The 56,667-nt window shown below is 71.7% G+C and carries 49 protein-coding genes and 2 pseudogenes (2 of these 51 cut by a window edge); 15 read left to right on the top strand and 36 right to left on the bottom strand.

From position 1 onward, the window contains the following. Both ACPA54_RS16730 and ACPA54_RS16725 read right to left on the bottom strand, forming a co-directional pair. Positions 1-102 carry the 5' portion of a PAS domain-containing protein gene (locus ACPA54_RS16730; protein WP_423530445.1) on the bottom strand. Its footprint begins 1,308 nt before the window's first position, so 102 of the gene's 1,410 nt are visible here — the first part of the coding sequence; the start codon lies at positions 100-102; its stop codon lies off the left edge, out of view. Positions 103-434: 332 nt separating this feature from the next. Next, positions 435-869 (bottom strand): GNAT family N-acetyltransferase, encoded by a 435-nt coding sequence (locus ACPA54_RS16725; RefSeq protein WP_423530443.1) that lies wholly within the window; start codon positions 867-869, stop codon positions 435-437. A gap of 80 nt (positions 870-949) precedes the next feature. Here ACPA54_RS16725 and ACPA54_RS16720 point away from each other — a divergent pair, with 80 nt between their 5' ends. After that, complete coding sequence (locus ACPA54_RS16720; protein ID WP_423530441.1) at positions 950-2,221, top strand: TerD family protein; 1,272 nt, start codon at positions 950-952, stop codon at positions 2,219-2,221. Between the two features lie 4 nt (positions 2,222-2,225). Here ACPA54_RS16720 and ACPA54_RS16715 read toward each other — a convergent pair whose 3' ends face one another. Then, on the bottom strand, positions 2,226-3,269 hold the full coding sequence (locus ACPA54_RS16715) for a uroporphyrinogen decarboxylase/cobalamine-independent methonine synthase family protein (protein WP_423530439.1): 1,044 nt from the start codon (positions 3,267-3,269) through the stop codon (positions 2,226-2,228). Positions 3,270-3,501: 232 nt separating this feature from the next. On the opposite strand from ACPA54_RS16715, the gene ACPA54_RS16710 reads away from it, so the two are divergent. Continuing rightward, on the top strand, positions 3,502-4,830 hold the full coding sequence (locus tag ACPA54_RS16710) for a sensor histidine kinase (RefSeq protein WP_423530437.1): 1,329 nt from the start codon (positions 3,502-3,504) through the stop codon (positions 4,828-4,830). After that, the gene (locus ACPA54_RS16705; protein ID WP_423530435.1) at positions 4,794-5,438 is read left to right on the top strand and encodes a LuxR C-terminal-related transcriptional regulator; all 645 of its coding nucleotides are present in this window, start codon (positions 4,794-4,796) and stop codon (positions 5,436-5,438) included. Before ACPA54_RS16710 ends, ACPA54_RS16705 begins: the two co-directional genes overlap by 37 nt. 79 nt (positions 5,439-5,517) lie before the next feature. Here ACPA54_RS16705 and ACPA54_RS16700 read toward each other — a convergent pair whose 3' ends face one another. The 6 genes from ACPA54_RS16700 to ACPA54_RS16675 all read right to left on the bottom strand — a co-directional run bounded on the left by ACPA54_RS16700 (position 5,518) and on the right by ACPA54_RS16675 (position 11,088). After that, the gene (locus tag ACPA54_RS16700) at positions 5,518-6,168 is read right to left on the bottom strand and encodes a hypothetical protein (protein ID WP_423530433.1); all 651 of its coding nucleotides are present in this window, start codon (positions 6,166-6,168) and stop codon (positions 5,518-5,520) included. 91 nt (positions 6,169-6,259) lie between these two features. Next, on the bottom strand, positions 6,260-6,760 hold the full coding sequence (locus ACPA54_RS16695) for a MarR family winged helix-turn-helix transcriptional regulator (protein ID WP_423530431.1): 501 nt from the start codon (positions 6,758-6,760) through the stop codon (positions 6,260-6,262). Positions 6,761-6,951: 191 nt separating this feature from the next. Then, positions 6,952-7,587, bottom strand: coding sequence for a response regulator (locus tag ACPA54_RS16690; protein ID WP_423530429.1), 636 nt, complete (start codon positions 7,585-7,587; stop codon positions 6,952-6,954). Further along, entirely contained in the window at positions 7,584-8,873 is a 1,290-nt protein-coding gene (locus tag ACPA54_RS16685) for a sensor histidine kinase (RefSeq protein ID WP_423530427.1), read from the bottom strand. Before ACPA54_RS16685 ends, ACPA54_RS16690 begins: the two co-directional genes overlap by 4 nt. Positions 8,874-9,313: 440 nt before the next feature. Continuing rightward, positions 9,314-10,393, bottom strand: a complete 1,080-nt coding sequence (locus ACPA54_RS16680) for a CU044_5270 family protein (protein WP_423530425.1) — start codon at positions 10,391-10,393, stop codon at positions 9,314-9,316. After that, a complete protein-coding gene (locus ACPA54_RS16675; RefSeq protein WP_423530424.1) occupies positions 10,390-11,088 on the bottom strand; it encodes an RNA polymerase sigma factor in 699 nt (232 codons plus the stop codon). The genes ACPA54_RS16680 and ACPA54_RS16675 overlap by 4 nt, the downstream gene beginning before the upstream one ends. A 187-nt stretch (positions 11,089-11,275) precedes the next feature. Between ACPA54_RS16675 and ACPA54_RS16670 the strand changes: the two genes are divergently transcribed. After that, positions 11,276-11,494, top strand: a complete 219-nt coding sequence (locus tag ACPA54_RS16670; RefSeq protein WP_345679731.1) for a hypothetical protein — start codon at positions 11,276-11,278, stop codon at positions 11,492-11,494. 176 nt (positions 11,495-11,670) lie between these two features. Here ACPA54_RS16670 and ACPA54_RS16665 read toward each other — a convergent pair whose 3' ends face one another. The 5 genes from ACPA54_RS16665 to ACPA54_RS16645 form a co-directional block, all read right to left on the bottom strand. Then, the gene (locus tag ACPA54_RS16665; protein ID WP_423530422.1) at positions 11,671-12,507 is read right to left on the bottom strand and encodes an SAM-dependent methyltransferase; all 837 of its coding nucleotides are present in this window, start codon (positions 12,505-12,507) and stop codon (positions 11,671-11,673) included. Positions 12,508-12,677: 170 nt separating this feature from the next. Further along, complete coding sequence (locus ACPA54_RS16660; RefSeq protein ID WP_423530420.1) at positions 12,678-14,342, bottom strand: GMC oxidoreductase; 1,665 nt, start codon at positions 14,340-14,342, stop codon at positions 12,678-12,680. 436 nt (positions 14,343-14,778) lie between these two features. Continuing rightward, the gene (locus ACPA54_RS16655) at positions 14,779-15,261 is read right to left on the bottom strand and encodes a carboxymuconolactone decarboxylase family protein (RefSeq protein WP_345679734.1); all 483 of its coding nucleotides are present in this window, start codon (positions 15,259-15,261) and stop codon (positions 14,779-14,781) included. Then, the gene (locus ACPA54_RS16650) at positions 15,258-16,346 is read right to left on the bottom strand and encodes an NAD(P)H-dependent amine dehydrogenase family protein (protein WP_423530417.1); all 1,089 of its coding nucleotides are present in this window, start codon (positions 16,344-16,346) and stop codon (positions 15,258-15,260) included. Before ACPA54_RS16650 ends, ACPA54_RS16655 begins: the two co-directional genes overlap by 4 nt. Before the next feature lie 429 nt (positions 16,347-16,775). Beyond that, positions 16,776-16,982 carry a hypothetical protein gene (locus ACPA54_RS16645; RefSeq protein WP_423530415.1) on the bottom strand — a complete coding sequence of 69 codons (207 nt, stop codon included), beginning with the start codon at positions 16,980-16,982 and terminating at the stop codon, positions 16,776-16,778. Between the two features lie 171 nt (positions 16,983-17,153). Between ACPA54_RS16645 and ACPA54_RS16640 the strand changes: the two genes are divergently transcribed. Further along, positions 17,154-19,619, top strand: a complete 2,466-nt coding sequence (locus ACPA54_RS16640) for a hypothetical protein (protein ID WP_423530413.1) — start codon at positions 17,154-17,156, stop codon at positions 19,617-19,619. 105 nt (positions 19,620-19,724) lie between these two features. Here the strand turns inward: ACPA54_RS16640 and ACPA54_RS16635 are convergent, their stop codons facing one another. Further along, on the bottom strand, positions 19,725-20,786 hold the full coding sequence (locus tag ACPA54_RS16635) for a hemolysin family protein (protein WP_423530619.1): 1,062 nt from the start codon (positions 20,784-20,786) through the stop codon (positions 19,725-19,727). 74 nt (positions 20,787-20,860) lie between these two features. Beyond that, positions 20,861-22,270 carry a hemolysin family protein gene (locus ACPA54_RS16630; RefSeq protein ID WP_423530411.1) on the bottom strand — a complete coding sequence of 470 codons (1,410 nt, stop codon included), beginning with the start codon at positions 22,268-22,270 and terminating at the stop codon, positions 20,861-20,863. Between the two features lie 847 nt (positions 22,271-23,117). Here ACPA54_RS16630 and ACPA54_RS16625 point away from each other — a divergent pair. Beyond that, entirely contained in the window at positions 23,118-23,318 is a 201-nt protein-coding gene (locus ACPA54_RS16625) for a hypothetical protein (protein ID WP_345679739.1), read from the top strand. 143 nt (positions 23,319-23,461) lie between these two features. Here ACPA54_RS16625 and ACPA54_RS16620 read toward each other — a convergent pair whose 3' ends face one another. Continuing rightward, complete coding sequence (locus ACPA54_RS16620) at positions 23,462-24,223, bottom strand: alpha/beta fold hydrolase (protein ID WP_423530409.1); 762 nt, start codon at positions 24,221-24,223, stop codon at positions 23,462-23,464. A 112-nt stretch (positions 24,224-24,335) separates the two neighbouring features. Then, positions 24,336-25,556: a cytochrome P450 gene (locus tag ACPA54_RS16615; RefSeq protein ID WP_423530407.1), complete on the bottom strand. Its 1,221-nt coding sequence runs from the start codon at positions 25,554-25,556 to the stop codon at positions 24,336-24,338. Positions 25,557-26,400: 844 nt separating this feature from the next. Here ACPA54_RS16615 and ACPA54_RS16610 point away from each other — a divergent pair. Both ACPA54_RS16610 and ACPA54_RS16605 read left to right on the top strand, forming a co-directional pair. Beyond that, positions 26,401-27,183, top strand: a complete 783-nt coding sequence (locus ACPA54_RS16610) for a GNAT family N-acetyltransferase (protein ID WP_423530617.1) — start codon at positions 26,401-26,403, stop codon at positions 27,181-27,183. A 75-nt stretch (positions 27,184-27,258) separates the two neighbouring features. Further along, on the top strand, positions 27,259-27,825 hold the full coding sequence (locus tag ACPA54_RS16605; protein WP_423530405.1) for a TIGR03086 family metal-binding protein: 567 nt from the start codon (positions 27,259-27,261) through the stop codon (positions 27,823-27,825). A gap of 4 nt (positions 27,826-27,829) precedes the next feature. Here ACPA54_RS16605 and ACPA54_RS16600 read toward each other — a convergent pair whose 3' ends face one another. The 9 genes and pseudogenes from ACPA54_RS16600 to ACPA54_RS16560 all read right to left on the bottom strand — a co-directional run bounded on the left by ACPA54_RS16600 (position 27,830) and on the right by ACPA54_RS16560 (position 35,764). Then, positions 27,830-29,455, bottom strand: coding sequence for a DEAD/DEAH box helicase (locus ACPA54_RS16600; protein WP_423530615.1), 1,626 nt, complete (start codon positions 29,453-29,455; stop codon positions 27,830-27,832). 339 nt (positions 29,456-29,794) lie between these two features. After that, positions 29,795-30,139: pseudogene (locus ACPA54_RS16595) on the bottom strand (AAA domain-containing protein); the annotation flags it as partial. Between the two features lie 816 nt (positions 30,140-30,955). Further along, a pseudogene (locus tag ACPA54_RS16590) lies at positions 30,956-31,663 on the bottom strand (caspase family protein); the annotation flags it as partial. 6 nt (positions 31,664-31,669) lie between these two features. Further along, on the bottom strand, positions 31,670-32,089 hold the full coding sequence (locus ACPA54_RS16585; RefSeq protein WP_423530403.1) for an effector-associated constant component EACC1: 420 nt from the start codon (positions 32,087-32,089) through the stop codon (positions 31,670-31,672). Between the two features lie 78 nt (positions 32,090-32,167). Beyond that, positions 32,168-33,310, bottom strand: coding sequence for a magnesium and cobalt transport protein CorA (locus ACPA54_RS16580; RefSeq protein WP_423530401.1), 1,143 nt, complete (start codon positions 33,308-33,310; stop codon positions 32,168-32,170). Positions 33,311-33,443: 133 nt separating this feature from the next. Next, positions 33,444-33,686 carry a type B 50S ribosomal protein L31 gene (locus ACPA54_RS16575; RefSeq protein WP_345679745.1) on the bottom strand — a complete coding sequence of 81 codons (243 nt, stop codon included), beginning with the start codon at positions 33,684-33,686 and terminating at the stop codon, positions 33,444-33,446. A 66-nt stretch (positions 33,687-33,752) separates the two neighbouring features. After that, positions 33,753-33,917, bottom strand: a complete 165-nt coding sequence (gene rpmG / locus ACPA54_RS16570) for a 50S ribosomal protein L33 (protein WP_345679746.1) — start codon at positions 33,915-33,917, stop codon at positions 33,753-33,755. Positions 33,918-34,032: 115 nt separating this feature from the next. After that, a complete protein-coding gene (locus tag ACPA54_RS16565; RefSeq protein WP_423530398.1) occupies positions 34,033-34,977 on the bottom strand; it encodes an SDR family oxidoreductase in 945 nt (314 codons plus the stop codon). Between the two features lie 7 nt (positions 34,978-34,984). Continuing rightward, positions 34,985-35,764 carry an enoyl-CoA hydratase/isomerase family protein gene (locus ACPA54_RS16560; protein WP_423530397.1) on the bottom strand — a complete coding sequence of 260 codons (780 nt, stop codon included), beginning with the start codon at positions 35,762-35,764 and terminating at the stop codon, positions 34,985-34,987. 200 nt (positions 35,765-35,964) lie between these two features. On the opposite strand from ACPA54_RS16560, the gene ACPA54_RS16555 reads away from it, so the two are divergent. Further along, the gene (locus ACPA54_RS16555) at positions 35,965-36,654 is read left to right on the top strand and encodes a TIGR00266 family protein (protein ID WP_423530395.1); all 690 of its coding nucleotides are present in this window, start codon (positions 35,965-35,967) and stop codon (positions 36,652-36,654) included. A gap of 28 nt (positions 36,655-36,682) precedes the next feature. Here ACPA54_RS16555 and add read toward each other — a convergent pair whose 3' ends face one another. The 3 genes from add to ACPA54_RS16540 are packed head-to-tail and all read right to left on the bottom strand — an operon-like array spanning position 36,683 to position 39,976. Then, positions 36,683-37,687: an adenosine deaminase gene (add, locus tag ACPA54_RS16550; protein ID WP_423530393.1), complete on the bottom strand. Its 1,005-nt coding sequence runs from the start codon at positions 37,685-37,687 to the stop codon at positions 36,683-36,685. Between the two features lie 37 nt (positions 37,688-37,724). Continuing rightward, complete coding sequence (locus ACPA54_RS16545; RefSeq protein WP_423530391.1) at positions 37,725-38,330, bottom strand: DUF421 domain-containing protein; 606 nt, start codon at positions 38,328-38,330, stop codon at positions 37,725-37,727. Between the two features lie 17 nt (positions 38,331-38,347). Beyond that, complete coding sequence (locus ACPA54_RS16540; RefSeq protein ID WP_423530389.1) at positions 38,348-39,976, bottom strand: amidohydrolase; 1,629 nt, start codon at positions 39,974-39,976, stop codon at positions 38,348-38,350. A 95-nt stretch (positions 39,977-40,071) separates the two neighbouring features. Here ACPA54_RS16540 and ACPA54_RS16535 point away from each other — a divergent pair, with 95 nt between their 5' ends. Continuing rightward, on the top strand, positions 40,072-41,112 hold the full coding sequence (locus ACPA54_RS16535; protein ID WP_423530387.1) for an NAD(P)-dependent alcohol dehydrogenase: 1,041 nt from the start codon (positions 40,072-40,074) through the stop codon (positions 41,110-41,112). Between the two features lie 43 nt (positions 41,113-41,155). On the opposite strand, the gene ACPA54_RS16530 is transcribed toward ACPA54_RS16535, so the two are convergent. Genes ACPA54_RS16530 through ACPA54_RS16510 form a run of 5 tightly spaced genes read right to left on the bottom strand, consistent with a single transcriptional unit; the run spans position 41,156 to position 46,888 of the window. Then, the gene (locus tag ACPA54_RS16530; RefSeq protein WP_423530386.1) at positions 41,156-42,166 is read right to left on the bottom strand and encodes a LacI family DNA-binding transcriptional regulator; all 1,011 of its coding nucleotides are present in this window, start codon (positions 42,164-42,166) and stop codon (positions 41,156-41,158) included. Beyond that, on the bottom strand, positions 42,159-43,628 hold the full coding sequence (locus ACPA54_RS16525; protein ID WP_423530384.1) for a GH1 family beta-glucosidase: 1,470 nt from the start codon (positions 43,626-43,628) through the stop codon (positions 42,159-42,161). Before ACPA54_RS16525 ends, ACPA54_RS16530 begins: the two co-directional genes overlap by 8 nt. Before the next feature lie 58 nt (positions 43,629-43,686). Then, a complete protein-coding gene (locus ACPA54_RS16520; RefSeq protein WP_423530613.1) occupies positions 43,687-44,535 on the bottom strand; it encodes a carbohydrate ABC transporter permease in 849 nt (282 codons plus the stop codon). 44 nt (positions 44,536-44,579) lie between these two features. Continuing rightward, positions 44,580-45,557 carry a carbohydrate ABC transporter permease gene (locus ACPA54_RS16515; protein ID WP_423530382.1) on the bottom strand — a complete coding sequence of 326 codons (978 nt, stop codon included), beginning with the start codon at positions 45,555-45,557 and terminating at the stop codon, positions 44,580-44,582. 5 nt (positions 45,558-45,562) lie between these two features. Beyond that, the gene (locus ACPA54_RS16510; protein ID WP_423530380.1) at positions 45,563-46,888 is read right to left on the bottom strand and encodes an ABC transporter substrate-binding protein; all 1,326 of its coding nucleotides are present in this window, start codon (positions 46,886-46,888) and stop codon (positions 45,563-45,565) included. Positions 46,889-47,774: 886 nt separating this feature from the next. Between ACPA54_RS16510 and solA the strand changes: the two genes are divergently transcribed. After that, on the top strand, positions 47,775-48,944 hold the full coding sequence (solA, locus tag ACPA54_RS16505) for an N-methyl-L-tryptophan oxidase (RefSeq protein WP_423530378.1): 1,170 nt from the start codon (positions 47,775-47,777) through the stop codon (positions 48,942-48,944). Between the two features lie 168 nt (positions 48,945-49,112). Next, complete coding sequence (locus tag ACPA54_RS16500) at positions 49,113-51,647, top strand: ATP-dependent Clp protease ATP-binding subunit (protein WP_423530376.1); 2,535 nt, start codon at positions 49,113-49,115, stop codon at positions 51,645-51,647. Positions 51,648-51,766: 119 nt separating this feature from the next. On the opposite strand, the gene ACPA54_RS16495 is transcribed toward ACPA54_RS16500, so the two are convergent. Beyond that, positions 51,767-52,441 (bottom strand): TetR/AcrR family transcriptional regulator, encoded by a 675-nt coding sequence (locus tag ACPA54_RS16495; protein WP_423530374.1) that lies wholly within the window; start codon positions 52,439-52,441, stop codon positions 51,767-51,769. 213 nt (positions 52,442-52,654) lie between these two features. On the opposite strand from ACPA54_RS16495, the gene ACPA54_RS16490 reads away from it, so the two are divergent. The 3 genes in view from ACPA54_RS16490 to ACPA54_RS16480 are tightly spaced (at most 50 nt apart) and all read left to right on the top strand, a layout consistent with a single transcriptional unit that may run on beyond the window. Next, positions 52,655-54,502, top strand: a complete 1,848-nt coding sequence (locus tag ACPA54_RS16490) for a glycosyltransferase (RefSeq protein ID WP_423530372.1) — start codon at positions 52,655-52,657, stop codon at positions 54,500-54,502. Positions 54,503-54,528: 26 nt separating this feature from the next. Then, positions 54,529-55,563, top strand: coding sequence for a UDP-glucose 4-epimerase GalE (galE, locus tag ACPA54_RS16485; protein ID WP_423530370.1), 1,035 nt, complete (start codon positions 54,529-54,531; stop codon positions 55,561-55,563). A 50-nt stretch (positions 55,564-55,613) separates the two neighbouring features. Continuing rightward, on the top strand, positions 55,614-56,667 hold the 5' portion of the coding sequence (locus ACPA54_RS16480; protein WP_423530368.1) for a UDP-glucose dehydrogenase family protein. 506 nt of this gene lie beyond the right edge of the window; the window shows 1,054 of its 1,560 coding nt (coding positions 1-1,054); its start codon is at positions 55,614-55,616; its stop codon lies beyond the right edge, outside the window.

Here is a 56,667-nt window from a genome sequence, read left to right as displayed (position 1 = left end):
ACCCGATCCCGCGAACACGTGGGACGCCGCGGTATTCGCGTCCACGATGGTGCCGATGCCGTTGACCAGCAAAACCGGAAACGGCAACGCATCGGCCCGCACGCCGTCCGGTGTGCCGGGACGGGGCCCACCGGCGGTGTTCCGCACACGCGGCGCCGGCCACGGGACGGCCCGCAAGGCCACCACGGACCGCACTTCTTCCACTCCGAGATTCCGCTGATTCAACCCGGCCGCCAAATGTTCGAGTCGCTGGTGGAACTGCCCGGGGAGAAAAGGACTTTGCCGGAGCGGGCGGTCCCCGGCGCTCCCGATGCTAAGGCGGCCCGAGCGGCCCGGGCCCGGCGATAAGCCACTGTTAAGGCAGCCGATCGCCACCCTTAATCAGCCGAGGAACCGGCCTAAATGCGGGAAGAGTTCCGCAGCGGCCGCCCCGGTCACAACGCCAGCCGGTACACCACGAAACCGTGGTGCTCCGCCACCGCGTCGTACAACCGCCGCGCCGCCGTGTTGTCTTCATGGGTCTGCCAATACACCCGGTCGCACCCCCGTGCGCGCGCCCAGTCGGCCACCGCCGCGATGAGCGCGCGCCCGACCCCCGCGCCCCGGGCCTCCGGTGCGGTGAACAGGTCTTGCAGGTAGCACAAGTCGGCCGTGGTCGTGCTCGGGTGCGTAAGGAAGTGGACGATGCCCACCAACACCCCGTCGACGCGCGCCCCCAGCGCGTGGATATCCGTGTCCGCCGCGAATCGGTCCCACGCGGTGTCGAAGAACCCGGCGCTCATCGTGCGCCCGTAGAAGGTGTTGTAGCCGTCGAAGAGCCGCTGCCATACGGCGCGGTCCTCGGGGGTGAGCATGCCGACGGTGACCATGCGGTGATTCTCCGCCGCGCCCGGAAACCGGCGCCATCCCGCGTATCGCAGGATTGCCAAGCAAAGGTAAAGTCCGCGCCATGGATCTTCTCCCGGGCGCGAATGCGGCGCTTCCCGCCGCACCCCTCGCCATCGACGTGACGTGGCGCGACGGAACCGGCGTGGACGTTTCCGCGCTGCTGCTCGGAGCGGACGGCAACGTCCGCGGCGACGCCGACATGGTGTTCTTCAACAACCCGGAATCCGACTGCGGCGCGGTGCGGTTCGCCGGCCGGGCCGGCGCCGCCCGCATCGACATCGACCCCAAGGCGCTGCCCGCGGACGTGGAACGCGTCGCGCTGGTCGCCGCGGTCGATGTCGACGCCGCTCCTGGCACGACGTTCGCCCAGGTCGCCGGCCTCCACGCGACCGCGGCCGCCGGAGTGGAGACGTTCGCGTTCGCCGTCCCGGACCTCGACCGCGGCGAAACCGCCGCCGTGCTCGCCGAGGTGTACCGGCGCGGCGCGGACTGGAAGATCCGCGCGGTCGGCCAGGGATACGCCTCCGGACTCGCGGGCGTCGCCGCCGACTTCGGCGTCGACGTCGGCGAGGAGCCCGCCGCGGAGACACCCGCGCCCGCGGCACCCGTTGCCGAACCGGCTCCGGCCCCACCCGTCTCCCTCGGCAAAATCGACCTGGCCAAGGGCGCGAAGGCCACCATCTCCTTCGACAAGCGCGACGAGTCCGGCACCGTCGTCGCGACCCTGGAATGGGACGGCGGCAGCGAAAGCCGCCGCGAACAGGGTGCCGACCTCGACCTGTACGCCCTGTTCGTCCCCGCGGCCGCCGTCGTCGACGCGTCGGACGCCACGATCGGTGTCCGGCTCGGCGGCAAGCACGGCGGCAAACTGCCGCGCCCGCTCAAGAAGCTGGCCGGCGAAGCCCGCGACAAGCCCAAGCAGGGCGCGGTCTATTGGAACAACCTCGGGTCCCTGACCCGCGGCCCCCACATCGCGCTCGACAAGGACGCCAAGAAGCCGGGCATCGAGACGGTCCGCATCACCCGGCCACAGGACCAGGGCTTCGTGCTCATCTGCGCCTACAGCGCGGTCGGCAACGGCATCGGCAGCTTCAAGAGCTACGGCGCGAAAGCGGTCGTCACCGACGGCCGCGGCAGCACCGTCACCGCCCCGCTGTACGACGACAACGACACGTCGTATTGGGTGGCCATCGCCTTGGTCGACTTCACAGCCGACCAAGGCGTGGCCATCCACCACGTCGAGGCCTACAGCGACCGAAGCTCCGAGCAGCGCCCCGTCCTCTTCCCGGACGGCAGCTTCGCGATGGACCAGGGCCCCGCCGAGTTCAAGTAGCGGATCAGGCGCCGAGCGCCGCCGCGGCCAGCGCGGTGCCCTCGATCCGGGCGCGGATCTTGGCGAACGCGGTGTCCCGGGACTTCGAGCGGTCGTCCGCGTACGGCGCGAAGCCCGCGTCGTCGCAGGTGCCGAGCCGGTCGAGGGGGATGTGCCGGGCGGCGTTCAGCACCCGGTCGCGGACCTCCTCGGGGCTCTCGACCCGCGGGTCGATCGGATCGACGACACCGACGAAGATGCGGCCTTCCGAGCGCATCTGCTCGGCGACGATCCGCAGCACCCGGTCCGGGTCGGACTCGCTCGCCATCTGGAGGTAGAAGTTGCCGGCTTCGAGACGGAAGAGCGAGGGGAGCACCTCGGCGTAGTCCACGTCGAGGCTGTGCGTCGCGTCCTGGTCGGCCCCCGGGTTGCAGTGGATGCCGATCCGGGCCCGGTCGGCGTCGTCGAACCGGGACAGGAGCCGGTTGTTCAGATCGACGAAGTCCCGGAGCAGGCCGCCGCTCGGGTCGAGCTTGACGGAGAGCCGCGCTTCCGGGAAGTCGATCTGCACGACGTGCGCACCCGCCGCGAGGCAGGCGCGGATGTCGGCTTCCGTCTCGTTGAGGACGTCGTCGACGAAGTCCTCGCGCGGGTAACCCGACAGCCCGTCCGGCGGGTAGAGCAGGCTCAGCGTCGAAGGCGCCACCACGGCCTGCTTCACCGGGACCGTCGCGTGCTTCTGCGCGGCCCGCAGGTAGTCCGCCGCGTGGTTCCGGATCCGGAACGGCCCCGCGGTGAGCCGGGGCAGCTGCCGCTGGTGGCCGTCCGCGTACGGGATCACGACCCCGTCCCCGACGGCGACGTTGCCGGCGCCCGTGACCGGGTACGTCCACGCGTCCGCTTTGGTCTGTTCCCCATCGCTGACGACCTGCGAGCCGAGCTTCTCCAGCATCTGGACGGTGTCGCGCACGGCCTGCACGGCCACTGCGGCACCCTTCGAACCGTCCCACATGGAGACGAGTTCGGTGGTACGCGGAAGGCTGCCGACGAGTTCGGAAGGAATAGTCACGGCGGCAGGCTAGAAGTCCCCGCACCCCGCCTCGGCCCCTCACACGCCCACCCGGCCCATGATCGCTCGTTCGGGGGACGACCCGTTCGTTCGGGACGCGTACGAGACGCACCCGAGCCGGCCGAGGAGGGGAGTTTTCTCCACCGCCCCGGACCCGCGGCACCCGACAGAATGACAGCGCGGCCGCCCCCCGGCCGCCCCCACCGGGCACACACGCAGGGAGAACGCACCCATGGACGCCGCCACCGGCGCGATACCGCTCGACGACGAGCCTTCGGGAAGCCGGGTCACCGGCTTCTCCGCCGCCGCCGGATGGACGGCGCTGCGCCGCTCCCTGACGTTGTGCCACATGTCCTGGGCCGTGCTCTGGCGTTCGTTCGTGCTCAGTTGCGCGCTCGCCATGGTGTGGCCGAACCTCGGCCTGATGCAGCGCGCCATGGAAGGCATCCGCCGCCTCGCCGACCGGTACCGTGACGTGGCGTTGCGCTGGTCCGGCGTCCGCATCCCGCCCCCGCCCGCCGAACTGCCGCCCGTTCCCGAGGGCGCGTCCGGGACGATCGCCCGCTACCGCTGGGTCGCGGGCAATCCGCAGACCCGCCGCGAATGCATCTGGGTGGTCGCCGAACCCGTCGTCGGAGCGTTCCTCGCATTCCTGCCGATCGCGCTGGTGATCGCCGGGGTGTGGGGCATGTTCCTCGGCTTCTTCGGCCCCCGGCTGGCGCGTGAATGGGACGGCCTCTGGTTCGAGTTCGTCCCGATCGACGGCACGTTCACCGCCGTGCTCGCGGGGCTGCTCGGCGCTGCGCACCTGCCGCTCGCGCTCTGGGCGGCACCCCGCACGGTGCGCAGGCACGCCGAGTTCACCCGGTCGATGCTCGCCCCGAACGAAAGCGAGATCATGGCGAGCCGCATCCGCCACCTCGCCACCACCCGCTCGGAAGCCGTCGACACACAGATGGCGGAGATCCAGCGCATCGAACGCGACCTGCACGACGGCGCCCAGGCCCGCCTCGTCGCCATGGGCATGACCCTCGACGCCGCCGAACACCTCCTCGACACCAACCCGGAAGCCGTGCGCACCCTGCTCGTCGAAGCCCGCGAGTCGTCGTCCAAGGCCCTCGAAGAACTGCGCAACCTGGTCCGCGGCATCCACCCGCCGGTGCTCGCCGACCGCGGACTCGCCGACGCGGTACGCGCGCTCGCCCTGGTCAGCCCCATCCCGACCGACGTCGAGATCGACCTGCCCGGCCGTCCGCACATGCCCGTCGAGTCCGCCGCGTACTTCGCGGTCAACGAACTCCTCGCCAACATCGCCAAGCACGCCGCCGCCGACCACGTCCGAATCACCCTCGGCTACGATCACGGCGTCCTGCGGATCGTCGTCGCCGACGACGGGCGCGGCGGTGCGGACGCCGCCCGCGGCACCGGCCTCCGCGGCATCCAGCGGCGCCTCGCCACCTTCGACGGCGTCCTCGCGGTGGACAGCCCGGCCGGCGGCCCGACGACGGCGACGATGGAGATCCCGTGCGCATTGTCCTCGCCGAAGACCACTTCCTCCTGAGGGACGGGCTCATCCGGCTCCTGGAGGCCTACGGCCACGAGATCGCCGCCGCCGTCGACAACGGCCCCGACCTGCTCGCCGCGCTCACCGCGGAATGCCCGGACGTGGCCGTCGTCGACGTGCGCCTGCCCCCGGACTTCACCGACGAAGGCCTCCGCGCCGTCGTCGAAGCCCGCCGCACCGTCCCCGATCTGCCGGTATTGCTGCTGTCCCAATACGTCGAACCGCTGTACGCCCGCGAACTCCTCGCCGCGGGCGGCCGCGGCGTCGGCTACATGCTCAAGGACCGCGTCACCAACGGCCGCCAGTTCCTCGACGCCATCGGCCGCGTCGCCGCCGGCGGCACCGTGCTCGACCCCGACGTCGTCGCCCAACTTTTGGTCCGCAAAGAACGCGACACGGCGGTCGCCGGGCTGTCCGCCCGCGAACGCGAAGTCCTCTCCTGGATCGCGCAAGGCCGCTCGAACGCGGGCATCGCCCAAGGCCTGTTCATCACCGAGAAGGCCGTCGCCAAACACATCGGCAACATCTTCACGAAACTGGGCCTGCACGCCACCGACACCGACAACCGCCGCGTCCTCGCGGTCCTCGCCTATCTGGATCAGTGATCTCCGGCAGCGCCGAGCACGAGGGCCATCAGGCGAGCTGCATGATCCGCGCGACGATTCCCCGCGCCCGCGGGGCGCCTCAGCGGACGCGGTCGACGGCGATGCGGCCCAGCGCGGTGGCGATGCGCAGTGCGTCAACGTCCTTCAGTTGCAGGAACACCGAGAACGCCAACGACACGGTCCGGCCACCGTTTTCGCACACCAGTTGCTGGCCGCCCGGGGACCAGCGCGCCTGCTCGCCGACCCCGGAGACCGGCACGGCGTCCGCGGGAGTCCCGCCCGCCGCGGCCTGTGCCGAGGGCGCGACGCGCACGACGACGGCACCGAACTGCGGCGGAACGTCCGCGATTTGGTAGCGGCATTCCTTGGCGCTGTCGGTACCCAGATGACTGTCGGCGACCTCGGCGCGTTCGACGGCTTTGCCCAGCGCGGCGGACACCTCGGCGGGAGTCAGATAGCCGCAGAGGTCGTCGGCCGCCGCCGGGCCGCTCGGCGGTGCCGCACTGCTCGAACCCGGCGCGCTCGGCGGTGCCGCCGGGGCGGACGGTGCGCCGTTCCGGGTCGACCGCGCCGACTCGGCGTCCTTCTTCGAGCACCCGGCCAAACCGGCCGCCGTCACCACCACCAGCACCGCGGCGGTTGCGCCCACCGCTGTTCGCCCACCGGACACGCTGATCAGCCCCCGTACCGATTCCGCGTTGTTGCGTCGTCCCGCAACCACCACGGCCATGATGGCACCGGAGGGGAGGAATGCGACCTGTGTTGCCGAAGTGGCCGTGCGGACAGGGGAATTCCGCACGGCCACCGATTCGGAGGGTCGGTCAGAGGCCGTCGCGCTCCACGGCGACATTGGCGATCATGCGCTGCATGACGCGCACGGCGGTGGCGTAATCGGCGTCGTCGATGCCCTCGTGGATGTGCGCGCGTACCGACGGGGCGATCTCCTTGACGCGCAGGCGCGCGGCCTCGCCTTCCGCGGCGAGCTGCAGACGGCCGTCGGGCTCCCGGGTGAGCCACCCGCGTTCCACCAGCACATCGGATTCCGCGACGAGGTCGTCGGTCGGCAGCAGGTAGTCGCGCATGGCCTCCTGGAGCTCGGCGACCGAGCGCGGCGCGCCGTCGGGTGACAGGTCGTCCGTCGAGAGATTGCGCAGCAGCCAGAACTGCGGCTGCGTGAGGCCGAGTTCGCCCTGGCGTCGGCGGATGTACGCGATCACGTCGCGGTGCGCGAGGCCCGTCCAGTAGCCGACCGGCTGTCCGGCAAGCTCGGCGTCCGTGGCGGTGTCGATCGCGGCGGCGGTGGAGGCGGTTTCGTTGCTCATGGCGCTGTCTCCTGTCGGCTTGCCGCCTGCCCCGTGTCCCGGTGCCGGCGGTGCCCCGGGGGAACGGGGGCGATGACAGTAACCGGCAGTGTGCGGGGATCGATCCCGGTCGGGGCGGTGATCACCGCCACATGATCGTGTGCCGTGTCCCGGTTGACCCGCGTGCGGGTTTCGCTGCCGCGCCCGCCCGTTCACCCCCGCCGGATCAGCCCCCGCGAGCGGGCCGCGGCCACCGCCGACGTGCGCGAGTCGACGCCGAGCTTGGCGTAGATGTGCACCAGGTGGGACTTCACCGTCGCCTGGCTGAGGAACAGCTTCTTGCTGATCTGCTGGTTGCTCAGACCGTCCGCGACCAGCCCGAGCACCTCCGCCTCGCGCGTGGTGAGCGACGGCAGCGGGTCGCGCATGCGGCTCATCAACCGGCCCGCGACGGACGGCGCGAGCACCGACTTTCCGGCGGCCGCGTTCCGTACCGCGGCGGTCAGTTCCTCCGGCGGCGTGTCCTTCAGCAGGTACCCGGCGGCGCCGGCGGCGACCGCCTCCAGGATGTCGGCCTCGGTGTCGTACGTCGTCAGGATCAGCACCCGCGGCGCACCCGGCCGCGCGCAGATCTCCGCGGTCGCGTCGAGGCCGCTCATGCCGGCCCCGAACTGAAGGTCCATCAGCACGACGTCCGGCGCGAGTTCCCCGGCCAGCCGGACCGCGTCCTCGGCGGTCGTCGCCTCGCCGACGACGTCGACACCGGGATCGGTGGCCAGCAAGGCGCGCAGCCCGGCGCGGACCACCGGGTGATCGTCGGCCAGCAGCAGGCGAAGGGGTGCGGTCACGGGGTCTGCTCCGGGATCGGGGCGGGGGCCGAGGCAGCGGCCTCGTGGTCGTGGTGGTCGCGGGGGCCGCCTTCCGCGGGGGCGTCGGGCTCGGCGGCGTCCGCCCGGGCGGACGCGAGCGGGAACGCCGCGGCGATCGCGGTCCCTTGGCCGGGTGCGGACTCCACCTCGACGCGGCCGCCCAGCTCCTCGGCACGGGCACGCATCGTGATCAGCCCGTATCCCGAGCCGTCCGCGGGCCGCGCGCCGAGCGCCGCGGGGGCGAAGCCGACCCCGTCGTCGACGATGTCCAAGGTCACCGAGGCATCCATGTAGCTGAGCGTCACCTCCGCCCGCTCGGCCTTCGCGTGCGCGGCGGTGTTCGCCAGCGCCGACTGGGCGATCCGCAGCAGTGCCGCCTGGTGGGCCGTCTCCAACGGGAACGCGTCACCCGTTCGGTGGAAGCGCACCGCCCCCCCGGATTCCTCCGCACTCCGCGCGCACAACCGCGCCAACGCGGACTCCAGCGAGGCCCCGTCCAGCGACGGCGGCGCGAGCGCGCGGACGAAGCGGCGAGCCTCCGCGAGGTTGTCGGTCGCGGTGACGCGGGCCTGCCGGACGTGCGGCACGGCGGCCTCGGGGTCGCCGGGGAGCACGCGCTCCGCGGCGCGCAGCAGGAGCTGGATGCTGGAGAGGCCCTGCGCGAGGGTGTCGTGGATCTCGCGTGCGAGCCGCTCGCGCTCCGCGAGGCCACCGGCCCGGCGCTCGCTCGCCACCAGCTCGGCCCGCGTGTCGACCAGCTCGGCGATGAGCTTGCGGCGCGCCTCGCTCTCTCGGTGCAGTGCCTGATAGCCGAGGACCATGCCGACGGTCACCGCGGCACCGAGGGTCGGCCCGAGCACGGTGCCGAGGCTCAGGGCACCGCGGTGCGCGGAGTATCCGGCTACGGCCGCGGCGGTGGTCGCGGCGACCGTGGCGATCCCGGCCACGCGCGGCAGCGTGTGCAGCTCCACGACGAACAGCGGGAACGCCAACCACGTCGCCTCCGGCGACAGCCCGAGCAAGGCCAGCCATGAGGCCGCCAGGACCAGCAGCCACCATCGGTCGGCGTGTCGGGGCCGCGCCAGCCGAGCCACCCGCGGCCCCACCGCGTACGCCCCGGCGAACACCCCCGCCGCCACCGCCACCGGCACGACGTCCCCGCGCGGCACGGCGGCAATGACGACCACGACAAGGAGAACCGCAACCAGCAGGTGAAGACACGTACGCAGCGCACGCAGAACGGGGGTGAAGGCGGAGACGTCCATTTCCTCCAGGCTACGGGGAGGCGGAGGGCGGGCCATGAATCAAAGGGTTGATTCGAGGGGGCGTGTGAGCCCGCGCGCCGGGCGGATGGCCGCGACGAGCCGTAGCTCCCGACGCCGCCGCTCCAGCCCCGCACATGACGACAGGCCAGATGACGTGGGACCCGCATGCCCGGCCACACCGAGCGCCGACGCGCACGCGACCGACGACCCGGTCGGGTGCGCGCTCCGGGATCGCGGGCGCACGGGAAGGCGCCGGGGCTGCCTCGACCGCCGGGTCCAACCCCGACCTCTGGCCCAGGACCCCGGTGCGCTCGACCTCGCCCTGACGGCGGCTCCCGCGTCGCGCCCGCCCCGCGCCCCAAGCCTCCCGGCGCCCGCGGCCCGCCCCCGGCCGCGTGCGTCCGGGGGCGGGCCGGTGTTCCGGCGGCGTCACGTCCGGCTCACGTCGTCCTGGCCTTCGGGGCGTCGCCCGCCCGGTCGGCGGCGGCCTTGGCGAGCACGGCCGAGGAACCGAGGACCGTGCCCGCGGGGCCCGCGTCCGAGGTCTCCACCAGGACCGTGCGTTCGCCGAGGAACGTGTGGGTGGCGCGGTCGAAGATCCACTGGGTCTCCCGGCCCTGCGCGGAGCGGGCCACCGCGACGCCCTCGCGGCCCGCCGCGTCGGTTGCCGACGGGACCACGGTGACGCCGGGAATCCGGGCCGCCGCCTGGTAGAGCGCGGCGCTGACCTGCGGCGGGGCCCACGTCTCGGCCAGGAGTTCGCCGATGGCGGTGAACGCGCGCTGGTCGGCGTCCGTGCCCTGGCCGCGAGTCTCGTCGCGGATCAGCTTGAGGAGGGCGTCGGGGGCGGTCGGCAGGGCCGCGACGAACACGTGGGTCGGGTTCGTCACCGACGGCGGGTTCGGGCCCGCCGACGACGGCTTGGGGGCCGCGCCCCGGCTCTCGATCGCGTACACCGGCGGCGTCGCCCCGCCGACCGTGCTGTCCGGCTGCCCGTCCTCCCGGATCAGCCCGGCCTTCGACCCGTCCGCCGACAGCCACACCTGGCGGGTATGCGCCGGGGCCGTGGCCGCCAGACCGCCCGCGGCGCTCTGCCCGGCGTACGCGACCTTGCTCTCCACGTACAGGAACTGGTCGGCGCGGACCGACGGCTGCGGAGTCTTCCCGGCCGCCACCGCGATCCGGTCGAGCAAGCGCACGGCGTCCGACGCGAGCGGGCCGGTGACGACCGCCTGCGGCTCGTCCGTACCCGACGAGCCGCCGCCGTTCACCGCCACGATCCCGCCGATCGCCAGCGCGCAGACGGCCGTCGGAACGGCCACCCACAGCAGACGGCGGCGGCGCGCCGCGGGACGGGGTGCGGAGTCGTGCGAGGCCTGGTTCATGAGGGCTTCCTTGAGGAGCAGTTCGCGGTCGCGGTCCAGGCCGGGGACGGGCGGCGGCGGCAGCAGGCCGCCGAGCCCGAGGCCGTCGCCGTCCTCGGGCCGCGGGCGCGCCGCACGCCGGGGGAAAGTGCTCATCCGTTCGTCTCCTGGTTCGACCGGGCCGCGGATCCGCGGCCTGAAACGTGCTTGCCTGTGGTGGCGGCGGGTTCCCGACTTTCTTGTGGACGGGGGACCGGGCCCGCGCAGGCGCTGTCTGACCGCGCCGCGGCCTCGGGACGAGCGCCCGCCCCCCGCCGCGCCTCGACCTCCGCCTCGGTGAGCTTCCGCAGCCGGTCTCGGGCGCGCGACAGACGGGACCGTACGGTGCCCACCGGAATGCCGAGCGCCTCCGCCGCGGCCGTGTACTCCAGGCCCGCCCAGACGACGAGCATGAACACCTCGCGGTCGCGCCGCCGGAGCCGGGACAGAGCGGCGTGCGCCGCGCGCAGCTGCTCGGTGTCCGCGACGTGGCCGACCACGTCGTCCGCGAAGTCCGGAACGGTGCCGCGCTCCGGCAGGCGTGCCAGGGCGATGTCCCGGCGCCGTCGGGACCGCGCGTCGTGCCGCATGATGTTCGTCGCGATGCCGAGCAGCCACGGGCGCAGGCTGTCCCCGTCCGGCCGCAGTTTGGCGCGGCCGCGCCACGCCGCCAGGAACGTCGCGGACACGACGTCCTCGGCCTCGGCCCAGTTGCCCGTCACCCGCAGGGCGTAGCGGTAGAGCACCTGGGCGTTCTCGTCGTAGAGCTGCGCCAAGGCCTCGGGTTCTCCGCTGCGGAAACGGTTCCTCATGAGTGATTCCACAGCTGGCACTGCCGCCCCGGTTGTCCGGGTTCCGGTGATCCGCGCCACAGGGGGAGAGGGGGCCGGTCCGCGCGCTCCGCCGAACGGGCGCTCCGCAGGCGGTCTTGCCGCGCTCGTGTCAGGTTGGTGTCCGGCGGGGCGCCACCCGCCGACCTTCTCGGAGGAGGTGGAGGCCGTGCACGAGATGCGACTCGACGCCGGCGACGACGCCCGGCCGCGCGCCTGGCACATCACGGAGCCCGGCGAGCACACCGCACTGTGCGGCACTGCGATCGTCCCCGTCGGCGGTCCGCCGCCCGCGGATGGCTGCCTCGGAGACGACCTGCACTGCGGCGACTGTTTCGCCGCCTACCGCGAACTGATCACCGCGGAACCCGCGGGCAGCAACAACTGACGGCTACCCCGCACCGCACCCCGGCGCCCGCCGGAAGCACCTGATCCCGGCGGGCGCCACACGCGTGCCGCGCCCCGGGCCCCGGGTGGCCCGCCTCCCCACGCACAACAAACGCCGGACCTCCGCGGGCCGCCACCCGCGGAGGTCCGGCGCGTCGGCGCGGGCCGGTGCCGCCCCTACAGAGGCTTGCGCGCCACGCCGCCGAACTCGATCCACTCGGTGGTCTCCTGGACCGGGCCTTCGGTGCCGTCCGGGCGCCACGTGGAGATCTCCACCAGGCCCGGGTCGAGGAGTTCCAGGTCGCCGAAGTAGCCGGTGACGTCGGCGGCGGTGCGGACGCGGCCCCAGTTGCCCTGGGTCGCGGTCAGCATGAAGTCGGAGAGCCGCAGCCGGACCGCGTCGTCCTCGGCGACCAGGTGCGAGATGACCACGAAGCTGCCGGGCGCGAGCCGGTCCATGACGCGGCGGACCAGGCCGGCCGGGTCGTCGGTGTCCGGGATGCAGTGCAGGACGGACACGAACAAAGCGGCGACCGGCTGGTCGAAGTCGATCAGCTTCACCACGTCGGGGTCGGCCATGACCGCGTCCGTGTCGCGCATGTCCGCGGTGATGACCGTGGTGGCGGCGTTGTCGGCGAGCAGCGCGCGGCCGTGCGCGAGCACGATCGGGTCATTGTCGATGTAGACGACGCGCGCGTCCGGGTTCACCGACTGCGCGATCTGGTGCACGTTGTCCTGCGTCGGCAGGCCGGATCCGTGGTCCATGAACTGCGTGATGCCGTACTGCTCGGCGAGCACCCGCACCGCGCGCTGCATGTAGCGGCGGTTGTTGATGGCCAGCGCCTTGGTACCGGGCGCGGCGAGGGCGAGCTGGTCGGAGGCCTCGCGGTCGACCTTGAAGTTGTCTTTGCCGCCGAGGTAGTAGTCGTACATGCGGGCCACGCTCGGCACAGTGACGTCGATGCCCGTCGGTGCCCAGTCGTCGGCCGGATTGTGGTCGTGGGTCTCGGACACCCGTACTCCTGTGGTCACTTGACGGTTCGTCAGTTCAGTGTTGCGCTGTACAGCGTAATGCCTTGTCGCGCATATGAAATGACGAAAAGCGTGTCGCGACGACAAGTCGGTTGATACGCGCCTGCCCCGCCGGTGCGAAACCGGCGGGGCAGGCGGCAACACGCGGGCGGTTACACGTCGTACGTGATGATGTTGTCGATGTTGCGCTCGGCCAGCGCGGTGATGGTCACGAACGGGTTCACGCTCGTGTTGCCGGGGATCAGCGAACCGTCCATGACGTACAGGCCGTTGTAGCCCTTCAGGCGCCCGTAGTTGTCGGTCGCCTTGTTGAGGATCGCGCCACCCAGCGGGTGGTACGTTAGGTGGTCGCCCCAGATCTTGTACGTGCCGAACAGGTCCGTCCGGTAGATCGTGCCCTCGGTCGAGTTGATCCGGTCGAAGATCGACTTCGCCATGTCGATCGCCGGCTGCTTCCACGCCGTCTGCCAGTTCAGGTCGACCTTGCCGGTCGCCGCGTTGTAGCTGAACTGCGCGCGGTTCGGGTTCTTGGTGATCGAAAGGTAGAACGACGCGTAGGTCTCGATGCCGGTCGGCAGCGGGGCGACCTCGGCGAACGCGCCGCCCGCCGCCCAGTTGTCGATGCCCGCGGTCGGGATCGACGACTGCTTGGCGCCGGTCGGGTCCCACATGTGGTTGGCGCGGCCGCACATGACGTTGCCGTTGTCGCCCCAACCCGTGCCGACCTCGCCGTTCAGGTTCGGCAGCGAGCCCGTGTCGCGGAACTTCACCAGCAGCTTGCTGGTGCCGACGCTGCCCGCGGCGAAGAACACCTTGGCGGCGACGACGGTCTTGACGCCGGTGACGTTGCCGGACGTGTCGATCGTCTCCATCGACACCGTGTAGCCGCCGCCGCTCGCCGGGGCGACGTTGGTGACCCGGTGCTGCGGCGAGATGGTGACCCGGCCGGTCGCGAGCGCGGCCGGGAGGTAGGTCTTCGCCAGCGACTTCTTGCCGCCGTTGTTGCCGTAGAGGATCTCCGCGGCGAGCGCCGACTTCGGGACGGTGCCGGCCTCTTCGGCTTTCATGTAGTCCCAGTCGTACACGTTCGGGACGAACACGAACGGGAAGCCCGAGCGCTGCGCGTGCTTCCGGCCGACGCGCGCGAACTGGTAGTACTCGGTGCTCTCCCACCAGCGCTGGTCGACGTTCGTCACGCCCAGGCCGGCGTTCGCCCGCGGGTAGTAGGTGTTGTACATCTCGTCCGGGTTGACCGACGGCAGGATCGCCCCGAAGTTCTCGCGCTTCGGCGTGACCGCCATGCCGCCGTTGACCAGCGAACCGCCGCCGACGCCGCGGCCCTGGTACACGGTGATGCCGGAGAACTCCTCGGCGTCCAGGATGCCGGTGTACTTCGGCACGTCCTTGTCGATCGGGAAGCCCAGGAAGTTGCTCAGCGGCGCCTTCGTACGCGTCCGCAGCCAGTACGAACGGTAGTCCGGCGACGTGGTGTTCGCGAAGATCTTGCCGTCCGAGCCCGGCGTGTCCCACGACATGCCCTGCTCGATCACGTGCACGTTCACGCCCGCCTGTGCGAGGCGCAGCGCGGTGACCGAACCGCCGTAGCCGCTGCCGACGATGAGCGCCTGCACGCGCGCACCGTCGCCGATGACGGTGCCGCCGGGCAGCGCGGCGGCCGAGGTCGCGGTCCGGCCGATGAGGGTCGCGGCACCGATCGCCGCGCCCGTGCCGATCACGAAACGGCGCCGGGAGAAGCCGGACGTGGGGGCGGCCTCGGCCGCGACGGGGGTGGTGCCGGATTCGACGTTCTCACTCATGGAGCGTTCTCCTTGGTACGGACGGGAAAGGGGAACACGTGCGGTGGCGCGGGGTCGTGCGGGTACGGCGGCATTACCGGACGGTCGAGTTCCGGTTGGCTCGCCGCGGTGTCCGTGATCCGGGCCGGGGTACGGACGTTTCCGCGGTCCGCGCGTTACGGCGTGCGCGGGACCGAAGGCAGGGTGAAATCACGCGGGCGGCACAAGGCCGCGGCGTGCGACGCGGTACGGGGTGGTGCTGCGCCCGGGCGCGCGCTCGGCGTCGGCGCGCCCGGGGCCGGCAGGGGGTTGCCCGCGCCGCCGTCCGGGGTGGCGGCGCGGGTCGTCACGGGGTGTGCGGTGGAACGGCCTGCGATGAACGGGCTTGCGGTCTAGCAGGCTTGCGATGATCGGGCTTGCGGTCGAGCCGGATGTGCGGCCTATCGGAAAGCCGGACTCAGTGCGGCGCGATCACGCACACACTGTCCAGCCCCAGCACGTGGTTGAGCCGGCCGAACGCCAGCCACGAGCCGATGGCCATGCTCAGCTCGACGATCTCCGCCTGGGTGTACTGCGCCTTCATGCGCTCCCAGAACTCGTCGTCCAGGTTGTGGTGGTCCTCGGCGTAGCGCTCGGCGTACTCGGCGGCCAGGCGCGTGCGTTCGTCGAAGGCGTCGGTCGTCCGCCACTCGGCGACCGCGTCGATGAAGGTGCTCTCGACGGTGTCCTCGCCCTCGCGCTCGGTGCGCCAGTCGAGGCAGAACACGCAGCCGTTGATCTGCGCGATGCGCAGCCGTGCCGCCTCGAACTCGCGCAGGCCGAGCTTGCTGTGGTCGTACACCGACATGGAGTACGCCGCCGCGGCGGTGCCGATCTCCGGCACCATTTCGGCCCACACGTAGGGGATGGGCTCCTCGCCCTCGGGGATGTCGATGATCACGGTTGCTTCCTTCCCGCCTTCCCGAGCTTCCCGACTGCCGGGCGCAGCGGGACGTCGAGCGCGTCGTACAGCCCGGGCTCGGCCTCGGCCAGCCAGTCGATCGCATTGACCAGGCGGCCGACCGCGGTCGCGTTGCCGCCGGCCGCACGGTTGCCGCCCTCGTCGGTGGCCTCGACGGTCACCTCGATGTGCGGGCGGCCTTCGATGATCACGCGGTGGGCGCCCGCGCCGTCCGGCGGCATCGGCCAGTCGGTCGCGCACGTCGGGTGGATCCGGGTGACGTGCTCCACGACGATCCGCGGCTCGCCGCCCACGATGCCCTGCACCTCGAAGCGCACGGCGCCCTGCGTGCCGGCCTCGAAGTCGCCCATGGTGGAGGTCGATACGGTCGACTCCAGCGGCCGCCGCTCGACGGTCTCCCGGATTTCGTCCAGTTCGACACCCAAGGCCCGCGCCATCAGCCGGACCTGCCCGCCCCAGACGAGCGTCGGCATGTCCGGCCACAGCATCGGCGGCCCGTAGTCCATGGGCTGGCCCATGCCGACCAGGTTGCGAACCGAGTCCTCCTGGTCGTACGTCGAGTAGTCGAAGATCTCCTGGCAGCGCACCGCGTCCACGACCGACCCGAGCCCGCTCATCAGCAGCGGCAGGATGTCGTTGCCCCAGCCGGGGTCGACGCCGGACACGAACAGCGAACCGCCGCCTTCGGCGATGGCGGCGAGCACCGGGTCGCGGAACTCCTCGGGTGCGTTGCGCGGGTCGTACAGCGGGTACAGCGCGGGGCTCACCACGACCGCGCCCGCGCGGATCGCGCGGCAGATGTCGGCCAGCGCGTCGTCCGGGCGGATGTCGCCGGACGCGGCGTACACGACGGCCTTGGGACCGGCGGCGAGCACGGCGTCGATGTCGTCGGTCGCCGGCACGCCCAACGTGCCTTCCATGTCCGCGAGTTCGGCCGCGTCCCGGCCGACCTTCGCGGGGTTGCTCACCAGAACGGCGGTGAGTTCGAGCGCCGGGTGGGCGTCGACCGCGCGGATCGCCGCGCGGCCCACGTTGCCCGTACCCCAGACCACGGTGGGAATCATGCGGCGGAAGATAGCAACCGGAGTCGGTGATTCCTAGACCGTCCGCGCAACGTCTTTTGCGCGTCCCGATGTCCCTCCGCGGCAATCCCGCAACCGGCTTGATCAAGCCCCTTCGATATCCCGGGCGGCCCTTGTGGAACTGGTCAAGGCGCGGTCAAATGTCTCATCGCCGGGGTGTCCGAGGAATTTGCCCGCCAGGTCCTGCGGATCTTCCTCGCGCGTGCTAACAGCGGGCCGGAGCAAGGGCGTTGCCCCGCGGCAGCCCGGAGATCGACACCACCCACCCGACACGTGTCGACTGCTGTACGGGCCACGGAAATTCCGGCCCGGTAATCCGGACGACCGCGGGAGCCGGCGAATGCCGACGGGGTGCGGAATGCCCGACAGCGTCGGCCGCAGGGCATTCCGAGGAATTTGCCGCCGAGGTCGTCAGCGCAGCAGCGGACCGCCTTCCGGAAGCTCGACCCAGCGGCGCGGCGGACCGGAAACGGCGGTTGCGTCGGTGATGCGAAGGCCGGCCATCGTCGCGGCGTAAGCGAGCAGCGGCGCCGACGGCATACCCGGCTCACGATCCCAGTCCCAGAAGCGGTACAGCCACTGGAGTTCGGGGTTGCCTTCACGGATCCGGGGTGACAAGTCCGTCGAAGAAGCCCATGGCGGGGATGGTGGCAGCCGACACCGACAACCTGTTGGGGGGTGCCGTGCGCGGGAGTTGGCGACGTGCGCACAGTTCCGGCCGTGGCGGCGGTCGCTGGTAGAACGGGAGCACGGGGGAGACGGCGATGGACGGCACGGAACGGGGACAGCATGGACGACAAGATCGCCTCGGCGGGGTACGGAGAGGACGGTGCGCGCGCCGGAGAGGGAGCGGCGACGCGCGACCTCGACGCGGCCGACGCGCGCACCGTCGAGGAGGTGATCGCCAAGGCCGTGGGCAAGCGGCTGACCCGGCCCCTCCGCGACGAACTCCGGCGCCTCGGCGCCGTCGTCCGTGCCCGCGGCGAGACGTGCGACGTCGTCCGGGCGGCAACGGACCGGCCGTGGACGACGCCGTCCGGCGCCCTCTACGACCTCGACCTCGACCTGCTCGACGCCGCCCTCGAGGCGGGTGTCCCGGTTGCCGACCCGGGCGCGGGCACCGCGTTCGCCTCGCGTACCTGGCTCGCCCGCGCCCGCCGCGGACAGCTCGCCGCGGTCGCCGCCGACGCACGTTTCCGGCCACTGCTGCGGGACGCCGTGCTGGACTGGCGCGGCGACCTCCTCGCCCTCGGCCGCCCCGGCGCCCTGCTGAGCCACGAGGAAGGCGCGGCCGAAGCCGTGCTCGGCGCGGCGGGCATCGTCGACGTCCTCGGCGAAGCCGTCGCCGCATGGGCCGAGCAGGTCCGCGGCGGCAGCCTCCCGGCACTCCACGAAGCCGTCCACTACCTCGACCTGCTCGGCCCCGCCCGCCTCGCCGACGCGTCCGCCGACCCGGGCCTGCGCGACGCCATCGGCACCATCCTGGCCGCCGACCCGGCCGAGGCGCTCGCCGCGACCTGGCGCACCGGGCTCGTCGACGAACTCGGCGACGCCGGGCTCGACGCATACGGCCGATTCGGTCACACCGACGATGTCTTCCGCATCGCCCCCGACGACGGCGCCGCGGAAGACACCTTCGTCGTCGCCGACGAGAACCGCAGCATCGTCTTCGGCCCGCGCGGCGTCGTCGCCGGGCCGCTCTACAGCCGCTTCCGCCACCAGCCCAACTCCGCCGAGACCACCGACCTGTTCCGGTACGCCGACGGCACCTACACCGCCGAGCCGCTCGCCCCCGGCGACACCCCGGACACCGCCGTCACCCTGCCCGGCGCCCCCGCCCCGGTCCGCGCCCACCGCACCGCCGCCGGGTACTGGGAACTCCACGACGCGTACGGCACCGCCACCGGCCGCTGGTACCAGGGCCCGGCCCGCCCCAACGGCGTCTCCGGCACCCACAGCGTCGGACGGCAACGCCACCGCTGGGCGTCGGGCAGCGAACTCGTCCCGCCCCCGCAGGTCTGGCACCGCCTGCCCGCCCGCGACACCGCCGGCTCCCGGCTGCTCCGTACCGCCGACCGCGCCCTGGCCGCCCGCGTGCTCGACGCCGCCTCCGGCCCCGACGGCGACATCGCCCGCCACGTCACCGAACTGGGCAGGCGCCACCCCGTCGGCGACCACTCCTGGGAAGTCGCCGAAGCCTTCACCGCACTCCGTGCGGCCGCGGCACCCGAACTCCCCGGGATCACCGCGGACCGGCTCCTCGACGGCATCGCCGGGACCCTCTGGACCGCCCTCGAAACCCGGGTCCTCGCCGCCCGGCACCTCGACGACGCGAACGCGCTGCGCACCACCCCGCTGCCTCGTCCGCGCGCGGACGCGGGCGACCTGCGGGCCCGCATCTTCACCGGGATGCAGGACATGTACCGGCGGATCCAGACCGTCGCCGACCTGTGCGCCGACCCGGACGTCCTCGTCCCGCCCCACCACATCGACCTCGCCAACGCACAAGGCTGGGAGCAGAAACTCGGCCGACTCGGCGGCCAAGCCCTGCGCGCCGCCCTCTCCACGGCGAGCACCGCCCGCGGCAACGACCTCAACCACGACGGCCTCCGCTCGTGCGGCGCCCTGCCGATGAGCGACCCGGCAGGCCGCTGGCGCACCATGACCCTGACGTTGGACGTGCGGAACGCCCCCCGGGAAGGCACCGTCTGCCGCACCCCGCGCGGCTGCCTGATCGTCCTGCAACGCTCCAACTCCGGACCGGTCACCGTCCTCGAATACGCCGCCGACGGCGTCTTCGATGCCCCGCCCTTCGGCAGCACCACCGACGCCCGGATCTGCGCCGGATGGGGCGGCGCCGACCGCATCGCCGCGCTGCTCCGGCTCCTCGACGAACGCGGCGCCGCCCCCTGGCCGGAGAAGTCCGTCGCCGCCTTCGCCGAAGCCACGCACATGTCGGTCGCCCGCGCCGCGATCCTGACCGTCGGCTTCGAACCCCGCAGCGCCTCCATGGTGCGGCGCGGGAATCCCGGCATGACCCAGCCGTTCGCCGACGCCGCAGGACTCAGCGCCGGCGACCTGGCCGACGCCGGCGCCGGGCTCGCCCGCGACGTGCCCGTCGAACTCCGCCTCGAACTGCCCGAATACCTCATGCCCGACGACCCCGAAGACCTGTGGCGCGACCGCTTGGCCGTCACCCGCGCCGCCGCATGGTGGAACGCCGCCGTCCTCGACGGACCGACGACCCCCGGCTGACCCACGACCCCCGGCTGACCTACGACCCCCGACAACGCGCGACCGCCGCGCCCCGCCCGAAGGCGGAACGCGGCGGTCGCGTCGTATCCCGTGCCGGTACCTGCGCTACGCCGCGGCGCGCGCCCCCAGCACGGTCCCGAGCAGGTCGTCGAGACCGACCATGCCCAGCAGCTGCCCGTGCTCGTCCTGCACCAAGGCCAGCGACGCGCGGCGCTCGCGCAGCGCGGCCACGGCCCGCTGGATCGGGGTGTCGACCGGCAGCGACAGCACCGGCGAGGCCAGCTCGCCCGCCGTCGGCGCCGGACCCGCGGAGTCGCCCCCGCGTATCGCGAGCACCTCGCGCACGTGCAGCACGCCGGTGAGGCGGCCGTCCGGCGTGCGGACCAGCAGCCGGTTCCGGCCGTTGCGCCGCGAAGCCGCGACGATCTCCTCAGGCCCCGCGCCGGACGGCACCTCGTCGATCCGGTCGGCCGGCACGACCAGCCGGGCCAGTGCCTCGGTGTGCGTACGCAGCGTGGCGGCGAGCACGTCGTGCTCGTGCGTGCCGATCAGCCCCAGACGCCGCGACTCGCCGACCAGGCGGCGCAGCCCCTCGGCGTCCTTCGGCACCGACAGCTCGTCCTTGGGCTTCACCCGGAACAGCCGCAGCACGCCGTTGCTGACCCCGTTCAGGCCGCGCAGCAGCGGCCGCACCGCCTTGGTGAACGCCCGGAACGGCGGCGCCAGCACCAGCGCGGCCCGCTCCGGATCGGCGATCGCCCACGACTTCGGCGCCATCTCGCCGACCACCATGTGCAGCAGCACCACGACCGTCAGCGCGAACGCGAACGACACGGCGTGCGCCGCCGTCGACGGCACGCCGGCGGCCCCGAACAGCGGGCTCAGCATCGCCGCGAACGCCGGCTCGGACACCACACCCAGACCCAGCGAACACATCGTGATGCCGAGCTGCGCGCCCGCCAGCATGAGGGTCAGCTCGCGGACCCCGGCCAGCGCCGACGCCGCGCCGCGCTTGCGGGCCGCGGCGGCCTGTTCCAGCCGGTGCCGGCGCGCGGCCAACAGCGCGAACTCGGCCGCGACGAAGAACGCGTTCCCGGCGAGCAGCAGGATCGTCGCGATGACGGCCGGGCCGACCCCGATCGAGCCGCCGCCCGCAGCAAGCGTCATCGACGCCGGCTCGGCGGAGGAAACACCGGTGGAAGCAATACCCGTGGAAGCAATACCAGCGGAGACAAGCCCGGTCATGCGGCCGCCTCCATGGTTCCGGCGCCGACCGACGCGGTGTCCGCGTCGGACTCGGGCACGACGGGCACCCGGGTGCGCACGCGCACCAGCTCGGGCACGTGCCGCTCCACGGTGAGCACCTCGATCTCCACCACGGTGGTGACCGGCGCCTCGGGATCGACGGCCTCGTCGGGATCCGGAATGGTCACCCGGTCGCCGACCTGCGGCAGCCGGCCCAGGCGGGCGATGACCAAGCCGCCGAGCGTGTCATACGGGCCCTCGGGCAGTTCCGTGCCGATCATCCGCTCGACCTCGTCGACGCGGAGCACCGCGTCGAGGCGCCACCAGCCGTCCTCGGGGCACGCGTCCACGACGGGCTCGGTGTCGGTCTCGTCGGCGATCTCGCCGACCAGTTCCTCGGCGACGTCTTCATAGGTGACGATGCCCGCGAGGCCGCCGTGCTCGTCCAGCACGATCGCGAATTCCTCGTCCGCGGCCCGCAGCTGCTCCAGCAGCGACGGCAGGCCCGCGGTGTCGGGCACCAGCAGAGGGGTCCGGGCGAGCGTGCCCACGCGGACCGCGTCGGCCCGCTCGGGCGCGACCTCCAGCAGGTCGGCGACGCCTATCACGCCCACGATGTCGTCGACACGGTCGCCGACCACCGGGTAGTGCGAGTGACCGCATTCCTGCACCAGCGCGATCAGCTCGGCGGCCGTCGCGTCGGCGCGGACCCGTATGACGTCCGGCCGCGGCACCATCACCTGGTCCACGGTCAGCTCACCGAACGCGATCGCCCGCTGGAGCATGTCGGACAGCTCGTGGTCCAACTCGCCGTCGCGGTCCGCCTCGGCCACGATGTGGCCCAGTTCCTCGGTGGTGGCACCGCCGTGGATCTCCTCGACGGGCTCGATGCCGACCGCGCGCACCAGGCGGTTCGCCAGCGTGTCGAACATCCGGATCACCGGACCCATGACCTTCAGATAGGCCAGCGTCGGCGGCGCCAGCAGCACCGCGACGCGCTCCGGCTCGGCGATGCCCCAGTTCTTGGGGACCAGCTCGCCGACCACCATCTGCACGCCGGTCGCCACGGCGAAGCTCAGCACCAGCGTCAGCGCCTTGTCGGCCGCGCCGGGCAGACCGAGGGGCTCCAGCACCGGCCCGAGCACCGCGCTCAGCGCCGGCTCGGCGATGAAGCCGACCAGCAGCGTGGTGATGGTGATGCCCAGCTGAGCGCCGGAAAGCATGAAGGACAAGCGACGGGTCACGGTCAGTGCACGGGACGCGCCGCGGTCGCCCGATTCCGCACGACGGCGCAGCAACGCGCGGTCGGCCGCGACGAACGCGAACTCCTGGGCGACGAAGAAGCCGGTGCCGACCGTGAGGACGACAACGGCGAGTATGCCGAAAGCGGCGGACGCGGCGTTCATCGCACATCCTCCCGAACGCCGCCGCGCGCACCATCGAATGGAATGCTGGTTCGGGAGGGACCGGTACTAGGGGGGTCCGTCTCTGCGGCGGACACGCACACTCCTCGAAAAACTGTGTGGATTCCGGCCGCCTTCGGCCGGAATTGCGTCAAGGTTCGGTCACGAACTTGTGTCTTAGAACGTATCACCGCACGGGCGTGTTCCCGAGGTGCTGTTCCCCACGCCCCAGGTCACCCGCACATCCTGTGGTGCGGCTCACGTGACGCATCGTCAAAAGCTACTGACGGTTAGTACTTGGCGTTCGCCAGGGGATCGTGACAGTGTGTGCGGCCACGGGTACGGTACGCCGATCGGCGGAGCGAATTGTAGGCATGTCGTCCCCGTGCGGAGCAGCCGGAGCCTCCTTGTCCTCCCGGAGTAGCCCGTGGATTCATCCGAACGGGGGAACCCGGGCGGAGTCCGTGTCGACAAGGATGGGGACGGTAATTCCACGACCGCGGCACGTGGCGCGCGGCGACCACCGGGGGCGGTGTTGGACGACAGCAGAGCCGGGCGCACGCAGCCGGAACCCGCAGGGGTCCCGCGGCCGCGTCGCTCGGCCCGGGGGGAAACCGGACAAGAAAGGGAAAATCCGGCCGCGCCGGATCCCTCGCGCGACGAAACGAGCGCCGGGGCCGCGGATTCCCGCAAAATTTCCGGCGAAAACTGCAACGTCGTGGACGCTCGCGACGTTCAAGGGTCAGAGGGGATCGCCCAGGAGGCGGACCTCCTCGCCGCGGAAACCGCGGACGGCACCGCCGCCCCGGGGACCGCCCGTACCGAGCCCGTCCGACCCGACGAGGTGGCAATGACCCGCACACTCGACGCGTATGCGATACGCCTGGCCGCGCTGAAGGCATACGACATCACCGGTGTGCGGCCGCGCGAACTCCACCGTTACCGCGCCTACGGCGAAGTCCCCGACGGCCTGTCCGAGGAGATCGTGCAGCGCGCACAGAAGATCGTGGAAGAGGAGCGGGCCCGGCTGCTGCGCTTGGCCGGATCGTGAGCAAGGCCTGAGACCCGGCGCCGGGGTGCGGCGCCGGGTCTCGTTGCGTTCCGTTGCGGGTTCCGTTGCCTTTCCGGGTTGCGTTTCGTTTCGCGTTTCCGTTTCGCGTTCCGGTTCGGGCTTCGGGGCGGAGCCGGCCTTCCTCAGGCCCGGTCGTCCGCGGCGGCGATCTCGGCCAGCGCCGCCGCGAGTTCGGCGGGCTTGGAGAACATCGGCCAGTGCCCGGTCGGCACCGCCCGCACCGTGCGCGTCTTGGCGGCGGTGAACTCGGCGAAGAACGGGTGGCCCTCGGCGACCATCTGCTCGACCACCTGCACCGGGAAGGTGCTCACCACCAGATGACTCGGCACGTCGTAGCGCGCCGGGTTCACCAGCCGCAGCGGACGGCTCGCCACACCCCACGGCTCGGGCGTGCTCCGCTCGCGCAGCAGCGCCAAGTCCTCCTCGGTCAGCCCCGCGAGGTTCTGCGGGTCCGCCGCCGCGTCCCACGCGGGCGGCGGCACCGAGACGTCGCCCGACGCGGCGACCTCGGCGCGGCGCAGCGACTGCTCGTCCGGGTCCAGCGTGTCGAACTGCGAAGTGCCGTCCGCGAGCGGTCCGCTGTCGACGAACACGATCTTCGCGAGCCGCTCCGGGATCCGGTCCGCCGCGCCGTACGCCGCGATGCCGCCGCCGCTGTGCCCGACCAGCACCACCTCGTGGAGGTCGCGCTCGCGGACCAGGTCCACGATCGCCTCGATGTGGGTGTCGAGGTCGATCGCGGTGAGATCCTCGCCCGACCGCTCCGCCAGCCCGGGCAGGGTCACCGGGATCACCTCGTGGCCGGCCGCGGCGAGCGGGCCGACGACCCGCTCCCACGCCCACGCGCCGAGCCAGAAACCGGGGACGAGAACGATGGTGGCCATGATGCGCTCCTTCGGCGGATCTCCTCGGGGCTGCTTCCCCGGGGCTGCTGAGAGCGACGCTATGACGCATACCTGACAGGAAGCGTCAGGTATGCGGGCGGGCGCGGCGGCGTTACACGGGCCGGCCGAATACCAAGGGCAGCGTGCGCAGCCCGGTGTGCCGGTTGCTGCGTGTCCACTCCGGCGCGCCGGCGGTCTGCACCGTGCCGAACCGGGTGAGCAGCTCGGCCAGCACCGTGCGGGTCTCCAGGCGGGCGAGGTTCGCGCCGAGGCAGTAGTGCACGCCCTGGCCGAACGCCAGGTGCGGGTTCGGGTCGCGGGAGACGTCGAACCGGTCCGGCTCCGGGAACGCCCGCGCGTCCCGGTTCGCCGAGCCCTCCCACACGAGGACCTTGTCGCCCGCGGCGATCCGCCGACCGCCGAGCACGGCGTCGCGGGTCGCGGTCCGGCGCTTCGACGGCGAGGGCGACGTCCACCGCATGATCTCCTCGACCGCGGTCCCCATCAGGTACTCGGGATCCGCCCGCAGCGCCGCGAACTGCGCCGGATTGTCGGCCAGGGCCAGAAGCCCGCCCGCGATGGCGTTGCGGGTCGTCTCGGCGCCCGCGGCGAACAGCAGGTTGAAGAACATCTGGAGTTCGACGGGGGTGAGGCGGGGCGGATCGACGTCCGCCAACTCGGCGTGCACGACGAGCGACAGCATGTCCTCGGTGGGCCGATCCCGTTTCTCGGCGATCAGCGCGCTGCCGTAGCCGAACATCGCCCGCTGCGCCGCGACCTGCTCGGCTTCCCGGCCTTCGCGGTGGTCGAAGAGGTGCTCGATGTAGCCGAACAACTCGTGCCGGTCGGCCTCCGGCACACCGAGCATCGAACAGATCGTCTGCATCGGCAGCTCGCCCGCGACGGCGGCCAGGAAGTCCACGGGCATGCCGGGCTCGATCCGATCGACGAGCAGGCGCGTGCGGCGTGCCAGGTCGTCGGCGAGCAGCGCGACCATGCGCGGCGTGAGGCCTTTGTTGACGAGGCGGCGGATCCGGTTGTGCCGCGGGTCGTCCATCATGTTGATCACCAGGCCGCTCGCGGGGGAGTCGGCCAGGATCGTGCCGCCGTGCTCGGAGGAGTAGGTGTCGGCGTCGCGCAGGACTTCCAGCGTCTCGGCATGCGTGGCAACCGACCAGAAGCCGACCCCGTCGGGGGTGTGCGCGGTGGGCTCGTGCCAGTACACGGGCGCTTCCTCCCGGTGCACCGCGAACACGTCGTGCGGAAACCCGTCGGCGAACACGTCGAGATCCGTCAGATCAACCCCCGCAAGCCCCAGCGACGGTATGGCCATAGCTCCCCCTCGAGACATGCGGCCGCGCGGGACCGCCCGGTGACCCCACAAAACTAGTCAGGAAACCAGACCGGCGAGCTCCCGGCTTTCGTTTCCCCCAGCCCGCTCCGCGATCATCGCAGGCGCGGGACGGAGAGAGGGGGAGGGGCGGGGTGGGGTGATCCCGGTCGGCATCCGCCCGCCACTCGCGCCTCGCTCGGGCGCTTCGCTCCTCGCGCCGCCTCGTGTCTTGCGCTGCGCCGTGCCGCGCTGCCTCGTGCCTCGCGCTGCGCCCCGCACCGCCTCGGGCCTCGCTTGGGCGCTTCGCTCCTCGCGCTGCCTGCGCTGCGCCCCGCACCGCCTCGGGCCTCGCTTGGGCGCTTCGCTCCTCGCGCCGCCTCGTGTCTTGCGCTGCGCCGTGCCGCGCTGCCTCGCGCCTCGCTTGGGCGCTTCGCCCTCGCGCTGCCTGCGCTGTACCCCACACCGCCTCGCACCCCACACCGCCTCGCGCCTTGCGCTGCCTCGCGCCCCGGGCCGCCCCGCGCTGTGCCACGGCGCCGCGCTCCCGCTCCCGCGCTGTGCCACGGCGCTCGCCCCGCGCTCCGCTCCCGCGGCCCGCTCCGCCTTGGGCCGCGCCGCGCTCTGCTTCCCGCCTGCCTCCCGCCTCGGCCGCCGTCGGCTCCGCCTCAATCGCTCCCACCCGCCAATCCACCGCTCGGCCGTCCGTCGGAGTCCGCCCCTCCCGTGCTTGCCCGGCGTGCCGTGTCCGGGGTCTTCGGTGTCGGCGCGGGATCATGAAGGGGTGGACGCGATCGATCTCAGCCTGCCGCCGGATCTTGCCGATGCCGCCCAGCTGGCGTTGCGGATGGAGCACAACCTCGCCGAGCATGCGTGCCACCTGCACCGGCGGACCCATCACATGACCGTCACCGAGACGGCCGATCTGGTGTTCGCGGACAGCGGGTTGCCCGACGACACGTTCAACATCGTCGCCGCGGCGCGGTTCGCCGAGCGGGATGCCGATCTGCGGATCGCCGACACCGTGCGGCATCTGCGGGGGAGCGGGAGGCCGTTCTCCTGGTGGGTGGGGCCCGCGTCCCAGCCCTCCGACCTGTCCGAGCGGCTGAGTGCGGCGGGCCTGCCGGAGGCCGAGCACGAGCTGGCGATGTGGGCCGACCCCACCGCCGTCCCCGACGGCGCCCCGTCCGCGCTGGAGATCCGGATAGCGGACGACGTCCGCACGCTCGCCGACTTCGCCGTCGTGCTGGCCGCCACCTGGGATCCGCCGTCCGCGACCGTCCGCGCGTTCTTCGCGGCCACCGCGCCGACCGCGCTCGGCCCGGACAGCGCCGCGCGCTACCTGGTCGGCTACGTGGACGGCGAACCGGTCGCCACCGCCGAGGTGTTCGCGCACATGGGCGTCGCCGGCGTGTACAACGTCGCGACCCTTGCCGCGCACCGCCGTCAGGGCTACGGCACCGCCATGGCGCACGCCGCCGTCCGCACCGCCGCGGACCTCGGCCAGGCCGTGGTCGTCCTCCAGGCTTCCGAGGCCGGCCAGTCCGTCTACCGCACCGCGGGCTTCCGCCCGCTCGGCCCGGTCGTCGAACACGCGCTGGTGCCCGGCGCCGTCCCCGTCCCGGGCTGACTCACCCGATCGGCCGACGCGCCGTGTCGCGTTTCTTCAAGACGAACATCTGTGCGAACAGTTAGCGTCGGATTCATGAACACCCCCATCACCCGACTCCTCGCCGCCGCCGGCACCCGCGCCCTCCCCGTCGTCGACGGCATCACCGAAGACCGCTTCGCCGACCCCACGCCGTGCGCCGACTACACCGTCGCCGACCTGGCCAACCACCTCTACCAGGTGGTGGTCAACTTCCAGGTCCTCGCCGCCAAGGGCTCCGTCGACTGGACGGTCCCCGCCGACTACCTGCACGGCGACTGGCGCAAGCAGTTCGCCGCCGAGGTCGACAACCTCGTCACCGCGTGGGCCGCACCGGGCAGCGAGGAAGGCGTCTCGCCCGGCTGGGGCATCGCCTCCCGCACCGTCGGCCACATGGCCCTCCTGGACCTGACCCTGCACGCCTGGGACCTGGCCCGAGCCACCGGTCAGTGCTACGAACCCGCCCCCGAAGCCGTAGCCGAAATCGCCGTCTTCATCGACGCCATGGCCCCCATGGCCCGCGACAACAAGGTCTTCGGCCCGGAGTATCCCGTCCCCGCCGACGCCCCGGCCTTCGCCCGGATCCTCGGCGCCGCCGGCCGCAACCCGGACTGGAAGGCGTAGCAGCTCAGTCGAACAACGGCATGAGAGCCTCGTCCCCGGCCAAGGCCCGCCACGCGGGCACCCGGATCACGTCGACGACGCCCTCGGCACCTGCCCGGCCTTCGAACGGCAACCCGACGAGGAGCCGCGCGCGTTCCTGGCTCAGCCGCAGGTGCCGCGCCGGATCACGTCCCGGGATCGGGCCCGTGTCGACCAGTACCGCCACCGGACCCTCCGCACCGGCGAACAGCAGGTCGACGGGATAACCGCCGACGACGGCATCGCGTTCCACGCCGCGGGCTCCCAGGAATTGCTGCACCCGGTCCACCAGCAGCTCTCGGTCGGGATCCCGCGGCACGCCGGGCACGGAACCCGGAACGGGCGCAGCGCCGCCTCCGGACACCAGCCCGGACCGGGTCGCGAGTACGTGGGGCAGCCCCGTCTGGTCCCGCCAGAACCCGTGGTCGCCCACCGTGATCAACTGCGACTTCGCGCGGGTGATCGCCACGTTCCACAAGTTGACCTGGTTCGCCACCCACTTCGCGGTGCCCGGGGGAGTGTTCCCGGTGGCCACGGGGCTGAGCACCATGACGTCCCGTTGCCCGCCCTGGAACGCGTGCACGGTGCCCACCCGCACCCGGTCCCCGCCGATCTCCCGTTCCAGCGCGTCCTTCTGCGCTCGGAACGGGGTGACGACGCCGACCGTCGCGGTCTCCGGAAGCTCCTGAAGCAGTTCCTTCACGACGGCGGCCACCGCGGCGGCCTCCGCCGGATTGCACCACGACTTGTCGCCCGGCCCGCGCATCGACTGCCCGTTCGGGACATCCGACCAGGCCAGCACCCGACCGGGACCCCGGCCGCCGGCGCCGCCGATGCCGACCGGCGGGACCTGCCCGCGGACATTGGTCAGCACCTCCAACCGGCTCGCGTAGCAATGCCCGTTGACGACATCCGCGATCTCGGGACGGCACCGGTAGTGCTCGTCCAGCAGCAGTGCGGCATCACCGTTCTGGGCGGCCGCGTGGTACGCCGAGTACACGTGGTACGCGAACCTACGGTCCTCCAACCACGCCGCCGTCAGTCCGGCCCGAACGCGCGCCTGGCGTTCCTGCTCGGGCGAGATCCCCGGAATATGACCGAGCTGCATCGGGTCGCCGATGATCAACGCCCGGCGCGCGCGGAACAGCAGCGGCACGACCGCGGCGATCGAACACTGGCTTGCCTCGTCGATGACGACCAAGTCGAAGAGCTTCGGTTCCAACGCCAGTTGCCGCACCGCATGCGTCGTGATCGCCCAGCCCTTCATGTGGGCCATCAGATTGCGCTGGCTGCGCTGGGTTCCGCGTCGCCGCTGCAGCGTGTCGAGCCGCTGTCTCATCAGCTCCGCGCCCCGGACAAGCGTCTCGGTCGACACCGCCTCGGACAGTTCGCCGGACAGCCGGATGCGTTCTTCGGCGTATGTCTCGCGTTCGGCCCGGACCGCATGGTCGTCATCGGCAAGCCGGTGGGGCAGGAGCGTGCGTACCTCGACCTCAAGGCCGACCAGAGCGGTGATGTCCGCCAGAACCTCTGCCGGAACGGGCCGCGCGTCCGCCCACGGCGGCAGCGGTTGACCCGAGGCCGCACGTGCCGCCGCGGTGAACGCGCTCATCGCGCGCTTCCGGCGCCATCGCCCCCACCAGCCCCGCGCCGACGAGGCTTTCGCGGCCCGGCTCCGCCATCGGTCCGCCGCCGCGGTGTCGGCCGCCCAGATCCGAGCCGGCAACTCCGGCGCCAGTCCGGCCTGCGCTGCCGCGATGCCCCGCTGCTGCAGGACCCGAGCCAAGCGCACCTCGCTCTCCACCTGAGCCGCGGCCCGGTCGCGGACGGCGTCGTTCCGCAGGCGGAGGTTGCGAAGGTCCCCGGTGACGGTTGCCGCACCGCGCGGGGGCCGCTGCGGCCGTGCGGCCAGGAGGGCTTCGAGCTTGGCCTGCTCTTTGACCAGCGCTTTGGCGTTCCCCGTGCGCATCAGCAGCCCGGCGCCGATCGCGTCGCACCGTTCGGCGACCACATCGACGGCCTCGTTGTTGGTCGATGCCACCAGCACCGTCTGCCCGGCGGCCAGGCAGGTGGTGACCACCGCGGTGACCACCTCGCTCTTGCCGGTTCCGGGCGGACCCGTGGCCACGGTCAGCGGGCGCGTCATCGCCGACGCGACCACCGCTTCCTGGCTTTCGTTGGCCGGGCCGGCAGCCACCACGAGCGGGCGTTCGGAGTCGCCCTCCGACACGACGCCGGTCAGCAATGCGTCGAGTGCCGTGCCGGTGATGTCGCGCGGACGGGCAGCGATCTGCATCAGGTTGTCGACGACGCCGTCGGCGGCGAATCGTTCCGCGCCGGAAGGCGCCAGCAGAACAGCCGCATTGTGGGCGCCTGCTCGCAACGCGTCGGCGACCGATTCCCCACGGAGCGCGGAAACGTCCAGCGGCTCGATCTCCGGCAGGCCCAACTCGGTGAGCAACTCCCGGATGGCCTTGACCATTTGCTGCTCGTTGCCGTGCTGCCAGGACGGCTGCCACCGGGCCAGCAGATCGGCGGCTTCGTCGTCGCTCAGGTACTCGGCGACGACACCCGCGTGCAGCGCCGGGATGCCGCTGGGACGCAGTACCGCGGCGCCGTGCTCGTCGGGAGCGAGTTCCATGGGCTGAAGCAGGAGCGGCGCGACCCGTACCTCGGTCCCGCGGCCCCTGCCCTTCTGCTTGGGCAGGGTGATGGCAGGGAACCCGTACCAGTACTCGTGCTGCCCGGCAGCGTCGCCGCTCCGGCTCCGCGCGTCCGCGCCGGGCAGCTTCGCGGGCGCCGCCAACGCGGCTCCGCGCCCCGACTGGATCGTTTCCGAGCCCTCGCCGAGCAGGAAGTACTGGCTGTTCCGGCCGGTCGCCCGGTCGGGCAGCATGCTCGCCGCCGACTGGGCGTTGAGGCACCGCGCGTAGTAGCGGAGCAGCCGCTGCCGGTCGTCGGCATCGTTGTCGGCCGCGCGCTCGCGCGCCTTGAGCAGTGCCGCCGGCGGCGGGCCCGGTTCGCCGGGCGGCACCGGAAGCGTGACCGGACGCGCCACGGAGCGCGCGAACGGCAGCGACTGCGTGGCGCGGATCGTCGACTTCGTGGGGCGCTGCTCCTCGGGGACCCCGCGACGGACCATCTGCGCGGTCAGGTACGTGAACAGATCATCCGGGGTGATCCAACCGCCGTCCTTGATGCGGCCGGTGCGCAGGCCTTCGACGATTTCCCCGGTGAAACGGGACGTGCCCAGCGTCGACCCCGGCGGGGCCATCGCCGAAGCGGCCTGCAGCGCATCGGAAGCGGTGATGAAGTACACGCCGGTGGGCCGGAGGAGCGTGCTGCGCCCCGCGGCGTCCGCGTCCCGGTCGCCGGCGCCCTTGGCATGCCAGCCCTGCACCACCGAGCCGCTGGCGCAGCAGTCCAGCAGGACGATCTTCGACGCGGCGCGGCACGACTGCAGCGTGCTTTCCAGGAATTGCGCGGAGACCGCGGTGTGGGGAAGGTCGTCCGGGTCGCTGTCGCGGGTGAGGAAGTACAGCTGGTTGTCGGTCTCGCAGAACTCGCCGTGGCCGCTGAAGTACAGCAGCGCGGTCTCGCTCTGCTGCCGCTGTTCGAGGAACGCTTCGATGGCGTGCAGCATTTCGGCGCGGGTCGGGTCGGTGACCACGTCGCAGTCGTTGTACTGGCCGATCTCGGTGCTCTCCAGCACCGCCTGCATGTAGTGCAGATCGGCACGGACCGGGGGGAGATCCTTGTAGTGCTCGCTGTCGTAGGCCGCCGCGCCGATGAGCAGGGCGTACCGGTCGTTGTCGGACATGCAGGATCAGCCTGCCGCCGCGGTGCTGCCGGCCGCCGCATCGGGTGCGGGTGGCGGGTCGCCCGCCAGGAATCGGGCCACGCGGTCGTCGTCTTCGCGGGCCTCGCGTCCGTTGATCCGCAGCACCGCGCCGTCCGGCCGGGTGACGACGACCGTGCGCTGGGGCGCCTTGGCGAGCCACACCTGGAGGCATGCGGCGACGAAAGAGCCCGCGCTCAGCGTCAGCCCGACCGCGTCGACGACCTCGATGCCCTTGTCGGCGCCGCTCGCGCCGCCGGGCGTCGGCAGGCGGAGTTCCGCCGTGGGGTCCAGGGGCGACAACTCCGCCAGGAGCTCACGGGCCTCGCGGCGTGCTCGCAGCGGGTCGTCGTCGAGGAGTGTCACCGACACCGTTGGTGCGGTGCGGTTGCCGGCCTCTGTGCTCATGCGTCCCCCAGGGCTTGCCGTCCATCGAACCGGTTGCCACGGCAAGCTATCGGAAAGCAGCGGAGCGTGACCAGGGTTTTACAGCCACCCCCGCCGCTTGAACAGCACATACAGCGTCACGCACACCAGGATCATCAGGGCGATGGCGAACGGGTAGCCCGCGACCCAGTGGAGTTCCGGCATCTCGTCGAAGTTCATGCCGTAGATGCCGCCGATGAGGGTCGGGGCGAACAGGATGGCCGCCCACGCGGAGATCTTCTTGACTTCTTCGTTCTGGGCGAGGCTGACCTGGGTGAGCTGCTTCATCTCCTCGTTCTGCGCCTGGGTCACGAGGGCGGCGTTGACGGCCATGATGTTCTGCAGCATCTGGCGGAACCCGTCGACGCGTTCGACGACGGTGGTGGCGTGGTCCTCGACGTCGCGGAGGTAGCGGCGGAGTTCCTCGTCGACGCCGTACTTGTCGAAGCCCGCGGACAGGTCGCGGAGCATGTCCAGGAGCGGGCGGCCGGCGCGTTGGAATTCGATGACTTCGCGGCCGAGTTCGTAGATGCGGCGGGAGACGTTGGGCTCGCCGAGGAAGACCTCGTTCTCGATCTCGTCGATGTCGTGCTGGAGGCCGGCCACGACCGGGGCGTAGTCGTCGACGATGCTGTCGAGGATCGCGTACAGGACTGCCTCGGGGCCGCGTTTCAGCAGGTCGGGGCGGTCCTCGACCCAGCGGCGCACGGCGGCCAGGTCGGGGGATTCGGCGTGTCGGACGGTCAGCACGAAGTTGCGGCCGAGGAAGACGTGGACCTCGCCGAAGTCGACCTCCTCGGTTTCGTCGAGGTAGCGCGCGGCGCGCAGGACGGCGAACAGGGTCTCGCCGTAGCGCTCCAGCTTGGGCCGCTGGTGCGCCACGATGGCGTCCTCGACGGCCAGTTCGTGCAGTCCGAATTCCTCGGCGGCGGACAGCAGCTGCGCGGCGGCCGGGCGGTACAGGCCGATCCACGCCATCGCGCCGGGGCGTTCGTGCAGGTCGCGGTAGGTGTCCGCGAGGGTGGTCGGCGAGGCCACCCGCTGCCCGTCGACGTACAGCGCGCTGTCGATCAGCGACCGCTCCACGGGCGGCGTCGGGTCCGGGGCGCGCGGATCCATGGACTCCTCCGGCGCGGTGGCGTCCGGTCGGGGCCCGGCGGAGTGCCTGCGGCCGCGCAGCGAGGGGCGTCGCCGGTCGTTCATCGGACCTCCGGAGCTGAGCGGAACAGCGTGGTGCGGAGCGGGCACGGCCGAGGGCCGGTCGGATACCGACCGGCCCTCGCCATTGTCCCTTTTGTCGCCCCGGAATCCACTGCCTCCCGGTGTCCGGCGTGCCTTACTTGCCGTAACGCCGGTTGAACTGCTCGATGCGTCCCGCGGTGTCCAGGACGCGGCCCTTGCCGGTCCAGAACGGGTGGCTCGCGGACGAGATGTCGACGTCGAAGACCGGGTAGGTCTTGCCGTCGGTCCACTCCACGGTCTGCGTGCCGGTCAGCGTGGACCGGGTGAGGAACGCGAAGTCCGCGGACTTGTCGCGGAACACGACGGGGCGGTACTCGGGGTGGATGGTCTTGCGCATGGGATGCCTCCAAGGCGTCGTCGGACGGACGGGTGGGCGCTGTCGCGCCTGGCCGGGTGCGGCGGGTCAGCGCTCTTCGCGGAAGAGCACGTGCCGGCGGGCGACCGGGTCGTACTTGCGCAGCTCCAGCCGGTTCGGGTCGTTCCGGCGGCTCTTGCGCGTGACGTACGTGGTTCCGGTGCCTGCGGTCGACCGCAGTTTCACGACCGGGCGCAGCTCGCTGCGTGCCATGGGGGCCTCCTCGTCTTCTCGGTGTCCCGCGATGCCGACCGCGGCGACATGAGCTGAAAACGATTTCCGGCAAGAAATATTCCGGGGGCCGCTTGGGCCCTCGTTCCGCCCCGGGTCAGCCCTCGAACGGCCCCCGTCCCATCTGGTCCCGGACCGCGACCATCGGCGGGTTGAGCAGAGCCCGCCGCTGCCAGTTCGCGCCGTCCACGACCAGGGTGTGGCCGGAGATGAAGCGGGCGTACGGCGACGTGAGGAAGGTGGCCGCCCAGCCCAGCTCGCGCAGCCGTCCCGTGCGCAGCGCGGGCTGGAGCGGGTCCTTGGCGCTGCTGCGGTCCACGTTGCTGCGGATGTCCGCGGTCATGTCCTCGTGCGGGAAGAGCCCGGGGACGAGGCCGTTGATCTGGATGCCGTACGGCCCCCACTCGACCGCGAGCGTCTCGACCATGTTCTTGACGCCGGCCTTCGCCGCGGCGGAGTGCGCGAAGCCGGGGCCGCCGGTCCAGGCGTAGGACGCGCCGATGTTGACGATCGACCCGGGGGACTCCGCGGCGATGTGGCGGCGGGCGAACTCGCGGGCGCAGAAGTACGTGCCGTTGAGGGTGATGTCGACGACGGTGCGCCAGGCGTTCGGCGACATGTCCTCGGCCGGGACGGGGAAGTTCGCCGCGGCGTTGTTGATCAGCACGTTCGGCAGGCCGAAGTGCGCTTCGGCGGCATCGAACGCGGCGGCGATCGCCTCGGGGTCGCGGATGTCGCAGGTCACCGTGGCGATCCGGCCGCCGAGGCCCTCCAGGCCTTCCTTCGCGGCCTTGAGGTGGTCGTCCTTGCGGGACGCGACGACGATGTCCGCGCCGAGGCGGGCGTACTCGGTGGCGATGGCCTTGCCCAGGCCGGTGCCGCCGCCGGTCACGAACACGACCGTGCCGTCGTAGGTGCCCTGCGGCAGCGCGCTGGCGCCGTGCGGGGCGGGCTCGGGCAGGCCCTGGTAGCGGCCGTGCGCGATGTTCCGCATGTTCTCGACACCGGTGTCCGGGGTGCCGCCGGGAGTGTTCTGGGTCATGGCGTCGTCAGCTTCCGGTGTAGTGCGGCGGGCGGTTCTCGGCGCGCGCGGCGCGGAACTCGGCCAGGTCGTCGGAACGGCTCAGGTACGTTTGCGCGATCAGCTCCTCGGCCATCGAGCTGCGCACCTCGGGCTCCGCGAGGTGTTTGATGACCCGGCGCGCGGTCTTCACGGTCGCGAACGGCACCGCGGCGATCTTCTCGGCCATCTCGCGCACCACGGCGTCGAGTTCCTCGGCGGGCACGACGCGGGACACCACACCGTGCGCGTACGCCTCGTCCACGCCCATCGGCCGCCCGGTCAGCACCAGGTCGGACGCGACGCCGTGGCCGCAGATCTGGAACAGCCGCCCGACGCCGCCGGTGTCCGGAATGACCCCGTGGGTGGTCTCCGGCAGCATGAACCGCGACCCCTCCGCGGCCACCCGGATGTCGGCGAGCAGCGCGCGCTGGAACGACGCGCCGATCGACCAGCCCTTGCACGCGACGATGATCGGCGCGTCGAGTTCGAACATCTGCTGGACGCCGCGGTGCCCCCGCGTCATCAGCTCGTGGTGCGTCATCTGCACCTGGTGGCCGCCGATGGAGCCCACGTCGCGCCCGGACGAGAACGACTTGCCCTCGGCGCGCCAGATCACCGCTCGCACGTCCTTGCGCCCGCGCAACTCGGCCAGGATCTGCCACAGCAGCTGGTCCATGTCGTCGTCGAACGCGTTGTGCTTCTCGGGATTGTTGTTGGTGATCGTGGCAATCGGACCGTCGTATTCCAGCAGTACCTTGTCAGCCACCTGGCCTCCGTCCGCGCTGAGAGCCGAGGCGCGCGGCGATCCGAGCATCGGCGCGCACCCCGACCTGACGATGTGTCAGTGTCAGTGACCTGGATATACCAACCGCGCGCCGGATACGAGAGGCGGGCCCGGGTGTGGGGATCGTCACCGTAAGGTAAAGATCAGCGAACACCCTGCCACCGTCGGACGGAGCCCCAGCGATGCGCGTCGACCTGCGCCACAACCCCTCCTGGACGGTCGCCCGCTGCATCCTGGCCCCCGGCGAGCAGATGAAGGCGGAAAGCGGCGCGATGTACGCGCACAGCGCCGGCATCTCCATCGAGGCCAAGATGGAAGGCGGTCTGATGGCGGGGCTGCGCCGCAGCGTCCTCGGTGGCGAGTCGATGTTCATGACCACCTACACCGCCTCGCACAACGGCGGCTGGGTCGACGTCGCGGCCAACCTGCCCGGCGACGCCATCACCATCGACCTGGAGCCCGGCCAGGACCGCTTCCTGCTCACCAAGGGCTGCTGGCTCGCCAACTCCGCAGGCGTCGGCATCGACACCAAGTGGGGCGGCGCCCGCAACCTGTTCGGCGGCGAAGGCGGCTTCCTGGTCGAGGCCACCGGGCACGGCGTCGTGGTGGCGAGCTGCTTCGGCGCCCTCGACGTCATCGACCTGGAGGCCGGCGAACAGGTCGTCGTCGACACCGGCCACGTCGTCGCCTACGCGCCGACCATCGCCTACAACATCCGCCGCGCCGTCCAGGGCCGCTCGATTCAAAGCATGAAATCGGGCGAAGGGTTCGTGTTCGAGTTCACCGGGCCCGGACGGGTCCTCGCGCAGTCGCGCAACCCGAGCGGGCTGCTCGGCTACATCGGTGCCAACCTGCCCGGCGGCCGCGCCTGACCCGCAGGCCAGGGAGTGGACGAGCGGGTCAGCTCACGTACGCGTCGATCTCCGCGAGCAGCGCCGCCTTCTCGGCCGGCTCCAGGAACGACGCCCGCACGCCGTTGCGCGCCAGCTCGGTCAGCGCCTCCGCGGACAGGCCGAGCTCGCGCGCATACCGGTACTCGCCCAGCAGCGTGGTGCCGAACATCGGCGGGTCGTCCGAGTTGAGCGTCACCATCAGCCCGGCCTCGATCATCCGCGGCAGCGGATGGTCCGCGCGGCGGGCGACCGCGCGCGTGCACAGGTTCGACGTCGGCGACACGTCCAGCGGAAGCTGTGTGTCCCGCAGGTGGGCGACCAGCTCCGGGTCGTCCATGCTGCGGATGCCGTGCCCGATCCGGTCCGCCTTCAGCGCGCGGATCGACGACCACACCCGGTCGGCACCCTCCACCTCGCCCGCGTGGGGGAAGCTGCGCAGGCCCGCGGCCCGCGCCCGGTCGAACACCGCGGCGAACTGGTCGCGCTCCACCTCCGGCCCGCCCACACCGAACCCGAGCACACTCGCCGGGCCGTGCGCGAGCACCGCGTCCAGCGTCTCCTCGCCCGCGTCGGGCCCGAGGTGCCCGGCGAAGTCCGGGATCCAGCGCATCCGCACACCGGTCTCCCGCTCCGCCTCCAGCCGGCCCGCCTCGATGCCCGCGAACACCGTCTCGGCGGGCACGCCGCGCACCATGTGGCCGTTGAGGCTGACCGTCACCTCCGCGTAGCGCACGTTCTGCGCGGCGAGCGTGCGGCCGGTCTCGGCGGCGAGCAACGCGAAGTCCTCCTCGTCGCGCAGCGCCTCGATCGACCGCATGTAGACCTGGATGAAATGACCGAAGTCCTGGAACTCGTACCAGGATTCGATGCCCTCCACGGTGTCCGGCACGCCGGACACCCCGTGCTTGCGCGCGAGCTTCAGCAGGGTCTGCGGCAGCATCGAGCCTTCGAGGTGGACGTGCAGCTCGGCCTTGGGCAGGCCGTCGATGAAGGCGTCGGTGGCGGTGGTCACGCGGGGCTCCCGAGAAGTGGACAGAAGGCCCATTCGATCACGGATGCGCGCCAGGACCGCCATCCGGGTTCCGCGGAGGTTCCCCGCCCAGCGCGGCCAGCCGCGCCTCGATGCGCGCCAGCCGGGCGTCCAGCAGCGCGATGTCGCCCTTGTCGGCGCTCTCCTCGTCCTCGCGCAGCCGGACGACGACCAGCCCGCCCGGCTCCAGCGTCACCAGCTCGGCATCCCGCACGCTGTCGCCGCCCTGGTGCTTGATGGACACGTCCACGTCCGCGGGGGTCAGGCCGAGATGGCGCAGCGCCCCGCGGTCGTACGCACCGTCGCGCACCAGCACCGACGCGGTGCCCTGGAACACCTTCTCGAACCGCGGCGAGACCGCGTTCGTGTGCACCACCAGGGAGTTGACCGCGAGCAGCACCGCCGCGCCGACGATGCCGCCGGTCAGCGAGTTGTCCGGGCCGATGATCGCGTTCTGCACCACGTTCGACAGCAGCAGCATCACCACGAGGTCGCCCGTGTCGATCTGCGCGAGCCCGCGCTTCCCGGCCAGCCGCAGCAGCAGCATGATGACGAAATAGACCACGGTCGTGCGGATGACCTTCTCCGCCAACGGGACCCCGAGGGCCCACAAGTCGTGCCACATATGCGCGCCGCCCCGGCTCAATCCGCCTCGAACACCGGCAGCCCGGCCAGGTACGTCGCGTGCACGCCGATGCCCGGAAGGTCCTCGGCCGGCGTGCGGTAGGGGTCCTCGTCGAGGACCACCAAGTCGGCGTACTTGCCGAGCGCGATCGACCCGGTGACGTCGTCCGCGAACATCTGCCACGCCGCGTCGAGCGTCTGCGCCCGGATCGCCTGGTCGAGCGTGATCCGTTCCTCCGGCGCCAGCACGCGCCCGCTCGACGTCGCGCGGGTCACCGCCGTGGCGATGTTGCGCAGCGGCTCCAGCGGCGTCACCGGGCCGTCGTTGTGGAACGAGATCCGCATCCCCGACTCCAGCGCCGACCCGGCCAGCGCGTAGTGCGTGCCGTGCTCGATCCCGAAGAGCCCGTCGACCATCACATTGCCCCAGTAATAGAGGTGGTCGACGAAAATCGAGCAGGTCACCCCGAGCGCGGCCGCGCGCCGGTACTGGTCCGGCCGCATCGTGCCGACGTGCTCCAGCCGCAGCCGGTGGTCCGGGCGCGGATGCCGCCGCAGCAGGTCCTCCCACACGTCGAGCACCATCGTCACCGCGTCGTCGCCGTGCACGTGGCAGGCCAGCTGCCAGCCCTTGGGGAAGTACGCCTCGGCGAGGTCGGCGAGCTGCTCCGGCGTGTAGTTGGCGTGCCCGCGGTGATGCGCGTCCAGCCCGATCGCGCGGGTCGCCGGGGTGTCGAGATAGGGGAACGAGGTGGCGATGTTGCCGACCCACGGCGAGCCGTCCGCCCACATCTTGATGCCGACCTGCCGGACCAGGTCGTCGCCGTTGTCCGGCACCAGGTCGCTGGCCCGCTGCGGGTTCGACACCTCGTAGAGCCGCAGCCGCACCGTCGGGGTGCTCGCCGCGACGGCGCCGCGCAGCGCGGGGGTGAAGGCCATGTCGGACGCCATGGTGATGCCCGCGGCGTTGAAGCGGGCGTAGGTGGCGTTCAAGGCCGCCGGGAAGTCGGCGGGCAGCGCGGGCGCGATCACGCGCCCGATGGCGGCGGTCTCGTACGCGGTCCCGTCGAGGTTGCCGTCGTCGTCGCGCCCGTAGTGCGCGCCGACGGGATCGGGCGTGTCCCGGTCCAGGCCGAGGCTGCGCGCCGCGGCGGTGTTGAAGAACGCCTGATGGCCGGAGTTGTGCATGATCACCAGCGGGTGGTGCGGGGCGAGGCCGTCCAACCAGTCGAGCGTGGGCTCGGGCAGGCCGCGCTGCAGCAGCGGGTCCCAGCCGTACAGCCACGCGCCGTCCGGGCCGCGCCGGTCGACCTCGGCGAGGATCGCCGCGAACACGTCGTCCGGGTCGCGCAGGGTGACCGGGCGGATGTCCGCGATCCGGTCCCCGCTCACCACCGCGTCCTCCGTCGGATGCCCGTGCGGCTCGACGAACCCGGGCATCAGGCATCGGCCTTCGAGGTCGACGATCTCGGTGTCCGGCCCTCGCACGCCGGCCATGTCGGCGGCCTCGCCGACCGCGGTGATGCGCCCGCCGGCGACCGCGACGGCCTGCGCGAACGGGCGCTCGGGATCGACGGTGACGACCGGGCCGCCGGTGAAGATCCGGTCGGCGTACGAGGTCCGGGGCATTCCCGTCATGCGGCTCATGCCGACGACGGTACGGATCATGCAGGTGATTTGCCCGTTTTGACACTCGGGTGCGGGTAACGTCGTGGGGTCGTTCCAAGCGAGGAGATCCCGCGATGAAGGCCGTGCAATACGTCGAGGTCGGGTCCGCGCCCGTCGTCGTCGACATCCCCAAGCCCACCCCCGGCCCCGGCCAGGTCCTGCTCAAGGTCACCGCCGCCGGCGTCTGCCACTCCGACATCGCCGTGATGAGCTGGTCCGCCGAGCAGCTCCCCTTCCCGCTGCCGCTCACCCTCGGCCACGAAGGCGCCGGCATCGTCGCCGAAGTCGGCGACGGCGTGCGGGCGGTCAAGGCCGGCGACGCCGTCGCGGTCTACGGACCCTGGGGCTGCGGCATGTGCCTCGAATGCGCCCAAGGCAAGGAGAACTACTGCCTGCGCGCCGACGAACTCGGCATCAGGCCGCCCGGCCTCGGCGCCCCCGGCGCCATCGCCGAATACCTCCTCGTCGACCACGAACGCCACCTCGTACCGCTCGACGGCCTCGACCCCGTCGAAACCGTGCCGCTCACCGACGCGGGCCTCACCCCGTACCACGCCATCAAGAAGTCCCTGCCGAAACTCCTGCCCGGCTCCACCGCGGTCGTCATCGGCACCGGCGGCCTCGGCCACGTCGGCATCCAGCTGCTCCGCGCGATGACCGCCGCCCGGGTGATCGCCCTCGACGTCACCGAGGACAAGCTCGCCCTGGCCCGCGAAGTCGGCGCCCACGACACCGTCATCTCGGACGCCGACGCCGCGAAGAAGATCAAGGACATGACCGGCGGCCTCGGCGCCGAAGTCGTCCTCGACTTCGTCGGCGCCCCGCCCACCGTCGCCACCGCCGGAGCCTCGGTACGCGTCGAAGGCGACGTCACCATCGTCGGCATCGGCGGCGGCACCCTCGCCGTCGGCTTCGGCGCACTGCCCTACGAAGTCTCCGTCATGGCGCCCTACTGGGGCTCGCGCTCCGAACTCATCGAAGTCCTCGACCTCGCCCGCGCCGGATCGGTCAAGGTACACGTCGAGACCTACGGCATCGACGACGCACCCAAGGCCTACGAGCGCCTCCACGAAGGCAAGATCCGCGGCCGCGCGGTCATCCTGCCGAACGGCTGAACCGCGCCGGGGCGGGCGGGGCCGGACACCCGGCCCCGCCCGCTCACGCCGACGCGCGCACCACCAGCCGCGTCGGCAGCACCACCGACTCGGCCGGACGCCCGCTCGCCACCTCGTCCAGCAGCATCCGCGCCATCAACCGGCCCTGCTCCACCACCGGTTGGTGCACCGTGGTGAGCGGCGGATCCGACCACAGCGCCGCTTCCACGTCGTCGAACCCGACCACCGCGACATCGTCCGGCACCCGGCGGCCCGACTCCCGCAGCACACTCACCGCGGCGCCCGCCATCAGATCCGACGACGCGAACACCGCATCCAACTCCGGCTCCTTGGCCAACAGTTCGCGCATCGCCGCGACACCGGAATCACGCATGAAGTCGCCGTGCGCGACCAGCGGCTCGCCCTCCACCGCCGCCAAATAACCCGCCAACCGGTCGATGCCCGCGCACATGTCCTGCGGCCCCGCGATGGTGGCGATCCGGCGCCGGCCCTGCTCGTGCAGGTACCGGGTCGCCAACGTCGCCCCGCCCACGTTGTCCGCGTCCACGTACGTCACATCGCGATCCGCCCCCAGCGGCCGCCCGCCGACCACCGCCGGCAGCCCCTGCTCGCGCAACCGGGCCGGCAGCGTCGCATCGCCGTGCAGCGACACCAGCAACGCGCCGTCCACGTGCCCGCCGTGCAGATAGCGCTCCAACCGCGTCTGCTGCTCCGTCGTGCGCACCATCATCAGCACCAACTGGATGCCGGTATCCGACAACTCCTCGCTCACCGACCGCACGATCCCCGTCAGATACGGGTCACCGAACAGATGCGACTCCGGCTCCTGGATCACCAGCGCCACACTGTCCGTCCGCCGCGTCACCAGCGCCCGAGCCGCCCGGTTCGGCACATAACCGGTACTCGCGATAGCCGCCTCGACCGCCTCCCGCACCTGCGGACTGACCTTCGGGGAATTGTTGATGACGCGCGACACCGTCGCCCGCGACACCCCGGCAACCGCGGCCACGGTCTCCAGGGTCGGCGCCTCGCCCGAAGGCGTTTCGTCAGGCACTGTGCTCTTCCCCGTTCCCCCGCCCACCCTGGTGGGCGGCGATCACCGACGCGTACCAGTGCGCGCTGTCCTTGAGCGTACGACGCCCGGACGGGAAGTCGACGTGCACGATGCCGAAGCGCTTCGAGTAGCCGTACGCCCACTCGAAATTGTCCAGCAGCGACCACACGAAGTAGCCCCGGACATCGGCCCCGTCCGCCAGCGCCCGGCCGACCGCGCCGAGATGCGCCGCGATGTACGCCCGACGCTCCGGATCCCTGATCCGCCCGTCCGCATCGACGGTGTCGGCGTAGGCCGCGCCGTTCTCCGTCACCATCAGCGGCAGCCCCGGCGCCTCGTTCGCCACGCGCATGATCAGCCCGTACAGACCGTCGGGATCGACCGGCCAATCCATCGCCGTCCGCGGCCCCGGGGCATGCCGGAACGCGATGTCGTCGCAGGCCGGCCACGGCGAGAAATCGCTGACGCCGTGCCCGTCGTTGCGCGGCTGCCCGGCCACCGCACCGCCCGCCACCACCGTCGGCGTGTAGTAGTTCAGCCCCATGGCGTCGATCGGCCGGGAGATCACCGCGAGATCGCCGTCGCGGACGAACGACCAATCCGTCACCGACGCGGTGTCCTCGAGCACATCCGCCGGATACTCGCCGCGCAGCACCGGGTCGAGGAAGATCCGGTTGGCCAAGCCGTCGATCCGCCGGGCCGCGTCCACGTCCGCGGGACTGCCGGACGCGGCGCGCACCGCCGCCAGGTTCAGGACCAGCGACACCTGCCGCTCCTCCGCCGAGGGCATCGCCGAGCGCAGGGCCGCCATGCCTTCGCCGTGCGCCAGCAGCAGGTGGTGGTGCGCGGTCAGCGCCGCCGCCGGATCGGTGATGCCGGGCGCGTGCACACCCGAGCCATAGCCGAGGAACGCCGCACACCACGGCTCGTTGAGCGTCGTCCACAGCCGGACGCGGTCGCCGAGTGCGCTCCCCGCGAGGGCCGCATACTCGGCAAAGCGAGCCACCGTGTCGCGGTCCGTCCACCCGCCCGCGTCCTGCAGGTATTGCGGCAGATCCCAGTGGTACAGCGTCACCGCAGGCTCCACACCGGCCTCCAGCAGCGCGTCCACCAGCCGGTCGTAGAACGCGATCCCGGCCGGATGCGGTGCGCCGCCCAACTCCGGCTGCACCCGCGACCAGGACAGCGAGAACCGGTACGAGCCCAACCCGATCGACCGCATCACGCCGACGTCTTCACGCCACCGCGTGTAGTGGTCCGCCGCGACGTCGCCGGTGTCGCCGTCCAGCACCTTGCCGGGCGTCCGGCTGAACACATCCCATATGGACGGAGACCGGCCGTCGGCGGACGCGCCGCCCTCGATCTGGTAGGCGGCAGTGGCGGCGCCCCACAGGAACCCGGGCGGGAATCCCGAGACGGCGACGTCCGCATCCGCGGCGGTGACAGCAGTGGTAGAGCGCACGCGTAGTCCTTCTCTGTGCAAAAGGGGGCGAGAACCGAAGGGGGAGGGGTGGCGCGGGTCAGCCCTTCACCGCGCCCTGCATGATGCCGCCGACGATCTGCCGGCCCAGTAGCCCGAAGACCACCAGCACCGGCAACGTCCCGAGCACCGTGCCGGCCAAGATCACCGACTGGTCGGGCACGTGCCCGCCGCCGAGCGAGTTGATGGCCACCTGCACCGTCGGGTTTTCCTGGCTCAGCGCGATGATCGGCCAGAAGAAGTCGTTCCACGTCGTCATGAACGTCAGCAGCGCCAGCACCGCCATTGCCGGGCGCGCCACCGGCAGCACGATGCTCCAGAAGATCCGGAAGTACGACGCGCCGTCGACCCGGCCCGCCTCCACCAGCTCGTCCGGCAACGCCTCCGCCAGGTACTGCCGCATGAAGAACACCCCGAACGCGGTGACCAACGTCGGCAGGATGACCGACTGCAACTGGTTCGCCCAGTGCAGCTTCGCCATCATCATGTACAAGGGGATCAACCCCAACTGCGGCGGAATCATCATCGTGCCCACCGTGAACGCCAGCAGCGCGTTCCGGCCCCGGAACCGCAGCTTGGCGAACGCGAACCCGGCCAACGTGCAGGCAAGCACCGTTCCCACGGCGACACTTCCCGACACGATCGTCGAGTTCAGCAGCGCCTTGCCGATGTGCGCGGTGTCCGCCGCCTCCTTGAAGCTGTCCGTGTGCGTGCCGGGCAGGAACGGCGGCGGCACCTCGTTGATTTCGCTGTTCGTGTGGGTCGCCGCGACGATCGACCAGTAGAAGGGGAAGGCCGACACGACAGTGGCGAAGATCAGGATCGTGTACGCCAGAATCCCGGGCTTGTCATGGCCCCGGAGCCGGCGTTTCCTCGGCTTCGCCGCCAGCGCGGTGGTGGGCGCAGGTGCCTCGGACAGAACGGCCACGGCGTTCACCTCGTTTCCTTCGCGGAACTCGACGCAGCAGCAGCCGACTTCATCCGATAGCGCGCGATGGCGGCATTGATGCCGATCACGATCAGGATCAACAGGAACAGCAGCCACGCGATCGCGGCCGCCTTCCCCAGCGAGAAGTACTGCCAACCCGACTGGTACATGTACAAGCCGGTGGTCTGGTACTGCCGCGACGCGCCGCCGTTCATCCCGGTCGTGCCGCCCTGCAGCAGCAGCGGCTCACCGAAGATCTGCAGCGCCCCGATCGTCGACACGATGATGGTGAAGATGATCGTCGGACGCAGACCCGGAAGCGTCACGTGCCGGAACTGGTGCCACCGGTTCGCGCCGTCGAGCATCGCCGACTCGTAGCGGTCGTGCGGGATCGCCTGCATCGCGGCCAGGTAGATCAGCGCGTTGTAGCCCGCCCACCGCCACGTCACGATCGTCGAAATGGCGATCTGCGAAGGCCACTTCTCGTTGAACCAGTCGATCGGGTCGACGCCGAACAAGCCGAGGAACCAGTTGAGCATGCCGTAGTCCCGGCCGAAGAGGCCGGCGAACACCAGGGTCGCTGCGGCCACCGACGTCGCGTACGGCATCAGCATCGCGACCCGGAAGAACGTCCGGCCGCGCAGCTTGTAGTTCAGGATGTGCGCGAGACCGAGCGCGAGGCACAACTGCGGCACGGTCGAGATGACGCCGATCGTGAACGTGTTCTTCAGGCTGTTCCAGAAGAACTCGTCCTGCAGGAGCGTCGTGTAGTTGTCGAAGCCGACCCACGACATGGCGTCCGGGTTCTGCAGCCGGACCCGGTGCAGCGACACGTACCCCGTGTAGATCAGCGGGAACAGGCCGAACGCCGCAAACAGCACGAAGAACGGCGCGATGAACGAATACGGCGCGGCCTTGCTGCCGCGCCGCCGCCACCGCTGACCCGAGGTCAGCGGCGCGGCGGCCAGACGGGGAGTCGTCACGCGGATCAGCCCAACGCCGCCTTGACGGACGCCTTGGCGTCCTTCCACGCGTCATCCGGCTTGACGCCTTGCGCCTCCACCGAGTTGAGCGCGTTCTGGATGCTCACCTTGATGTCGTTGTCCCGCACACCCAGCGTCTGCACCGGCATCGCCTGCGCGGCCTGCCCGAAGATCTGCCCGATCGGCGCGTTGTTGAAGTACGGGTCCGTGGTGCCCGACACCTGCGAGATCGCCGACGTCCGCGACGGGAACGACCCGCGCTTCTCGAACAGCGTCTTCTGCTGCTCGGGCGCGGTCAGCCACTGCAGCAGGTCGTACGCTTCCTTGGCGTGCTTCGCACCCTTCGGGATCGCGAGGTACGCGCCACCCCAGTTGCCGGTGGCCCCCGGCGCCTGGGCGACGTCCCACTTGCCGCCCATGCCGTCGCCGGACTTCTCCTTGATGTAGCCGATCATCCACGACGGGCACGAGATCGTCGCGAAGCCGCCCTTGGCGAAGGCCTGGTCCCAGTCGGTCTGGAACTGCACGAGCTTCGCGCTCAACTTGTCCTGCGCGGCACGCGAGGCGGTGTCGAACGCGTTCTTGACGGATGGGTTCGTGTCGTAGATCAGCTTGCCGCCGGCGTCGTAGTAGGACGTCGGCTGCTGGCCGATCATCGCGTTGTACATGCCGGTGACGCTGTCCATGAACGCGCTGCCCTTCGGCGCGTTCGCGGCGAACTGGCGGCCGACCTCGAGGTAGCCGTCCCACGTCGACCAGCGCTTCGCCAGCTCGGCGCGGTCGGTCGGGAGCCCGGCCTGCTGGAACAGGTCGGTGCGGTAGCAGATCGCCATCGGCCCGACGTCCGTGCCCATGCCGACGACCTTGCCGTCCTTGGTGGTCGCGGCCTTGGTCTTCCACGGCAGGTAGTCGCCGGTCTGCGTCTGCGCGCCGAACTGGTTGAGGTCGAGCCACTTGTCGCTCTGGTTCGTGGCGACGTCCACGATCCGGCCGACCTCGATGCCCTGGATGTCGTCGAGGTCGCCGCCCCCGCCGAGCCGGGTCTGGAGGGCCGGCCAGTAGACCTCCTCCTTCTGCACGGAGTTCTGGCGGATCTTGATGTTCGGGTGCGCCTTCTCGTACGCGGCGTAGAGCCCGGCCTCCTCGAAGCCGAACGAGCCGAAGAGGCCCACGGAGAGGGTGATCTGCCCGTTGCTGTCGCCCGCGCCGCCGTTGGCGGTCGAGTCGGACTTGTCGTCGTCGTCGGACCCGCAGGCGGCGAGCAGAGAGCCGGCGAGGAGGGTGGCGCAGAGCGCGGCTATGGCTCTGCGACGGGGGTGCGGGGTGGGCATGGGGTCTCCTGGTCGGTGGGGACGGGGTTGGCGGGTGGACGGTTGTGCGGTTGTGCGGTCGTGCGGTGGTGCGGTGGTGCGGTGGTGCGGTGGTGCGGGGTGGTGCGGGCCGTGCGGCTTTTGGCGGTTGGCCCGGTGGTGCGGGTGATGCGGGCCGTTTGGGCGGCCGGGTGGTGCGTGTGCTGCGGTCGGCGTCTGCCTGCCTGCGTGTGGCGCCGGCCGGGTCGTGCGTGATGCGGGCGTACCGGTGTCGGCGCCGACCGGCATCGGTCGAGCGTCGTCGGGTGCGTCCCCGGCACCGCCCGCGGGCGGCATGCGGCGCCGCCCGGGACGAGCCGGAACTCGGGTGGTGGTGCGGGTGGTGCGCGTCGAGCGGGCAGGGCGCGGCACCGTCGGGCGCCCCGCGGGCGCCGTGCGGCACCGCGGGACCGTGGGCACGAGGCCGCTCGGCGGTTTGTGCTGTACGTCTGTGTTACGCCCCTGTGAGAGCGCTCTCACGCCCTCGCCGTGAGAGGAGATTGGCGCGCCGGAGCGGAGGTGTCAACCCTTTGGGGGAAAGGCGTTCGAGGGGAGGGGTGGGGGAGTGCCTGCGGCGGGAGGGGTGATTTTCGGCCAGTGGCTGTGGCCCCGGTGTAAGTCGGCCTTGCGGCCGGGCCCTCCCTCCTCCCACCAACGGTGCGAGGTCTCGCGTCGAAGTGCCCTCCCCCGCCTCCGCCGCCATCGGCTCCAAACCCGGCGACCAACCCGGGCGGCGACCCGACGGGAGCATTCTCCCGAGTGCGGCACCCGCAAAGCCGCCAGAACCCGCCCCCTGTGGACAACTCCACGCCTACCCCTGCATGCCTCCCGAGGGTTACCGCCCCCCACCCCGAGCCAAGATCCCCCCATGGCCCTCACAACGCTCCCCACCGCGCCCTCCGCGGACGTGATCGTGCTCGGACTCGGCGCGATGGGCAGCCACGCCCTGTGGCGGCTGGCGGCGCGCGGCGTGGACGTCCTCGGCGTCGAGCAGTTCGTGCCCGGCCACGACCGCGGCGGGAGCCACGGCCAGTCCCGCATCATCCGCACGGCCTACGCCGAAGGCGCGGGCTACGTCCCCCTGGCCCGCGAGGCCTGGCGTCTGTGGCGCGAACTGGAGCACGCGTCCGGTACCGCACTTCTCACCCGAACCGGCTGCCTGTCGATCGGCCCCGCCGGATCACGCAAAACCACCGCCCCGCTCGCGTCCGCCCGCACCCACAACCTCGCGTGCGAGCTGCTCCCGGCCGTCGAACTCAAAGCCCGCTTCCCGCAGTTCGCCGTCCATGACGACCACGCCGCGGTGTACGACCCGGACGCCGGCCACCTCCACCCCGAACGCGCCATCGCCGCCGCCGTGGCCGCCGCGCGAGCGCACGGCGCCCGCGTCCTGACCGGCACCGCCGTGGCCGCGCTGACCCCCGACCCGGTCCGCCCCAGCGTGCTCCTCGCCGACGGCCGGCGCCTGACGGCCCGCCGCATCGTCGTCGCCGCGGGGGCGTGGCTCCGCGGCCTGGTCCCCGCGGTCGGGCGTCACCTGCGGATCGAACGCCGCGTCGTCGGCTGGTTCCCGATCACGCACGACCCGGCCCCGTACCTCGACGACGCCATGCCCGTCTTCACCGGTGGCGACGGCACCGGCGCGCGCAGTTGGTACGGCTTCCCGTCCCTCGACGGCGAAACCGTCAAACTCGGCCTCCACCGTTGGCCGGAAATCGCCGAACCCGTCGACCTCCGCCGCGGCCACCGCCCACCCGACGCCGCCGACGCCGCCCGCTTCGCCCAGGCGATCCCCCTCGCCCTGACCGGCGTCGACCCGATCCCGTCCCGCATGCAGACCTGCATGTACGACCTGACCCCCGACGAACACTTCGTCCTCGGCCCCCACCGCGACGCCCCCGGCCTGATCCTCCTCGGCGGCTTCTCCGGCCACGGCTTCAAATTCGCCCCCGTCATCGGCGACATCACCACCGACCTCGCCACCGCCGGCACCACCCCCCACCCCATCGCCGCCTTCAACCCCCACCGCTTCCCCTGACCACCGCCACGCTCGTCGACGCTCTCAGTCGCCCGTGCCCGCGCCCGTGCCGCGCCGCCTCCGCGCGCACTCCGTCACTCATCTCGCCCACCCCACCCCCGCACCCTTTGCACCTCTTTGCATCCTTTGGTGGACTTATGGAACCCCATATCCACGGAGGCATCCGCAATGTCCGTGTCCTCGTTCGGTTCCTTCGGGTCGTCGGATCCCTTCGGCGAGCTGCTCAACCGGTTCTTCGGCATGTCCCCGGCCGCGTCCCCGCCCGCGGTGCAGCGGGTGCCGATCGGGCGGCTGCTGACGGACTCGGCCCGCGAACTGCTCGCGCGGGCATCGAACAAGGCGCAGGAAGACGGCAGTTCGGACCTCGACACCGAGCACCTGCTGTGGGCCGCGACCCAGACCGAGCCCGCGCGCGGGCTGCTCGCCCGGGCGGGTGCCGATCCCGACGCGCTCGGCCGCGACCTCGAGGGGATCCTGCCGCGCGAGGACAACGCCCCGTCGTCCGAGCCCGGGCTGACCCCGGCCGCCAAGCGCGTGCTGACCGGGTCGCACGCCCTGTCGCAAGCCTCCGGCGGGTCGTACATCGGGGCCGAGCACATCCTCGGCGCACTGCTCGACGATCCGGACACCGGTGCCGCCAAGGTCCTCAAGGCCCGCGGTGCGGATCTCGGCGCCGTCGACAACGGCCTGGCCCGCGGCGCCGCGGACGCCCCGCAGGGGGAGCCGCAGAAGCAGAGCGAGACCCCGACCCTCGACGAGTACGGCCGCGACTTCACCGAGGACGCCAAAGCCGGGCGCCTCGACCCCGTCGTCGGCCGCGCCGAGGAGATCGAGCAGACGATCGAGATCCTGTCCCGCCGCAGCAAGAACAACCCGGTGCTGATCGGCGAGCCCGGTGTCGGCAAGACCGCGATCGTCGAGGGCCTCGCCCAGCGCATCGTGTCCGGGGACGTGCCGCAGACGCTCAAGGACAAGCGCGTCGTCGCGCTGGACCTGCCCGGCCTCGTCGCCGGGTCGAAGTACCGGGGCGAGTTCGAGGAGCGGCTGAAGAAGGTCATCGACGAGGTCAAGGCCGCCGAGCACTCGACGATCCTGTTCCTCGACGAACTCCACACCGTCGTCGGCGCGGGCTCCGGCGGCGAAGGCGCGATGGACGCGGGCAACATGCTCAAGCCCGCGCTCGCCCGCGGCGAACTCCACGCGGTCGGCGCCACCACGATCGACGAGTACCGCCGCTACATCGAGAAGGACGCGGCGCTCGAACGCCGGTTCCAGCCGGTCATGATCCCGGAGCCGTCCGTCGACGAGACCATCGAGATCCTGCAGGGCCTGCGCGACGCCTACGAAGCCCACCACCAGGTCCGCTTCACCGACGAGGCGCTCGTCGCCGCCGCCGAGCTGTCCGACCGCTACGTCAGCGACCGCTTCCTGCCCGACAAGGCCATCGACCTCATGGACCAGGCCGGCGCCCGCGTCCGCCTCGCCTCACTCGGCCGGAGTACGGCCGTCGCCGACCGCGAGGACGAACTCGCCAAGCTGCGCCGTGAGAAGGACGAAGCCGTCGCCGCCGAGGACTTCGAACGCGCGAACGCCCTCAAGAAGCAGATCGCCGACACCGAAGGCGCCCTCGCGGGCACCGAGGAACGCCGCGAAGGCGTCACCGCCGTCACCGGCGACGACATCGCCGAAGTGCTGTCCCGCAAGACCGGCATCCCCGTCGCCCAGCTCACCGAGAGCGAGAAGGAACGCCTCCTCAAGCTGGAGGACGCCCTGCACGACCGGGTCGTCGGCCAGGACGAAGCCGTCACCGCGATCGCCCAGGCCGTGCGCCGCAGCCGCGCCGGGCTCGGCGACCCGAACCGCCCCGTCGGCTCCTTCCTCTTCCTCGGCCCCACCGGCGTCGGCAAGACCGAGCTGGCCAAGGCCCTCGCCGAGATGCTGTTCGGCGACGACGACCGGATGATCCGCTTCGACATGAGCGAGTTCCAGGAGAAGCACACGGTCTCCCGGCTCATCGGCGCGCCCCCCGGCTACGTCGGCCACGAGGAAGCCGGCCAGCTCACCGAGCAGGTCCGCCGCCGCCCCTACAGCGTGCTGCTGTTCGACGAGGTCGAGAAGGCGCACCGGGACGTGTTCAACGCCCTGCTGCAGGTCCTCGACGACGGCCGGCTCACCGACGCCAAGGGCCGCACCGTCGACTTCCGCAACACCGTGGTCATCATGACCAGCAACATCGGCGCCCGCCGGATCCTCGCCCACCACGGCGACGTGGGGGAGATCCGCGAGGACCTGATGAACGACCTGCACGGCCAGTTCCCGCCGGAGTTCCTCAACCGCATCGACGAGATCATCATCTTCCACGGCCTCGGCGAAGACGACCTCGCGAAGATCGTCGACCTCATGCTCGACCAGAGCCGCCGCCGGGTCCGCGCCCAGGGCCTCGAACTCGTGGTCACGGACGCGGCCAAGAAGCTGCTCGTCAAGCTCGGCCACAAGCCGGAGTTCGGCGCCCGCCCGCTGCGTCGCACGCTGCAGACCGAACTCGACAACCGGGTCGCGAACCTGCTGCTCGGCGGCGAGGCCCAGCCGGGCGACGAGATCGTCGCGGACGCCAAGGACGGCGCGATCGTCTGCGCGATCGGCCGCCCGGCGGCCTCCCGCCCCGGCGTGGACGCGAAGGAGCCCGCGGACATCTCCGGCTGACCCGCAACGGCGCCGGCCCCAACCGGCCGCGACACCCGCACCACGACGGCAAACGAGGCCGGTCCGGCATCCCGCCGGGCCGGCCTCCCCCGTGCGGGTGGGCGCACGGGGGAGGGGCGTCAGGGAATCCCGAGCCCGTCCAGCAGGGCGTCCAGGCCGGACAGGAACTGGCGTTCGCCGCCGCCCTCGGCGAGGATCGGGGCGAGTTCGCGCAGCCTCGGGAAGTCGCGGTGGAGCTGGTGCAGCCCGTAGCGGTACGCGGGGTCGTCCTCGTCGGGCTCGTCCACGACGGCGCGCATGTCGACGATGACATAGCCGAGCACCCAGGCGCTGAACGCCCGGTAGGTGTCCACCGCCGTCCGGTCGTCGACGCCTTCCGCGCGCAGCCGGGTCAGGACACGCTCCGGCAGCCGCAGCACCGACATGGGGCGGCGGACCAGCGGCACGGTGATCAGCCGCCCGGTCAGCAGCGGCAGTATGTGCGGGTGCGACACCGCGACCCGGTACAGGGCCAGCCCGATGCGGTGTATTTCGCCCCGCCCCGACGGTGACTCGCCCTCCGGGTCGGCGTCCAGCACCGCGTGGGCTTCGGCGAACACCAGTTCCACGAGGCCTTCGAACACGCCCTCTTTGCCGTCCGCGTAGCGGTACAGCGACATCGGCTCGACATGCAGCTCTCCGGCGAGCTTGCGCATGCTCAGCGCGTCGATGCCTTCGCGGTCCACCATCGCCAGCGCCGCGTCGAGTATCCGCTGCCTGCTGAGGGGTTGCCGGGCCGGATCCTTGGCGGCCATGGCCGGCCTCCCGGAAATCTTGACGGGCTGACACCGTAGTGCCAGTGTGTACGTATACGCCGTAAATGTACCGATTAAGTGTACTAAGTCGTAGATGCCCAAATCCACTCCCTTCAGGCGTGTCGCACCAACCGGCGAAACGATGCTTACGGTGTCCGCCCCCGTCTCCGCGACGGCGGCACGAACACGCCGCACCACACCGGAGCGCGCCTCATGAGGCACTCCCAAGCCCGGCCGACAACGCGCCGCGCCGCACCAGCCGACCCGGTCCTGCAAGCCCGGATCATGCGACTGTCGAGCGGCAACGTCGTCCGCGTCACCGGGTACGGCCCCCTCTTCGGCGCCCGCCCCGCCGCCCGCACCACCGCACCGGACTCCTTCGCCCCCGTGCTCGACCGCCGCGACCGCATCGCCGTGCGCCTCCTCACCGCCGGCTGGGCCGTGTGCTTCCTGTGGTTCTGGATCTGGTGGTGGAACCCCGTGCACCAGGTCGGCTGGTTCGGCATGGCCGTCACCAGCGTCCTGGTGTTCTACCTGGCCGGGCTCCCCGCCCACTTCCTCGTGGCCGTCGCCCGGCTGCGCCGACTCGACCCCGGCACCCCGGTGCCGCGCGTCCCCGTCGCGTTCGTCGTCACCCGCGCGCCCTCCGAGGACTGGGAGGTCGCCCGCACGACCCTCACCGCGATGCTCGCCCAGGACTTCCCCGGCCCCTACGACGTGTGGCTGTGCGACGAAGACCCTGGCCCCGACGTGCGCCGCTGGTGCCGCGAGCACCACGTCCGCATCTCCTGCCGCCGCGACGCCCCCGGCTACCACCGGTCCTCATGGCCGCGCCGCACCCGCTGCAAGGAAGGCAACCTCGCCTACTTCTACGACCACTGGGGCTACGGCTGCTACACCGTCGTCGCGCAACTCGACGTCGACCACATCCCCAGCCCGCACTACCTCACCGAAATGGTCCGCCCCTTCGCCGACCCGGCCATCGGCTACGTCGCCGCCCCCAGCATCTGCGACAAGGACGCCCGCCACTCCTGGTCCGCCCGCGGCCGCCTGCACCGCGAAGCCGTCTTCCACGGCGCGGTCCAACTCGGCCACGACGACGGCTTCGCCCCCCTGTGCATCGGCTCCCACTACGCCGTCCGCACTCGCGGCCTCCGCGACATCGGCGGACTCGGCCCCGAACTCGCCGAGGACTTCTCCACCACGTTCCTGCTCAACTCCGCAGGCTGGCAAGGCGTCTTCGCCATCGACGCGGAAGCCCACGGCGACGGCCCCGTCACCTTCGCCGCCATGGTCACCCAGGAATTCCAGTGGTCCCGCAGCCTCACCACGATGATCTTCGACCTGGTCCCGCGGCACCTCGCCCGGCTGCGCCCCGGCCTGCGCATGCGCTTCGGCTTCGCGCTCTCGTACTATCCGCTGCTCGCCTTGACCACCATCGCCGGACTCCTGCTGCCCGCCGTCGCCGCCGTCACCGGCCAACCGTGGGTCAACGTCAACTACTTCGCGTTCCTCGGACACTTCTGGGCGATGACCGCATGGCTTCTCGCCATCATGATGCTGCTCCGCCGCCGCGGCCTCCTCCGACCCGCCACCGCCCCCATCCTCAGCTGGGAAAGCTGGCTCTTCGGCCTGGCCCGATGGCCGTTCGTCGCCTGCGGCGTCATGGCCGCCGCGGCCGGCAAGATCCGGCCCAAGACCCTCGACTTCAAGATCACCCCCAAGAGCCGCCCCGGCCTGGAACGGCTGCCGCTGCGCCTGGTCGCCCCCTACCTGGTGATCACCCTGGTCCTCGGCTCGTGCGCGCTCGCCGGCGAACAGCTCGGCCCCGCCGCCGGATACGTCTTCCTCGGCATCGTCGGCGCCACCGCCTACGCCCTCGTGACCTTCGCCGTCGCCGGCCTCCACATCACCGAAACCGCGCACGCCGCCGGCGTGGCACGCCGCAAAGCCCTCGGCACCATACGCGGCCCTGCCCTCGCCGGACTGGCCGTGCTGCCGCCCCTCGTCCTCGCCATCCTCATCTTCCCGCCCTACGCCGCCGCCGTCTTCGGCTGGTGAGCCCGCACCCGCAAAGGAGGCCCGTCATGCGCGACGAACCGCTCGTCCTGGTGACCGGCGGCGCCGGATTCATCGGCAGCCACACATGCGTGGAACTCCTCGGCCACGGCTACCGCGTCGTGGTGGTCGACGACTTCTCGCACGGCACCACCGAAGCCCTCGAACGCGTCGAGAAGATCGCCGGACAGCAGCTCGCCGCCGTCCACGGCACCGACATCCGCGACCACAACGCCCTCGCCGCCGTCTTCGACCGGCACCCCGTCGACGCCGTCATCCACTTCGCCGCCCGCAAGGCCGTCGGCGAATCCGTGGCCATCCCCGTCGAGTACTACGAGACCAACGTCGGCGGCACCACCACGCTCCTTGCCGTCATGCAGGAGCACGGTGTCCACCGCCTGGTGTACTCGTCGTCCTGCTCGATCTACGGAGACGCGCAATCCGTCCCCATCGCCGAAGACGCCCCCGCGCGGCCCACCAACCCCTACGCGGCCTCCAAGCACCTGTGCGAGACCATCCTGCGCGACGTCTGCGCCCGCCGGCCCGAATACGCCGTCCTCGCGCTGCGCTACTTCAATCCGATCGGCGCCCACCCCGGCGGACTCCTCGGCGAGGACCCCCGCGGCGAACCCGACAACCTCGTGCCCTACATCGCCCAGGTCGCCGCCGGAGAACGCCCCCTCCTGCACGTCTTCGGCGACGACTACCCCACCCCCGACGGCACCGGCATCCGCGACTACATCCACGTCATGGACGTCGCCGAAGCCCACCGCATCGCCCTCGTCCGCCTGTCCGCCCCCGACGGACCCGGCTACCACGCCCTCAACATCGGCACCGGCACCGGCAGCTCCGTCCTCGACCTCATCGGCGCGTTCCGCGAAGCCAGCGGACGCCCCATCCCCTACGAGATCACCGACCGGCGCCCCGGCGACGTCGCCGCCCTGGTCGCCGACCCCCGCGCGGCCGCCCGTGCCTGGGGCTGGCACACCGTCCGCGACCTCGCCGAAATGTGCCACGACGCCTGGAACTTCCAGCAGCACAACCCCCGCGGCTACGCCGGATGACACGCACGCACCCGAACAGCCACGCCGCCAGATCAGGAGGAGGAGAGGACATGAAGCTCTCCGTCATCGGCACCGGCTATGTGGGCGCGGTGCACGCCGCTTGTATGGCCGTCATCGGCCACGAAGTCCTGGGCGTCGACACCGACGCCGCCAAGATCGCCGAACTCACCCAAGGCAGGCCGCCCTTCTACGAACCCGGGCTCGCGGAACTGCTCAACCGCACGGTCCGCTCCGGGCGCCTCAACTTCACCACCTCGTTCGCCGAGGCCGCCGCGTTCTCCGACACCCACTTCGTGTGCGTCGGCACCCCCCAGCAGCCCGGCTCGCTCGCCGCCGACCTGCGGTTCCTCGACGCCGCCGTGGACGCCCTCACCGCCGAAGCCGAGGGCCCCTGCCTCGTCGTCGGCAAGTCCACCGTGCCCGTCGGCACCGCCGAACGCCTCGCCAACCGGCTCCGCGACCGCGACGGCAACGGGGCCCACGAGCACCCGGAAATCGCCTGGAACCCCGAGTTCCTCCGCGAAGGCTACGCCGTCAAGGACACCCTCACCCCCGCCCGCCTGGTCGTCGGTGTCCGCAGCCCGCACGCCGACCGCACCCTGCGCAAGGTCTACCGGCCCATGGTCAACGCCGGCGTGCCGTTCATCAGCACCGACCCGGCCACCGCGGAACTCCTCAAGGTCGCCTCCAACGCGTTCCTCGCCACCAAGATCTCGTTCATCAACACGATGGCCGAACTCTGCGAAGCCAGCGGCGCCGACGTCGTGACCCTCGCCAACGCGCTCGGCGAGGACCCCCGCATCGGCCACCCGTTCCTGTCCGCCGGACTCGGTTTCGGCGGAAGCTGCCTGCCGAAGGACATCCGCGCGCTCAGCGCCCGCGCCGAAGAACTCGGCGTCCGCGAAGCCGTCGCCTTCCTGCGCCAGATCGACGAGATCAACCTGCGCCAGCGGCAACGCACCGTCGACCTCGCCCGCACGCTCCTCGGCGGCGCGTTCGCCGGCCGCAACGTCGCCGTCCTCGGCGCCGCGTTCAAGCCGGACAGCGACGACGTCCGCGACTCGCCCGCCCTCGCCGTCGCCGCCGAGATCCACCGGGAAGGCG

The organism is Uniformispora flossi, from assembly GCF_049534875.1.
Taxonomy (GTDB): Bacteria; Actinomycetota; Actinomycetes; order Streptomycetales; family Streptomycetaceae; genus Yinghuangia; species Yinghuangia aomiensis.
This window is presented reverse-complemented; position numbering and strand designations above follow the sequence as displayed.

What these genes read in the sequence shown, in the direction of transcription:
- ACPA54_RS16725 (WP_423530443.1), bottom strand. Translation starts at nt 869, where the DNA reads ATGGTCACCGTCGGCATGCTCACCCCCGAGGACCGCGCCGTATGGCAG.
- ACPA54_RS16720 (WP_423530441.1), top strand. Translation starts at nt 950, where the DNA reads ATGGATCTTCTCCCGGGCGCGAATGCGGCGCTTCCCGCCGCACCCCTC.
- ACPA54_RS16710 (WP_423530437.1), top strand. Translation starts at nt 3,502, where the DNA reads ATGGACGCCGCCACCGGCGCGATACCGCTCGACGACGAGCCTTCGGGA.
- ACPA54_RS16700 (WP_423530433.1), bottom strand. Translation starts at nt 6,168, where the DNA reads ATGGCCGTGGTGGTTGCGGGACGACGCAACAACGCGGAATCGGTACGG.
- ACPA54_RS16695 (WP_423530431.1), bottom strand. Translation starts at nt 6,760, where the DNA reads ATGAGCAACGAAACCGCCTCCACCGCCGCCGCGATCGACACCGCCACG.
- ACPA54_RS16685 (WP_423530427.1), bottom strand. Translation starts at nt 8,873, where the DNA reads ATGGACGTCTCCGCCTTCACCCCCGTTCTGCGTGCGCTGCGTACGTGT.
- ACPA54_RS16680 (WP_423530425.1), bottom strand. Translation starts at nt 10,393, where the DNA reads ATGAGCACTTTCCCCCGGCGTGCGGCGCGCCCGCGGCCCGAGGACGGC.
- ACPA54_RS16675 (WP_423530424.1), bottom strand. Translation starts at nt 11,088, where the DNA reads ATGAGGAACCGTTTCCGCAGCGGAGAACCCGAGGCCTTGGCGCAGCTC.
- ACPA54_RS16660 (WP_423530420.1), bottom strand. Translation starts at nt 14,342, where the DNA reads ATGAGTGAGAACGTCGAATCCGGCACCACCCCCGTCGCGGCCGAGGCC.
- ACPA54_RS16650 (WP_423530417.1), bottom strand. Translation starts at nt 16,346, where the DNA reads ATGATTCCCACCGTGGTCTGGGGTACGGGCAACGTGGGCCGCGCGGCG.
- ACPA54_RS16640 (WP_423530413.1), top strand. Translation starts at nt 17,154, where the DNA reads ATGGACGACAAGATCGCCTCGGCGGGGTACGGAGAGGACGGTGCGCGC.
- ACPA54_RS16635 (WP_423530619.1), bottom strand. Translation starts at nt 20,786, where the DNA reads ATGACGCTTGCTGCGGGCGGCGGCTCGATCGGGGTCGGCCCGGCCGTC.
- ACPA54_RS16630 (WP_423530411.1), bottom strand. Translation starts at nt 22,270, where the DNA reads ATGAACGCCGCGTCCGCCGCTTTCGGCATACTCGCCGTTGTCGTCCTC.
- ACPA54_RS16625 (WP_345679739.1), top strand. Translation starts at nt 23,118, where the DNA reads ATGACCCGCACACTCGACGCGTATGCGATACGCCTGGCCGCGCTGAAG.
- ACPA54_RS16620 (WP_423530409.1), bottom strand. Translation starts at nt 24,223, where the DNA reads ATGGCCACCATCGTTCTCGTCCCCGGTTTCTGGCTCGGCGCGTGGGCG.
- ACPA54_RS16615 (WP_423530407.1), bottom strand. Translation starts at nt 25,556, where the DNA reads ATGGCCATACCGTCGCTGGGGCTTGCGGGGGTTGATCTGACGGATCTC.
- ACPA54_RS16610 (WP_423530617.1), top strand. Translation starts at nt 26,401, where the DNA reads ATGGAGCACAACCTCGCCGAGCATGCGTGCCACCTGCACCGGCGGACC.
- ACPA54_RS16605 (WP_423530405.1), top strand. Translation starts at nt 27,259, where the DNA reads ATGAACACCCCCATCACCCGACTCCTCGCCGCCGCCGGCACCCGCGCC.
- ACPA54_RS16600 (WP_423530615.1), bottom strand. Translation starts at nt 29,455, where the DNA reads ATGAGCGCGTTCACCGCGGCGGCACGTGCGGCCTCGGGTCAACCGCTG.
- ACPA54_RS16585 (WP_423530403.1), bottom strand. Translation starts at nt 32,089, where the DNA reads ATGAGCACAGAGGCCGGCAACCGCACCGCACCAACGGTGTCGGTGACA.
- ACPA54_RS16580 (WP_423530401.1), bottom strand. Translation starts at nt 33,310, where the DNA reads ATGAACGACCGGCGACGCCCCTCGCTGCGCGGCCGCAGGCACTCCGCC.
- ACPA54_RS16575 (WP_345679745.1), bottom strand. Translation starts at nt 33,686, where the DNA reads ATGCGCAAGACCATCCACCCCGAGTACCGCCCCGTCGTGTTCCGCGAC.
- rpmG (WP_345679746.1), bottom strand. Translation starts at nt 33,917, where the DNA reads ATGGCACGCAGCGAGCTGCGCCCGGTCGTGAAACTGCGGTCGACCGCA.
- ACPA54_RS16565 (WP_423530398.1), bottom strand. Translation starts at nt 34,977, where the DNA reads ATGACCCAGAACACTCCCGGCGGCACCCCGGACACCGGTGTCGAGAAC.
- ACPA54_RS16555 (WP_423530395.1), top strand. Translation starts at nt 35,965, where the DNA reads ATGCGCGTCGACCTGCGCCACAACCCCTCCTGGACGGTCGCCCGCTGC.
- ACPA54_RS16545 (WP_423530391.1), bottom strand. Translation starts at nt 38,330, where the DNA reads ATGTGGCACGACTTGTGGGCCCTCGGGGTCCCGTTGGCGGAGAAGGTC.
- ACPA54_RS16540 (WP_423530389.1), bottom strand. Translation starts at nt 39,976, where the DNA reads ATGAGCCGCATGACGGGAATGCCCCGGACCTCGTACGCCGACCGGATC.
- ACPA54_RS16535 (WP_423530387.1), top strand. Translation starts at nt 40,072, where the DNA reads ATGAAGGCCGTGCAATACGTCGAGGTCGGGTCCGCGCCCGTCGTCGTC.
- ACPA54_RS16510 (WP_423530380.1), bottom strand. Translation starts at nt 46,888, where the DNA reads ATGCCCACCCCGCACCCCCGTCGCAGAGCCATAGCCGCGCTCTGCGCC.
- solA (WP_423530378.1), top strand. Translation starts at nt 47,775, where the DNA reads ATGGCCCTCACAACGCTCCCCACCGCGCCCTCCGCGGACGTGATCGTG.
- ACPA54_RS16500 (WP_423530376.1), top strand. Translation starts at nt 49,113, where the DNA reads ATGTCCGTGTCCTCGTTCGGTTCCTTCGGGTCGTCGGATCCCTTCGGC.
- ACPA54_RS16495 (WP_423530374.1), bottom strand. Translation starts at nt 52,441, where the DNA reads ATGGCCGCCAAGGATCCGGCCCGGCAACCCCTCAGCAGGCAGCGGATA.
- ACPA54_RS16490 (WP_423530372.1), top strand. Translation starts at nt 52,655, where the DNA reads ATGAGGCACTCCCAAGCCCGGCCGACAACGCGCCGCGCCGCACCAGCC.
- galE (WP_423530370.1), top strand. Translation starts at nt 54,529, where the DNA reads ATGCGCGACGAACCGCTCGTCCTGGTGACCGGCGGCGCCGGATTCATC.